This is a genomic window from Rhodococcus zopfii NBRC 100606 = JCM 9919 (genome assembly GCF_001895025.1).
In the GTDB taxonomy this organism is placed as follows: domain Bacteria; phylum Actinomycetota; class Actinomycetes; order Mycobacteriales; family Mycobacteriaceae; genus Rhodococcus; species Rhodococcus zopfii.
In genome coordinates, this window is record NZ_BCXI01000001.1 from 344,921 (window position 1) to 402,591 (window position 57,671).

Sequence of the window (57,671 nt, forward strand, 5' to 3'; positions counted from 1 at the left end):
ATCCGCTTCGTCCAGGGCAGTTTCGACGACGACGCTGCGTTCGGTGAGCTGGTGACGACCCTCGCCGAGCTGGACAAGGTCCGCGGCACGGGCGGCAATCATGCGTTCTACCTGTCGATTCCGCCGGATTCCTTCCCGGTGGTGTGCTCGCAGCTGTCGCGCTCGGGTCTGGCCGGCTCCGAAGACGGGCAGTGGAGCCGCGTCGTGATCGAGAAACCCTTCGGCCACGACCTGAGCAGCGCCCGCGCGCTCAATGCGGTTGTCGGCGAGGTGTTTCCCGAGGATTCGGTGTTTCGCATCGACCACTATCTCGGCAAGGAGACGGTGCAGAACATCCTGGCGTTGCGTTTTGCGAACCAGCTGTTCGATCCGTTGTGGAACGCCCACTACGTCGACCACGTGCAGATCACGATGGCAGAGGACATCGGACTCGGTGGCCGTGCCGGGTACTACGACGGGATCGGCGCTGCGCGCGACGTCATCCAGAACCACCTGCTGCAACTGCTCGCATTCATCGCGATGGAGGAGCCGATCAGCTTCGACCCGGCCGAGCTGCGGGCGGAGAAGATCAAGGTGCTCTCGGCGACGAGGCTCGCCGAGCCGCTCGACGAGACCACCGCGCGCGGTCAGTACGTCGCCGGCTGGCAGAACGGAGGTGAGGTCGTCGGGTTGCACGAGGAGCACGGTTTCGCGCCGGACTCGACGACCGAGACGTTCGCCGCGATCACCTGCGAGATCGACACCCGGCGGTGGGCCGGTGTGCCGTTCTATCTCCGCACCGGCAAACGGCTGGGGCGTCGGGTCACCGAGATCGCGATCGTGTTCAAGCGGGCCCCGCACCTGCCGTTCGACGACACGATGACCACCGAGCTCGGCCAGAACGCGCTGGTGATCCGGGTGCAGCCGGATGAGGGTGTCACGCTCCGGTTCGGTTCGAAGGTGCCCGGATCGTCAATGGAGGTCCGGGATGTGAACATGGACTTCAGTTACGGCCAGGCGTTCACCGAGTCGTCACCGGAGGCGTACGAGAGGCTCATCCTCGACGTGCTGCTCGGCGAACCGTCGCTGTTCCCCGTCGACGACGAGGTCGAACTGTCCTGGAAGATCCTTGATCCGGTGCTCGAGCGCTGGGCTGCCGAGGGTGTTCCGGAGCCGTACGAGGCCGGGACGTGGGGCCCGCCGGCGGCGGACGAGATGCTGCGCCGTTCCGGCCGCGAATGGAGGCGGCCGTGAGGGTTCAGCTGCGCAACGCGACCGCGATCGACATCGGCAAGAAGCTCGTCGAGCTGCGCCGCAACGGTGGTGTCGTCACGCAGGGTCGCGTGCTCACGCTGGTGGTGTGCACCGACGGGGGTCGCGGTCTCGAACCGGCGATCGGCGCCGCGACGGCCGCAGCCCGCGAGCATCCGTGTCGTGTCATCGTCGTCGGCCGGGTCAACGACGGCCACGCACCGCGCATGGACGCCGAGATCCGCCTCGGCGGCGATGCCGGCGCGTCCGAGGTGTTGATCCTCGCGCTGCACGGACCGCTCGCGGACCATCAGGAATCGGTGATCGTGCCGTTCCTGCTGCCGGATACCCCGATCGTCGTGTGGTGGCCGACGTCGCCGCCCGAGGTTCCCGCCAAGGACCCGGTGGGTCGCCTGGCGGTGCGCCGGTTGACGGATGCGACGAACGACGCTGATCCGATGACGTCGATCGCCTCCCGGCGCGCCGGGTACACCCCCGGCGACACCGACCTGGCGTGGGGCCGGATCACCTACTGGCGGGCGCTGCTGGTGTCTGCGCTCGATCAGACCCCGCACGAGCCGATCGAGTCGGCGACCGTCTCCGGGCTGGCGAACGAGCCCGCGCTGGATCTGCTGGCGGGCTGGCTCGCGAGCCGGATCGACGGCCCGGTGCAGCGATCCGTCGGGGACCTGCAGGTGCAGTTGCACACCCGATCGCAGACGATCGAGCTCGTGCGTCCGCAGGAAGGACGCGTCGCGACGCTGCGGCGCACCGGGAAGCCCGATTCGCTGATCACGCTGGCGCGTCGGGACTCGTGGGAGTGCTTGGCCGAGGAACTGCGGCGGCTCGACCCCGACGAGGTCTACCACTCGGCACTCAACGGCATCTCGAAGGTGGAATATGTCTGACACCCCTGTCCGCGTGGAACGTTTCGACTCGGGCGACGCGCTGGTCGCCGCGGCGGCGTCCGCATTCGTCGACGCGGTCGTCGCGGCGCAGCGTGAGCGCGTGAGCGCGTCGGTGGTGCTGACCGGCGGCGGCACCGGGATCGCGGTGCTCGAGCAGGTGTGCCGGGAGCAGGGTGGCATCGACTGGTCCGCGATCGACGTGTACTTCGGCGACGAGCGGTTCCTGCCGCCGGGCGACCCCGATCGCAACGAGGTGCAGGCCCGGGCAGCGCTGCTCGATCGGGTGCCGATCGATCCTGCGCGTATCCACGTGATGCCTGCACTCGGCGAACCCGGAGGCGCCTCCCCCGCGACTTCCGCCGAGGCGTACGCCCAGGTCCTTGCCGAGCACTCCCCCGACGGCACGGTGCCCACGTTCGATGTGCACCTGCTCGGGATGGGCGGGGAAGGCCACATCAATTCGCTGTTCCCGGACACCGAAGCCGTGCGCGAGACCGAGAAGTTCGTTGTCGGCGTCGCCGATTCGCCGAAGCCGCCGCCTGCACGGGTCACATTGACGCTGCCCGCGATCCGCCGCTCGCGGCAGGTGTGGCTCCTCGTGACGGGCGCGGCCAAGGCCGACGCGGTCGCGGCTGCGCTGGGCGGCGCCGATCCGGCCGACATCCCGGCGGCCGGGGCCCGCGGTCTCGAGCAGACGGTGTGGTTCGTCGACGCGGAGGCGGCGGCGGGTCTGCCGGACGCCTGAGCGCACGGTCGGTCACCGGTCTGTTCCGTCGCTGCGGGTGTCGTCGGGGCGGATGCCCGAGCCCGGCGCCCCGCCCCGAGCCGGAGTGCCGCATCCCAGCCTGATCGCGCTCCGCGGCCCGGATACCGTGCGCAGCAAGCCTGTTCGCGATCGCGCGCGGGCGCAGCGCGTCGTGCGTGGGTCCATGGTCGATACTCCTCCCGTCGGGGACGACTGTCTCTCGTCCCTTACCCGGTTCGACGCGGCGACCCCCCGGTCGGTTCCATGCCGCGTCGATCCGGATCAGGGTCCACCCGCCGAGATCGATAGACGCGGCCGGGTGGGCTCCGAAACATCTTGCACCCCAGAGTGATCAGCGGACCGGATGCAACGGCGGCGTACCCTCGGAAATCCGGGCGGCCCTCTTCGATCCGCCGGTGGCCCCGGTGAACGACTCGATTGCATGCAGTGCGGTCCGCCTGTCCCGGCATCGTGACCATCGGCGTTCCCGGTGTGCGACGACTGCACCGTACGACGATCGCACCGGTCCCCGTCGAGGTCACGAAGGTGCGGATCTTTTCCCCTGCGGTGGCGTACGCTGCTGCAACGACGCTAGGTGGTAGTGGAACCGCAGCCGACCGAGGCGAGGAGACCAGAGTGACCGTGCATCGATCGATCGTCGTCGGAGTCGACGGATCCCCCTCTTCGCTGCAGGCGGTGTCGTGGGCCGCGAAGGAGGCCGCACGGCGCGGCGCTCCCCTCACACTGGTCACCGCGATGCTCGTCAACGTCGGTTACGGTGTTCCCATCGGACTGCCCGACAGTTACTTCCAGGAGGAGGAACTCGACGCAGAGAAAAGGCTCGCCGAGGCTGCGGAGTGCGTGTCCCGCTCGGTGCCGGGAAACACCGTCGAAGTCGAGTCCGTCGTGTGCCAGGGCTCACCGGCGCGCGAGCTCGTCGAGCGATCCAAGTCCGCCCTGATGGTGGTCCTGGGCGCGAATCGACGCGGACTGATCGAACGAGCACTCCTCGGATCGGTCAGCGCCGCCGTCGTCGCCCACGCACACTCGCCGGTGGCCGTCGTACGAGGCCTGCCGCATGTCGACGTCAACGATCTCTCCGGTCCGGTCGTCGTCGGGGTCGACGGGTCGAAGCACAGCGAGCCCGCGATCACGATGGCATTCGAGGAAGCAGCGCTGCGGGGCGTCGAACTCGTCGCGGTACACGCGTGGTCCGACGTCGACGTGCACGCCCCGTTCTCCGGTGACGTCGACTGGACCGAGATCGAGAACCGGGAACGGGCGATCCTGTCCGAAAGCCTGGCCGGGTACGCCGAGGAGTTCCCGGATGTTCCGGTCCGGTCGGTGGTCGTGATGGATCAGCCGGTTCGGAATCTGCGTGAGCAAGCCGACCAGGCCCAGCTTCTGGTGGTCGGGAGTCGTGGACGGGGCGGGTTCGCGGGCATGCTCCTGGGGTCGACGAGCCGTGCGCTGCTGCACACCGTGACCTGCCCACTGCTCGTGGTCCGCTGACCGCAGTCAGCCGCCCGAGACCTCCGCCAGCACCGCCGAAACCACCGGTTCGATCGCTCGGGCTGCGGCAGGGGAAAGTCCACAGCCGAAGCCGACGTCCGCTACTTCCACGGTGTAGAGCACCCATCGGCGCGGCAGCCGGTCGAGCAGAGCCGCCAATTCGAGAGCGGCGACCAATCCGAGCCCGTGGGTGCTGGTGGCACGCACCGACGAGAGCGTCACGGCGGTCGAGTCGTACCGGCGCACGGTTCCGGTGCACGGGGAATCGCAGACGACGGAATCGATCAGTACGGCGAGCTCCGCCCCGTCCCATGCGTCCAGGAGTCGTGTGGGTTCACCGTCGGCCACGTGGACCCGGATCGCCGAGGCCGCCCGGGCAGCGACTTCGCGCGCGATCGCGTGTCCGATCCCGTCGTCGCGGCGGAAGTCCTGACCCAGGCCGAGTACCACGATCGTCATCGGCGGTCGATCGTGAGCGTGAGGAAGTGGGTGGCACACGAGATGCACGGATCGTAGTTGCGGATGATCCGCTCGCACATCATCGTCAAATCCTCGTCCGCGACAGTGAGATTCGCATCGACAGCCCGGCGAAGATCGTCTTCGATCGCCGCCTGATTCTGGGAGGTCGGTGGGATGATGGTGGCCGCGGCGACCAGGCCGGCGGGGTCCAGTTCGTAGCGGTGGTAGAGCAGGCCGCGGGGGGCTTCGCTGACGCCGTGCCCGACCGGACGCACCGGCGCGACAGCAGCGAAAGGCGGTGTGGGCCGCCGGTAACGGTCGATGATCCGCAATGCCTCCTCCAGGGCGTACACGACTTCGACGGCGCGGACGATGATGCTGCGGTAGGGATTGCGGCATCGGGGGCCCAGCCCGGCCGAGGCGGCACACTCCGCGGCCCGTCCCGTCAGCTGTTCCGAGTTGAGGGAATACCGCGCCAGCGGACCTGTGAGGTAGCGACGTCCGTCGAGGGCGGCGTGAAGAGCGGTCGAGTGCGGCACCTGACGCTCGATCACATGTTGCGGGAATTCGCTTGCTGTGCAGCGCATCCCGGAGGACGAGACGACGTCGCCGTCTTCGATGGCGTAGCGCGACGGGTGCTGCAGCGCGAGAAGGTCGTGGTCGACGTCGCCATCGGGAAAGCTGAACGAGGACACCCAGTCGACCGTGGCCACCGCCTGGTCGAGGGCGGCGCGGAGCTGGTCGGCGAGCGGCGCGAGTTCGGTCCGGGTCGGAGCGTGGTGGAATCCGCCGACCCGGACGTTCACGGGGTGGACGGGGCGTCCACCGACGACGTCGAGGATCGCGTTTCCCGCCTTCTTCAGTGCCAGTCCCCGTTCGATCGCAGCGCGGTCGGTGCGGGCGAGCTCGATCGAGTCCGGGACGCCGAAGAAGTCGGGAGCGTGCAGGAAGTAGATGTGCAGCACGTGGCTCGCGATCCACTCGCCGCAGTACAGGAGGCGGCGAAGGTCGACGATGTCGTCGTCGACGGTCACCGCGCAGGCGTTCTCGAGGGCGTTGCAGGCGCTCACCTGGTACGCGACGGGGCAGATACCGCAGATGCGGGCCGTGATGTCGGGTGGTTCGAGGTAGTGCCGTCCGCGCAGAAAGGACTCGAAGAACCTCGGCGGCTCGTAGATGGCAAGGGCCACCCGGTCTGCGTGGCCGTCGCGGACGGTGATGTCGAGCCGGCCTTCGCCTTCGACGCGGGCAAGGGCGCGGACGGTCAGTTCCCTACGGGAGGAGGTCATCGCGAGCTCCCGCCGTACCGGTGTCGAACGCCGCGACGTTGAATGTCGCGAAGACGCGGGCGATGGCCTCGTCGCCCATTCCGCAGGTGCGCAGCCATCCCGTCAGGGAAGCGAGATTGGGGTCGGTGGTCGGGCCGAAGCAGCCGTAGCACCCCCGGGAGACAGCGGGGCACAGGGCGCCGCAACCGGAATGCGTCACCGGGCCGAGGCAGGGCGTGCCCTCGGCGACCATCACACAGGTCAGACCGCGCCGTTTGCACTCCGTGCACACGCTGGTGTTCGGGATGTTGGGCTTCCGGCCCGCCAGGTAGGCCGTGATCACCTCGAGGAGCTGGCGCCGATCGATGGGGCATCCGCGGAGCTCGAAGTCGACGGGCACGTGCGCCGATATGGGGGTCGAGGTGGCGAGCGTGTCGATGTAGTGCGGGCTGGCGTAGACGATCGACAGGAACTCGTCGATGTCGGCGAAGTTGCGCAGCGCCTGAATCCCGCCTGCCGTTGCGCAGGCTCCGATGGTGACGAGGTACCGGGATTGCTCCCGGATCCTCCGGATGCGATCGCGGTCGGCGGCCGTGGTGATCGATCCTTCGACCAGGGACAGATCGTACGGTCCACCCGTGACGGCACCGGACAATTCGAGAAAATGGGCGATCGACACGGCCTCGGACAGGGCCAGCAGCTCGTCCTCACAGTCGAGGAGGGTGAGCTGGCAGCCGTCGCACGAGGCGAACTTCCACACGGCGAGGGTCGGTGTCGGTTTCGATGGTGTACTCATCTACAGCTCCGGTACGCGCAGAAGCGGTTCGGCAAGGGTGTAGTCGACGACCGGTCCGTCCCGGCACAGCAGGAGCTCCCCGAGTTGGCAGTGGCCGCACAGTCCCGTGCCGCACTGCATGTTCCGTTCGAGGGACACCTGAATGTCACCGGCAGGGACTCCCCGTGCCGTCAACGCGCGGGCGCAGAATCGCATCATCGGTTCGGGCCCGCACAGCAGTGCGGTGGTGCGCGCGGGGTCGACGTCGATCCTCTGCAGGGCTTCGGTGACGAACCCGACGGCACCCGTCCACCCGGACACCGGTTGGTCGATCGTCAGCTCGACGGTGATGTCGTCACGCGCCTTCCAGGCGGACAGGTCGGATCGGAAGAGGATGTTCGTCGGTGTCCGCGCACCGACGACGAGGGTGAGCCGCCGAAATCGGTCGCGCGCACCGAGTGCAGCGAACACGGCGGGCCGCAGCGGGGCCAGCCCCACTCCCCCGGCGACGACGACCAGATCACCGCCGGCGCCGGCGTGCATCTCCCACCCGCGCCCGAACGGGCCCCGGACACCGACCACCGTGCCGACGGGTGCGTCGTGCAGGGCCCGGCTCACGGCACCCACGCTGCGGATCGTGTGGACGAGCGTCGCACCTTCCGGCGTCGGATCACCGCTGACCGACACCGCCACCTCCCCGACACCGTGGGCGTACAACATCATGAATTGCCCTGGTGCAAAACATCTTTCGACAGAATCCGAGACCGGCTGCAGGGTCAGTGTGGCGGTGTCGTGCGTTTCGACCGTCCGTGAAGCGACCCGGTAGCCGAGGGGAAGCATGCAGTCCCGGGACACGGTGTCATTCCTGGGAACGGCCGGCGTAGAGGTCGAGCAACCGGGCACGGGTCGAATGGAGGCGGGCGACGACCATTTCCGACAGCGCGCGTGTCACGGCATAGGTGAAGGCCGGATCGTCGGTGGCGGTCGCCTGCAGGGCGATCACGTCCAGCTCGGTGGCATCGGTGACGGTCCTGGCATGTGCGGTGAACTGCCAGCGCGGATGCGCGCCGAGCCAGGAACAGCCGAGGATGTCGCCGCCGTGCACGGTTTCGAGGGCGACGGTGCCACGTCCCGGTATCACCGTGCTCAGAACGACGCAGCCGGTGTGCAGCAGCCAGCACCGCGTCGCGGGCTCGTCCTCCCGGAACACCAGATCTCCCGGGGCGAACCGGACCGCTACGGCGAAGTCCGCCAGCCGGCTGCGATGCTTCTCCGAGAGCACGGCGAGCGCGGCCGGAAGGACGGGCTCGGCGGCGTTCACCGGTCGTCCTCCCACGGCGGAAGCAGGTGCGACAACCGTGCCGCTTCCTCGGTGATGTCGATGCCGACCGGGCACCAGTCGATGCAACGCCCACATCCCACACAGCCGGAGCTACCGAACTGGTCGAACCACGTGCCGAGCTTGTGCGACATCCACTGGCGGTACCGGCTCTCACCCGAATTCCGCACGTTGCCGCCGTGCAGGTGACTGAAGTCCAGTTCGAAACAGGAGGACCAGTGCTGCCACCGCTCGGCGTGCTCACCGGTCAGGTCGGTCGTGTCCTCGGTGGTGGTGCAGAAACACGTAGGGCACACCATCGTGCAGTTGCCGCAGGTCAGGCACCGATCGGCGACCTCCTGCCACACGTCGGCATCCCGTGCTCGCCGAAGCAGCCCGCGCAGATCCGTGTCGGGCATGTGCCGTCCCATGCGGTGAGCCGCGTCGGCGACCGCGCTGCGCGCGGTATCGATGTCGTCCGATTCCGCGGCACGACATTCGACGTCACCGAGGACCGCCCCACCGGCCTCGGTCCCGACGTCGACGACGAATCGGTGGCCGCGTTCGTCGAGGAGTTCGGTCAGGGCCAGGTCGTGACCCGGGCCGGCCGCCGGTCCGGTCCCCATCGACGCGCAGAAGCACACACCGCCGGGTTCGGTGCAGTGCGCGGCGACGACGAACAGGTTGCGGAACCGGCGAGCGGTGGGCGTATCCGCGTCGGGGTCCGGGCACAGGACACGGCGCAGCACCGCGATCGCCGCCAGATCGCAACCGTGCACGCCGACGAACGCGTACGGTGTCTCGTCGCCGGCGGGCGGTTCCCACGGACCGTCGCGGTCGGTGGACCACAGTTGCCGGCGCGGCGGATGCAGGTACTGCTTCCAGGATTGGGGACCCGACGAGTGCGCGAACACGGCGTCGTCGTCGCGTCGGTGCAGCCGGTAGAGGCCGGGACCGGTCTGCACGCCCCATCCGGCCGGTAGATCGGCCCCCGAATCCAGCTCACCCAGGATGATCGCGGTGTCACCCACGGTCGGCCCGACCACCCGGTAGCCACGCCCACGCAGAACCTCGATGAGAAGATCGAGGCCACGGCGGTCCAGGATTCGTTCATCCGATCGCCGGATACGTACGCTGTCCATGCGCCGGCACCTCCGTCGGCCGAACGACCGTCGACAGTTCACCATCCATTGAGTCAGTGCGCACCCTCCACAGTAAGGGCCCGTCGGCCCCTACTCGGACGATTTGCCGCCAGAGGCGGCGGACGATTTGCTGCCAGGTCGGCTCTCACCGCTGTGGTGCCTCATCCGGGCGCTCCTCATACTCGGCCAGAGTGAAGTAGTTCTCCTCCTCCTGGACAAAATGCAGGCGCAGCAGCGCATACAGGCCGTACAGACACGCGAGCAGATCTTCGTACTGGTCCGGGTCGATACCGCCGCGAGAATCGATCCGCCGGCGATGGGTGTGCAGCCTCCGACCGAGCCGGTCGATCTCGGCGTGCATCCGGCTCATCGTCGCGGTGGCCTCACCGCCGCCGAGCGGCGCGGCCAGAGCGGGGTAGAGCTCGGTCTCCTCGGCCTGTTCGTGGGGAAGCAGGGTCTCGGTGAGGAAGTCGTCGACGCGACGCAGCGAGTCCTCCGCTTGCCGGGGATCACCGGCCGCCAGGAGCTGGGCGGTGTCGCGCAGCATGGACAGTTGGTCTCGCATCTCCTCGTGCTCCGACGAGAAGCGGTGCAGCATGTCCTCGGTGCGGGCCGGCACCACGGTGTCGCGGGTGTGCTCGCCGCGCAGGGCCCGGAGCGCGTTGAGAATGACGGCGACGTCGATGGCTTCCTGCAGCAACGCGCCCAGTGCCGGGGTCACCCAGCCGGCCGCCGCACATCCCATCGCCACCAGCGACAAGCCCATCCCGACGATGGCGCTCTCGAGGGCGATCCGGCGGGAACGGCGCGCGATTTCCATCGCATCGGCGAGCCGGTCCAGCCGGTCCGTGGTCAGGACGATATCCGCAGCTTCGGAGCTCGCCGTCGATCCGCGCGCACCCATCGCGACCCCGACCGTGGCGGCGGCCAGGGCAGGAGCGTCGTTGACGCCGTCGCCCACCATCACCGTCACCGCCGACTCGCGCTCGGCTCGCACCCGGGACACCTTGTCCGCCGGAGTCTGTTCGGCGTACACGCGGTCGAGTCCGAGAATCGCACCGATCTCCTCGGCGGGCTCGCGCCGGTCCCCGGTCAGCATCACCAACCGGTTCAGCCCCGCGGACCGTAGTCGTCGCAGAGTGCGCGGCGCGTCCCTGCGCAAGGGGTCGATCAACAGGATGGCGCCGGCCAGCTCACCGTCGACGGTCACCCACACGACGACCGCGCCGTCGAGCGCGCTCCTGGCCAGCACGGCCCGAGCCCACTGTGGTGCATGTGACGGGAGCGCCAGCGTCCCGACGGTCACCCGGCGTCCGTCCACGGTGGCCGCGATCCCCGTACCGGGCTCCTCCACGACATCGGCGGGGTACGACAGTGTCAGGTCTCGCATCTTCGCCTCTTGCACGAGCGCAGCGGCGAGGACGTGTGCGGAAACCTGGTCGGCGGACGCCGCCAGGCGCAGAATTTCGACGGCGTCGTAGCCGGGAGCGGTGACGATGTCGGACCCCGCAGGCCGCCCGCTGGTGAGGGTTCCGGTCTTGTCCATGACGAGGGTGGTTGCGTGACCCAGGTTTTCGAGGGCACCACCGCTGCGGATCACCACTCCCCTGCGCGATGCACGCGAGAGGCCGGACACGATGGCGACCGGGGCGGCGAGCAGCAGCGGGCACGGTGTCGCCACGACGAGCACAGCGACCGCTCGTACCGCGGTGCCACTGACCGCCCACGCGATTGCCGCGAGAATCAGCGCGAGCGGAAGGAACCACGCCGCAATCCGATCCGCCAACCGGACGACGGGGGCAGATTCCGCGGCAGCATCGCGCGCGAGCCGGACAACACCGGCGTAGGTGCTGTCCTCCGCGGTCGCCCGTGCCTCCATTTCGAAGACGTCACCGGCGTTGATGACACCGGACCGCACGGCCTCTCCGTCACCGAGCCGGACGTGCATCGGTTCACCGGTGAGCGTGGATTCGTCGAGGACGGCGACAGGACTGCTGATCCAGCCGTCCACCGGAACCGTTTCGCCCGATCCGACGACGAGGATGTCCCCTGCGGTGATCTCGTCGATGGAGACGGTCTCGACGGTGTCCCGGCGGCGGCGCCGGGAGGATCGGGGCGCGCGGTCGAGCAGACTTCGCAGATCCTTCGACGCGCGGCGGTTCGCCGCGGCATCGAGACTCTGTCCCGTGGCCAGCATGACCGCGATGAGGGCGCCGGCCAGATACTCGTCGACCAGCAGCGTGCCGATCAGCGACAGCACGGCGATCAGGTCGACCCCCACCCTGCCACGACGCACCGCCGCCACCACCCACCACACCGAAGGCACGATCGCGATCACCGTGCCCGCGATCCAGAAGCCGTCCGCGGCGCCGGGCGCACCCAGGATCCAGGCGACAACGCCGCCGGCCAGCGAGACAAGAGTAAGAACCAGCAGAGCAGGTTCGACCGAGCGACGCCACCGTTCCCGCCGAGCGGGATTCGGCGCCGACCCTTCCACCATCGCCGGCCTCACCAGAGGTCCCCTCCGGCTCTGATCATGAGTGCGTTGCCCGAACCAACCATCCAGAAGTCACCTCGAAACGAACTGCCCGGACCGGCCTCGATCGTACCCACCGCGTCGGCGTGGACAACTGCCGACGATTCCGGGCGAAGCGACGCCACCCACTCGAACTGCACCGTCGGACCCGATTTGCGGCGGAATGCGATCAGGGGAGAAGCGCGAGCGATCACGCACTCGGCGGGACGTACATCGGCAGTACCCGACGCATCGGACGTGACCAATGGCCCTGCCGTTTCGATCCGCGGTGGAGTCGAATGGAGTCGGCTGGTACGCGCCCTCGACCCCGTGGCCAGGACAGGAGGTCTCCCGATGCTACGCGGAGCGATTCCCATCGGCCGGGTCGCCGGCATCCGCATCGCGGTGCACTGGTCGCTCTTCGCGACCCTGGTGCTGCTGGCGTCGCTGCTTTCGATGTCACTACTGCCGGGGCAATACCCCGGACGGCCGGCACCGCACTACTGGCTCACCGGCACGCTGACCGCAGCGGCGTTCATCCTGACTCTCGCCGCACACGAGCTCGCGCACTCCGCCGTCGCACGCCGCCACGGCGTCGCCGTCGACCGGATCACCCTGTGGCTGCTCGGTGGGATGTCCGAACTTCGCGAGGAACCACGCGATCCGCAGGCAGACCTCCGTATCGCACTCGCCGGACCGGTGACCAGCCTGCTGGTCGGCGCGGTACTGCTTGCGGTGGCCTACCCTGCCGAGCAGTTGATCGGTCCCCTCGCGGCCACTGCCCTGATCTGGCTGGGAACGGCGAATCTGGTGCTCGCGGTCTTCAACATGCTTCCTGGCGCTCCGCTGGACGGTGGCCGGGTGCTACGCGCCGTTCTGTGGCGGCACAGCGGTGACCGGCTGGCTGCCACGACAACCGCGGCCCGGAGTGGCCGGGGCGTCGGAACGGTGCTGATCCTCCTCGGCGGTGCCCAGGCAATCCTGCTCGGCAGCGCCGGCGGACTCTGGTTGATGCTGCTCGGGTGGTTTCTTCGGACGGCGGCGAATGTGGAGCTGATGACCGCGTCCGCGCGGCATCGTCTCGGGGACCTTCGCGTGGCCGATGCGATGACACCCCGCCCCGTCGCCGCGGCCGCCGCCAGCACCGTCGACGAGTTCACGACCACCGCGGCGGCCTCGTCTCATCACCGGCTCTTCCCCGTCGTCGACCAGAACATGCAGCCCGTCGGCAGGATCACCCTGAGCGATCTGGCGCGGACGTCCCCCGGCGAGCGCGGCCGAACGACCATCGGATCACTCGCCCGGCCGCTGCCCGACGCCGACATTGTGACGAGCGATGCCCGGTTGGCCGACGTGGCCACGACAGTGCTGCTCCGACCGGGCCTGGATCTGATTGCGGTCGTCGACCGTGAGCGACACCTGACAGGCATCGTCACAGCCACCGACCTCGTGCGCGTGTGCGACCGGACCGCTCTCGGACTTCCCTTACGCGACCACCCGACAGCCCCGGGCAACAGTGGCTGATCGTCGGATCCGACGGCACAAGCAACGACGAGTCCGGTGGCGCAAGATTTTCCGTCAGTGGGCACGCACCGGCGAGCGGGGCGTCGACGCCGGGACTCGGCCGCCGTCCCCGGTGTCGATGTTCGGTTGTGCGACCCGCCGTGATGGTGGATGCTGCGGCCGGTCTCGCGTCGGTCACGGATCGGGCCGGAAGCCGCCCGGGGTGTGTGCCGCGCGGGAGAATTGTCGGTGTCCGGCACCCGACCGGTGGAGGGAGCATTCCGATGAGCACCCCGACGACCGTGCTCGGCGAGGTTCGTCCCGAGCACGACTGCCCGCGCGGCTCGATCCTGGTGACCTTGCACTACCAGCGCAGTTTCCCGCTGCCGATCGGCACCGTGTGGGCGGCGGTGACCGAGCCGGACGTGCTGGCTCGCTGGTACGGGCGGTGGACCGGAGACCCGTCGTCGGGTCGGGTGCGGTTGACGATGACCGATGAGCACGACTCGGCGACCACAGACGTGACGATCGTCGAATGCACGGGTCCGCGGTCGCTCGTCGTCGACCAGGACGGGTGGCGGCTCGAACTGCAGTTGCGGCAGGTCGGCCGGGTGACGACGCTCGAGTTCCTGCATCGGCACGTGCCGCGGTCCGAGGTGGCCGAGATCGGTCCCGGCTGGCAGTACTACCTGGATCGGCTCGGTGCGCTGCTGGTCGGGCAACGGGAACCGCACTGGGCGGACTATCCGGAGCTCGGCGAGTCGTACCGCTGAGCCGGGCCGGAAGGCGCAACCGTCCCTCCCTGCTTCCCTGTGCGCGAGCCGCTGCCCCGCGCGTCAGCCGCTGTTGCGCAGCGCGGTGGCCAGGCCGTTCATAGTGAGCTGGATACCGCGGCGCACCTCGTCGGTGTCCTCCCCCGCACGCAGCCGCCGCAACAGTTCCACCTGCAGGTGGTTGAGCGGTTCGAGATACGGGAATCGATTGTGCACCGACCGCGCCAGCGCCGGATTGTCCGCCATCAGATCCGGTTGCCCGGTGATCGCCAGATAGGTGCGGACGGTGCGGGCGTGTTCGTCGACGATCTTGCCGAAGACGCGCTCGCGCAGATCCGTGTCGGGGACGAGTTCCGCGTAGCGGGCGGCCAGCCCGAGGTCGGATTTCGCGAGCACCATCGCCATGTTCGACAGCACGGTGCGGAAGAACGGCCACCGCGCATACAGATCGGTGAGCGCGGCCCGGCGAGTGTCGTCGTCACCGACCCACGATTCGAAGGCGGTCCCGGTGCCGTACCAGCCGGGAAGCATGACGCGGGACTGGGTCCAGGACAGCACCCACGGGATCGCCCGCAGGTCCGCGATCGACGATGTCGGCTTGCGGGAGGTGGGGCGGCTGCCGATGTTGAGCCGGCCGATCTCGCCGACGGGCGTCGCGGTGCGGAAGTACTCGACGAATCCGGGTGTCTCGTGCACGAGTTCGCCGTACGCCGTGCGGGCCCGGTCAGCGAGATCGTCGAGGATCGCGTACGCCGCGGGTGCGTCGGCACCGAGACCTTCGACGTCGAGCAGCGTCGATTCGAGGGTCGCGGCGACGAGGCTTTCGAGGTTGCGGCGCGCCGAGCGTGGTTCGGCATACTTCGCGGCGATCACCTCGCCCTGTTCGGTCAGCCGCAGCGACCCGGTGACCGCGCCGGGCGGCTGCGCGAGAATCGCGTCGTAGCTGGGACCGCCGCCGCGGCCGACGGTGCCGCCGCGGCCGTGGAAGAGGCGCAGCCGGATACCGTGTTCACGCGCGCACTCGACGAGGTCGAGTTCGCCGCGGTACAGCGCCCAATTCGCGGCGAGGTAACCCCCGTCCTTGTTCGAATCGGAGTAGCCGAGCATGACCTCCTGCACCGACCCGGCCGAGTCCACCAGGCTGCGGAACTCCGGAATCGACAGTGCCGCACCGAGAATCTCGGCGCCACGCTGGAGATCTTCGATGGTTTCGAACAGCGGGATCACCGCGACGGGGCAACGGGGTCCGACGCCGGTGTGGTCGACGAGCCCGACCTCCTTCAGCAACACCGCCGCCTCGAGCAGATCGCTGACCGAGCCGCACATGCTGATGATGTAATGCGACACGGCGTGGGCACCGAGGCGGCGGATCGCGTCGGCGGCGGCGCGCAGCACCCCGAGTTCGGCGGTGGTGAGCTCCCCGAGCTGCGCATCGGGGGCACTCAGCGGACGACGGATGCCGAGTTCGCGGGTGAGCAGTTCGACCTTGCGTTCTTCGGAGAGCACCGCATAGTCGTCGGTGACGCCGGCCCAGGCGAGCAGTTCGGCCACGACCCGGCCGTGGACTTCGGAGTTCTGCCGCAGATCGAGCGCGCTGAGATGGAACCCGAACACCTCGACGGCGCTGCGCAGGCGAGCGAGGCGGTCGTCGGCGAGAACCTCGGCGCCGGCCGCGCGCAGTGAGGTGTCGAGGACCTCGAGGTCGGCGAGCAGGTCGGCCGGGCTCGGGTAGGGCTCACGGGCGGGAACGTCGAAATCCGGCGGGTCGTCGAGCAAGCGCTGCGCGGTCCCGGCGAGACGGCCGCGGATGCCGCGGATCGCACGCCGATACGGCTCGTCGGCTCGTGACGGCTCGTCGTCCGCCGCAGCGGCGACGAGCGCGGTGAGCTCGGCGGTGACCGGGACGAGCCGCACGGACATCGACAGTTCCTGCTCGAGGTCCGCGAGTTCGCTGCGGTAGTGACCGAACACCGTGGTCGCGGCGCGGTCGGTGGCGCGGCGGACGACGTCGGCGGTGACGTTGGGATTGCCGTCGCGGTCACCGCCGATCCACGATCCGGTCCGCACGATCGGTTCGGTGAGCAGGCCGGTGCCGGGCCATCGGGACCGCAATTCGCGGCGGACCTCCGCATCGAGTGCGGGCACCACCTCGAACAGTGAGGCTTCGTAGTAGCGCAGGCCGGTTTCGATCTCGTCCTGGATCCGCAGTCGGGACAACCGGATCAGCGCGGTCTGCCACAGCGTGAGGATCTGCCGCCACAGCTGCCGATCGATCGCGGCGATCTCGGTGGCCTCGTCCGCGCGACCGCGGCGGCGCATGAGTTCGGTGATCCGGGACTGCACGACGAACACGGTGCGCCGGCGGGTTTCGGTGGGGTGCGCGGTGATGACCGGCGAGACCAGCGCGTGCGAAAGAGCCACCGCGACCGCGTCCGGGTCGAGGTCGGCGGCGTCGAGCTTGGCGTAGGTGGCGGCCAGCGAACTGTCCTGCGGCGCTTCCCCGGCGCTGATGTGCAGCGCGCGGCGCCGTTCGCGGTGCAGATCCTCGGCGAGATTCGCGAGCAGCGCGAAATGGCTGAACGCGCGGATGACGGGGATCGTGTCGGCGGTGGCGACCCCGCCGAACATGGTCGCGAGGTCGGCGCGGTCGAGTTCGGAGCGGCGCACCCGGAAGCTTTCGATCCGGGCCTTCTCGACGAGTTCGTAGGCGGCTTCCCCGGCGTGCCGGCGCACGATCTGCCCGAGGATACTGCCGAGCAGACGGATGTCGTCGCGTAGAGGCTCGGTCGCGGCTGTTCCGGTCGGGATGCTCATCCGGCCAGTATCGGCGCGTGGCGCCGGTCCCGCGACCGGAAGCCGGTCAGCTGAACTTGATCTGCAGACCGATGCCGAGGATGGCGATCAGCCAGATGATGCCGGTGAAGACGGTGAGGCGGTCGAGGTTCTTCTCCGCGACCGTCGATCCGGACAGGCTCGACTGAACGCCGCCACCGAACAGGCTGGACAGGCCGCCACCCTTACCGCGGTGCAGCAGCACCAGCAGGATCAGCAGGAGGCTGGTGACAATCAGCAGAATGTCCAGGAACAGTTCCATGCGGCGCTCGGTGTCCTTCGATGGTCGGTGACGTCGGCCGTCAGCTTACCCGGTGGTCTCGGGGGTGCGACCCGCGGAGCCACCCGCGTCGGATCGCCGACCGGCAGGACAACCGCGCGCGACCGACAGCGCGCAGCTGTCTCTCCGGTCTGTGGTGTTCGTGCGGGCCACTTCCGCCACACCGCCGTCACCGTCCGGACACAGCGGCACCAACAGCTTTCGCGAGCTCGGACTCGCCGCGGTATCTCGGTCGAGGAGTCGCCGCGCTGGCCGCCGATCGCGCGCGGGGCCGCTGGAACCAACAGTCGGTGACGTCGGCCGATCTCGCCCGCGCCTATCACTTCACCGATGTCGACGGATCCCGGCCCGACGCCTGGGCCGGCTCGTGACGGGCCCGCGCTACGCGGCCGGCGCGCCGTGGGTGTGGCGGTCGCGGCCGGCGAACCCGCCCGACAGGCTCTGGCCGACGGCACACGCCGCGATCAGGATCAGGACGGGCGTCCAGGTCCCGGTGACGTCGAAGATCGCACCGGCCGCGATCGGGCCGCACATTGCCAGCAGGTAGCCGACGCACTGCGCCATCCCGGACAGCTGCGCCGTCTGCGCGACCGTGCGGGTGCGCAGCCCGAACAGCGCCATGGCGAGCACGAACATCGCGCCCGAACTGACACCGGCGACGATCGCCCACAGCAGCACCAGTTCCGGGGCGAGCAGAATCCCGGCGATGGCGACGACGAGGATCGCACCGCCGATCACCGCGAGCACACTCAGATCGGCACGGTTGCCCATCAGGACGGTCGCCCCGAGACCGGCGACGATACCGACGACCTGGTACGCGAACGAATGCCAGCCGGCGGTGGCGGCGTCGACGCCGAGACTCGCTTCGATCGACGGCAGCCACGTCACCATCAGGTAGAACGTGGTCGATTGCAGGCCCATGAACACGGTGACCTGCCACGCGACACCCGAGCGCCACATCGAACGGCCCGGCCCGGCTGCCGCCGCGAGCGGTGCGTCCGCGGGCTCGCCGGGCACGACCCGGCCGCGCAGGAACCACACGCCTGCCGCTGCACACGGCAGGATCGCCCACACCGCCAGCGCGGTGCGCCAGTCACCGGTCGCGACCGCCAGCGGCACCGCCAACCCGGATCCGAGCCCGGCGGCACCGGTGGTCACCGACGAGAACATGCCGGTGACGGTCGTGAGCCGGTCCGCGTGATCGCGTTTGACGACGGCGGGCAGCAGCACGTTCCCGACCGCGATACCGGCGCCGATCGCCACGGTGCCCAGCCACAGCCACCCCGCGCCGGGCAACGACCGCACGAGGATCCCGGCGGCGAGCACACCCATCGCGAGCAGGATCAGCTGGTGCGAACCGAAACGAGCGGCGGGCCGGTGGATCCACGGGGACACCACCGCGAAGCACAGCAGCGGGACCGCCCCGAGAATCCCGAGCCCGGTGCTGTCCAGGCCGGTGTCCGCGCCGATCCGGCCGAGGAGCGGGCCGACCGCGGTGATGGGAGGGCGCAGGCAGGCAGCGACGAGCAGCACCGCGAACAGGCCGAACAGCACCGTTCGGCGGGTCGGTCCGGAACGGACGAATCCTGCGGTAGTCATCGGTATCGATTCACTTTCGGGCGAAATGCCATGGGGCGCAGGATCTGTGCCGATCCTGCGCCCCACGGGTGGAACAGTCGTCCGCTACAGCAGCGGACCGCCTGCGGCGATCGCCGAGAGCTGCGCGAACTCGTCGGCCTTGAGCGACGCACCGCCGACCAGGCCGCCGTCGACGTCGGTCTGCGCGATGAGCTCGCCGACGTTCTTGGCGTTCACCGATCCGCCGTAGAGGACGCGGACGGTGGCGGCCACCTCCGGCGAGGCGAGCTCGCCGAGCGCGGCGCGCACCGCGGCGCACACCTCCTGGGCGTCGGCGGCCGAGGCCACCTTGCCGGTGCCGATGGCCCACACCGGCTCGTACGCGATCACGGTTTTCGCGATCTCGTCGGCGGTCAGGCCGGCGAGCGAGCCCTTCAGCTGCTCGACGTTGTACTCGACGTGGTTGCCGGCCTCACGGATGTCGAGGCCCTCGCCGATGCACACGATCGGGGTCAGGCCGTGCTTCAGCGCGGCCTTGGCCTTGTCGCGCACGATCGCGTCGGTCTCACCGTGCAGCGTGCGCCGCTCGGAGTGGCCGACGACGACGAACGTGCAGCCCAGCTTGGCGAGCATCGCACCGGAGATCTCCCCGGTGTAGGCGCCGGAGTCGTGGACGGACACGTCCTGCGCACCGTAGGTGAGCCGGATCTTGTCGCCCTCGATCAGGGTCTGCACCGACCGGATGTCGGTGAACGGGGGAATCACCGTCACGTCGACCTTGTCGAGGTACTTCTCCGGGAGCGTGAACGCGATCTTCTGCACCAGGGCGATGGCCTCGAGATGGTTGAGGTTCATCTTCCAGTTGCCCGCGATGAGCGGTGTGCGTGCCATACCCTTCAGCCCTCCAGTACCGCGATGCCGGGAAGTTCCTTGCCCTCGAGGTATTCGAGGGAGGCACCGCCGCCGGTGGAGATGTGCGAGAAGCCGTCCTCGGGCAGACCCAGCAGGCGCACGGCCGCGGCCGAGTCGCCGCCGCCGACGACGCTGAACGCGCCCTTGCCGGTGGCCTCGATGATGGCTTCGGCGACGCCCTTGGTGCCGTCCGCGAACTTCGCGAACTCGAACACGCCCATCGGGCCGTTCCAGAACACGGTCTTCGCGCCGGCCAGGTGGTGGGCGAACCGGGCCACCGATTCGGGGCCGATGTCCAGGCCCATCCACCCGTCCTCGATTTCGGTGACGGGCACCGTCTTCGCCTCGGCGTCGGCGGAGAAGCTGTCGGCGATCACCACATCCTGAGGGATGTGGATGACGTCGCCGAACTGGTCGAGCAAGCCCTTGCAGGTCTCGATCATCGATTCCTCGAGCAACGAGTTGCCCACCGAGATGCCTTGTGCGGCAAGGAAGGTGAAGCACATGCCGCCGCCGATGACGAGGGTGTCGACCTTCGGTGCGAGCGCCTCGATCACGGCCAGCTTGTCCGAGACCTTCGAACCGCCGAGCACGACCGCGTAGGGGCGTTCCGAATCGGCGCTCAGCCGGGCCAGCACCTCGACCTCGGCCGCGACGAGGGTGCCCGCGTAGTGCGGCAACAGCGTCGCCACGTCGTACACGGACGCCTGCTTGCGATGCACCACTCCGAAGCCGTCGGAGACGAACGCACCGTCGTCGCCGACCAGCTCGACCAGGTCGCGGGCCAGCGCGAGGCGCTCCGCGTCGTCCTTGCTGGTTTCGCGCGGATCGAAACGGATGTTCTCGAGCAGGAGGATGTCGCCGTCGGTCAGGCCCTCGGAGCGGGCCAGGGCGTCCTGCCCCACGACATCACCGGCGAGCTGGACGTTGCGGCCGAGCACCTCGCCGAGCTTCGCCGCGACGGGCGCGAGCGAGAATTTCGGGTCCGGCTCGCCCTTGGGGCGGCCGAGGTGCGCGGTGACGACCACCTTGGCGCCGGCCTCCGCGAGCGCCTTGATCGTCGGGGCCGACGCGACGATTCGACCGGGGTCGGTGATCGTCGCGCCGTCCAGCGGGACGTTGAGGTCGGAGCGCACCAGCACACCGCGCCCCTCGACGCCCGCGTCAAGCAGATCCTTCAGGGTCTGAACAGCCACTGTTCGGGTGTCCTCTTCGGTCGGTGTCAGAGGGACTTGCCGACAAGGCCGATGAGGTCGGCCAGGCGGTTGGAGTAGCCCCACTCGTTGTCGTACCAGGACACGACCTTGACCTGCTCGTCGATGACCTTGGTCAGCGGCGCGTCGAAGATCGACGAGTGCGGGTCGGTGACGATGTCCGAGGACACGATCGGGTCGGTGTTGTACTTCAGGATGCCCTTGAGCGGGCCCTCCGCGGCGGCCTTGAGCGCGGCGTTGACCTCGTCGGCGGTGGCCTTCTTGGTCAGGGTCGCGGTGAGGTCGGTGACCGAGCCGGTCGGGACCGGAACACGCAGGGCGTAGCCGTCGAGCTTGCCGAGCAACTCGGGAAGCACGAGGCCGATGGCCTTGGCGGCACCGGTGCCGGTCGGGACGATGTTCAGGGCGGCGGCGCGGGCGCGGCGCAGATCCTTGTGCGGCGCGTCCTGCAGGTTCTGGTCCTGGGTGTACGCGTGGATCGTGGTCATCAGGCCCTTCTCGATGCCGAACTCGTCGTTCAGCACCTTGGCGAGGGGGCCGAGGCAGTTCGTGGTGCACGAGGCGTTCGAGATGATGTTCTGCGTGCCGTCGTACTTGTCGTGGTTGACGCCCATGACGATGGTGATGTCCTCGTCGGTGGCGGGCGCCGAGATGATGACCTTCTTGGCGCCGGCGTCGAGGTGACCCTTGGCCTTGGCGGCGTTGGTGAAGATACCGGTGGACTCGACGACGACGTCGACACCGAGGTCGCCCCAGGGCAGGGCTGCCGGGCCTTCCTTGATCTCGAGGGCGGTGATCTTCTGGTCGCCCACGTAGATGTAGTCGCCCTCGGCGCGGACGTCCTTGTCGAGACGACCCAGGATCGAGTCGTACTTCAGGAGCGTCGCGAGGGTGTCGTTGTCGGTGAGGTCGTTGACGGCGACGATCTCGATATCAGTGGTGCCGAGTGCCTTCTGGGCCTCGACCGCACGGAAGAAGTTACGTCCGATGCGACCGAAGCCGTTCACGCCTACGCGGACAGTCACAGTGAAGCTCCTTTGCCCAAATCTCGATGGTGGTGCAACTGGTGCCCCTACCCTAATGTGCCGGGTCGACGGAGGGGGATTGACCCTGACGTCCTGATGCAGCCCGCGTCGAGCGTCCGCCTACGCCTCGTCGAGCAACTCCATCGTCACCGCGGACTCGGTGTCCGGAATGCCCAGTTCCTTGGCGCGCCGGTCCGCCATCGACAGCAGCCGGCGGATGCGACCGGCGACGGCGTCCTTCGTCATGGGCGGATCGGCGAGCTGTCCGAGTTCCTCGAGGGACGCCTGCCGGTGCTGCACCCGCAGCGACCCGGCCGCGGCGAGGTGATCGGGCACGTCGGAGCCGAGGATCGTCAGGGCCCGCTCGACACGCGCGGCGGCCGCGACCGCGGCCCGCGCCGAGCGCCGCAGGTTCGCGTCGTCGAAGTTCGCGAGCCGGTTGGCGGTGGCCCGCACCTCGCGGCGCATGCGCCGTTCCTCCCAGGTCAGCCGAGTGTCCTGGGCGCCCATGTGGGTGAGCAGCGCGCCGATGGCCTCGCCGTCGCGGACCACGACCCGGTCGGCGCCGCGCACCTCGCGGGCCTTCGCGGCGATCCCGAGGCGCCGGGCGGCACCGACCAGCGCGAGCGCCGCCTCCGGGCCGGGGCAGCTGATCTCGAGCGCCGACGAGCGACCCGGTTCGGTGAGCGATCCGTGGGCCAGGAACGCGCCGCGCCACGCGGCCTCGGCGTCGGAGATGCTGCCGCCGACGACCTGGGCGGGCAGCCCGCGGACCGGGCGCCCGCGCAGATCGAGCAGGCCGGTCTGCCGGGCCAGGGCTTCGCCGTCCTTGGCGACCCGGACAACGTACCGCGAGCTCTTGCGCAGGCCACCCGCGCCGAGCACGTGGACCTCGGCGGAATAGCCGTACAGTTCGAAGATCTCGCGGCGCAGACGACGGGCGATCGACCCCAGGTCCACCTCGGCTTCGACCACGACACGGCCACCCACGATGTGCAGGCCACCGGCGAAACGCAGGAGAGCGGACACCTCGGCCTTGCGGCTGCTGGTGCGGGTCACCGCGAGCCTGCTCAGCTCGTCCTTGACCTCCGCTGTCATTGCCACGAGACGATCTCCCTTCGGCTGCTGTCGCGTGAGTCGGCGGAGCCGGACGCGGCAGGCAGATGTGATGCCAGAACATCCGCCAGTTTGGCGGGGTCGTGACGGTGGGTGCCGGCTTCCGCGACGTCCGCGTAGACGACGTCGGCGCCGAATCGGGCGGCGGCCCGGCACAGGTGCTCGCGTTCCCGCCCGGCGGGCACCGACGTCGCGTCGACCACGATGTGATCGACGTGGAAGCCCGGGGCGTGTTGTGCCAGCACGTGCAGGTGGCGCTCGGTGGAGAATCCGGCGGTCTCCCCCGGTTCCGCGGCGAGGTTCAGGACCAGCACCTTGCGGGCCCGGGTGCGGGTGAGGGCGTCGAGCAGGTCGGGCACGAGGACGTGCGGGATGACGCTCGAGAACCACGATCCGGGGCCGAGGACCACCAGGTCGGCGGTGTCGACCGCGTCGAGCGCGTCCGGGCAGGCCGGTGGATCGGCCGGGATGAGCCGGACCCGCCGCACCTTGCCGGGCGTGGTCGCGACCGCGACCTGCCCGCGGATGCCACGGCTGACCCGTGGATCGGATTCGAGACCGGAGACGTCCGCTTCGATGTCGAGCGGGATCGGCGACATCGGCAGCACGCGGCCGCGGACGTCGAGGACGGCGGCGAGCCGATCCAGCGCGGCGACGGGATCGCCGAGAACCTCGGTGAGTCCGGCGAGGATCAGATTGCCGACCGAATGCCCGGCGAGGGCTCCGGTGCCACCGAACCGGTGCTGCACGGTTTCGGTCCACACCCGGATCTCGGGGGTGTCGGCGGCCAGCGCCGCCAGCGCCATCCGCAGGTCGCCGGGCGGAATGACGCCGAGTTCGGCACGTAAACGCCCGGACGATCCTCCGTCGTCGGCGACGGTGACGACGGCGGTGACCCGGTCGGTGAGGCGTCGCACCGCGCTGAGGGTCGCGTACAGGCCGTGACCGCCACCGAGCGCGACGATCGCCGGCGCAGTCATTCGCGGCCCAGATCCCGGTGCACGACGTGCACCGTCAACGCCGGATCCTTGTCGAGGTGCGCGGCGAGCGCTTCGGTCATCGCCACGCTTCGGTGTTTGCCGCCGGTGCAGCCCACCGCAATCGTCATATAGCGCTTTCCCTCCCGGCGGTAGCCGGCCGTGGTCAGTTGGAGCACTCGATGATAGGTCTGCAGGTATTCGTCCGCACCGTCGCGGGAGAGCACGTAGTCGCGCACGTCGGCGTCCTGCCCGGTGTGGTCACGCAACTGCGGCACCCAGTGCGGATTCGGCAGGAAGCGTACGTCGCACACCAGGTCGGCATCCATCGGCAGACCGTATTTGAATCCGAAGGATTCGACGGTCACCTGGATGGTGTCGGCGGCGGCGTCGCCGAACGCCGATTCGATCTTGCGGCGCAGTTCCGGCCCGGACAGCGCGGACGTGTCGACCACCAGGTCCGCGGCCGCCTTGACGGGGGCGAGTTGGGCGCGTTCGGCGGCGATGCCGTCGGCGAGGGTGCGGTCGGCGGTGTCGGCCTGCAGCGGATGGCTGCGCCGCACCTGCTCGAACCGCCGGATGAGCACGGCGTCGGTGGCTTCGAGGAACAGCACCCGGGTGCGCACCGGCCGGGCGGCGAGTTCGGTGACGACCCAGCCGAGGTCGCCGGTGAACAGCCGGCTGCGCACGTCCATCACGACGGCGAGCCGTTCGAGGGGCGGTTCGGCCTGCACTGCCAGATCGACCATGGCGATGACCAGCTGCGGCGGCACGTTGTCGGAGACGTACCAGCCGAGATCCTCGAGGGCGGTGGCCGCGGTGCTCATGCCGGCACCGGACAGTCCGGTGACCAACGTCACCTCGGCGCGGCGATCCCGGGGGGTCGCGGTGGCCTCGACGCCGCCCGTTTCGGTCCCGGACGACCCGAGCGCAGCTTGTTGCTTCACAGTTCCCGCTCCGCTCCCGTTCCCGACACGCCGACGATGCCATCATCACGTACCGGCGTGTCCCCCGCAGCATCATCGGCGACGGGCACCCGTGCGGGGGTGAGGCCGGACAGGGTATCGGTTCCCGTCGGCGCGTCCGCGCGCAACGCGTCGAGGACCGCCCGGGCGGTGGCCGCTCCGATGCCGGGGACGGCGGTGATCTCCTCGACGCTCGCCTCCCGCAGCCGCGCCACCGACCCGAAGTGCTTGACCAGCGCGGTGCGTCGGGTCTGCCCGAGGCCGCGCACCCCGTCCAGCGCGGACGCCGTCATCCGGCGGGACCGCTTGCTGCGGTGGAAGGTGATCGCGAAGCGGTGCGCCTCGTCGCGCACCCGCTGCAACAGATACAGGGACTCGCTGGTGCGCGGCAGGATCACCGGATCGGACTCGCCGGGCACCCACACCTCCTCGAGGCGTTTGGCCAGGCCGATCACCGACACGTCGGTGATCCCGAGTTCGTCGAGGACCTCCGCGGCGGCCGCGACCTGCGGGGCGCCCCCGTCCACGACGTACAGATTCGGCGGATACGCGAAACGCCGTGGCCTGCCGGTCGCCGGATCGAGCGCGGCCTCCGTGGAGAAATCCCCCCCATCTCCGTCCTCCCCGGCGGCGACGTCACGCCGATGCCGCAGGAAGCGGCGTCGGGTGACCTCCGCGATGGACGCGACGTCGTCGGAGCGGCCGTCCCCGGCCGCCTCCTTGATCGCGTAGTGCCGGTAGTCCGACTTGCGGGGCAGACCGTCCTCGAACACCACCAGGGAGGCGACGACATCGGTGCCCTGTACGTGACTGATGTCGACGCACTCGATGCGCAGCGGCGCCGAATCCAGGTCGAGCGCGTCCTGGATGCCCTGCAGCGCAGCGGACCGAGCCGTCAAGTCACCCGCGCGGCGCAGTTTGTGCTGGCCGAGGGCTTCCTTCGCGTTGCGCTGCACGGTATCCGCGAGGGCCTTCTTGTCGCCGCGCTGTGGCACCCGCAACCGGACCGGGCCGCCGCGCAGGCCGGCGAGCCAGCGACTCATCTCCTCCGGGTCCGGCGGCAACGCCGGCACCAGCACCTCGCGCGGCACCGCGCTCCCTGCCGCCTCGGCGCCCCCGGATTCGGTGAGCACCGACTCGGTCAGCGCGGCTTCCTCGCCGTAGAACTGGGTGAGGAACTGCTCGACGAGCAGCGACTCCTCCTCGTGCTCCCCCGCCCCGCCGGAATCGATCCGGTCGGCGGTGTCGATCCGGTCGGCAGTGTCGGGACGGTCGACGACGTCCCCGGACTTCTCGACGACCCACCCCCTCTGCCCGCGGACCCGGCCGCCGCGGACGTGGAAGACCTGCACCGAGACCTCGAGGTCGTCGCCGGCGAACGCCACCACGTCGGCGTCGGTGCCGTCGCCGAGCACGACCGCCTGCTTCTCGAGTGCCTTGCGCAGCGCCCCCAGGTCGTCACGGAGCCGCGCGGCGGTCTCGAAGTCGAGGTCCGCCGACGCGGCCTGCATGCGGGCCTCGACGTCGCGGATGAGCTTGTCGGTCCGGCCGGCGAGGAAGTCGCAGAAGTCCTCGACGATGCGGCGGTGTTCGGCGGCGTCGAGCCGTCCGACGCACGGTGCCGAACACTTGTCGATGTAGCCGAGCAGACACGGCCGCCCGATCTGCGTGTGCCTCTTGAACACCCCCGCCGAGCAGGTGCGGGCGGGGAACACCCGCAACAGCAGATCGAGGGTTTCCCGGATCGCCCATGCGTGCGAGTAGGGGCCGAAGTAGCGCACCCCCTTGCGCCGCGGGCCGCGGTAGACGAACAACCGCGGATACTCCTCGTTCAGCGTCACCGCGAGCATCGGGTACGTCTTGTCGTCGCGGTAGCGGACGTTGAACCGCGGATCGAATTCCTTGATCCAGTTGTACTCGAGCTGCAGCGCCTCGACCTCGGTGCTGACCACCGTCCACTCGACACTGCCCGCGGTGGTCACCATCTGACGGGTCCGCGGATGCAGGGACGCCACATCGGCGAAGTACGAGTTCAGGCGTGAGCGAAGGCTTTTCGCCTTGCCGACGTAGACGACGCGGCCGTGCGGATCACGGAATCGGTAGACGCCCGGCTCGGTCGGGATGGATCCGGGGGCGGGACGGTAGGTCGAGGGGTCGGGCACGGGTCCAGGCTAGTCGGCACCGCCGACGAGTCCGCCGTACCGCGCGTGCAGTTCACGGAACGAGTCGACAGCCTCGACCGCATGCTGCCCGTCACGTACCTGCAGCGCCGCGACCGGCACGTACTCGTCGTGCGGCAGTTCCAGGCGGGCCCACGGGCCGCCGTGCTCGAAGCTCAGGCCCCGCACCTCGTCCCAGTCCAGGCGCCGTTCACCGAACACCTTGCGCACCTCGACACCGGCCGCACCGGCCCGCAGCCGCGGCCGCGCGTACATCAGGGTGAATCCGGACAGCACCACCCCGATCGCGATCATCGCGATCTGGTCGGCCAGCCGCAGGTTCGCGCCGGTGTAGTCGCCCCCGCGCAACACCAGCGCAGCGCCGATGTGACCGAGCATCAGGACCGCGGCGCCGATGATCACCCAGCGCCGCATCTTGACGCTCTGGACCTCGAGGTCCCAGTCCGTCGTGCTGGTGTGCGCGGTCACCGGCCGGGCTCCCGAAGGCGACGCAGGGTCACCGCGGTGTCGAGGGCCGCGGCGCACGCCTGCCCGCCCTTGTCCTCGACTGCGCCGGGCAGCCCGGACCGGTCCAGGGCCTGCTGCTCGGTGTCGGTGGTGAGCACACCGTTGCCGACGGGGGTGCCCTCGTCCAGGGCGACGCGGGTCAGCCCGTAGGTGACGGCGTCGCACACGTACTCGAAGTGCGGGGTGCCGCCGCGGATGACGACGCCGAGCGCGACGACCGCGTCGTGGGTGCGGGCCAGCTGCTGTGCGACGACCGGCAGTTCGATGGCACCGGCGACCCGTTCGAGGGTGACGTCGGTGATACCGGCCTCGCCGGCGACGCGCTGCGCCCCGGCGATCAGGGCGTCGGAGATCTTCTGGTGCCAGCTACCGGCGACGATCGCCAGGCGCAGTCCGCGCGCGTCGGCGAGCTGCAGCTCGGGCAGACCTTCCCCGCTCATCAGGCGTCACCGGCCTCGAACTCGTCGAGCCCGATCAGGTCGTGACCCATGCGATCGCGCTTGGTGCGCAGGTAGGTGAGGTTCTCGGCGTTGGCGCGCAGCGGCATCGCGACCCGCTCGGTGATCTGCAGACCGTAGCCGTCCAGGCCGACCCGCTTGGCCGGGTTGTTGGTGAGCAGCCGCATCGACGAGATGCCGAGGTCGACGAGGATCTGCGCGCCGATGCCGTAATCGCGGGCGTCGGCGGGCAGGCCGAGCTGCAGATTCGCGTCGACGGTGTCGGACCCGGAGTCCTGCAGCTGGTAGGCCTGCAGCTTGTGCATGAGGCCGATTCCGCGGCCCTCGTGCCCGCGCATGTACAGCACGACTCCCCGTCCCTCGGACGCGACCATCTCGAGGGCCGCGTCGAGCTGCGGGCCGCAATCGCAGCGCAGCGAACCGAACACGTCCCCGGTCAGGCATTCGGAGTGGACGCGCACGAGCACGTCCGCGCCGTCGTCGTCGGGTCCGGCGATGTCACCGCGGACCAGCGCGACGTGCTCGACGTCGTCGTAGATGCTCTGGTATCCGACGGCGGTGAAATCGCCGTGGCGGGTGGGGATGCGCGCCTCGGCGACGCGGACGACGTGCTTCTCGTGCTTGCGACGCCACGCGATGAGGTCGGCGATGGAGATCAGGGCGAGTTCGTGCTCGTCGGCGAAGACGCGCAGTTCGTCGGTGCGGGCCATCTCGCCCTCGTCCTTCTGCGACACGATCTCGCAGATGACGCCGGCGGGTCGCAGATCGGCCATGCGGGCCAGGTCGACAGCGGCCTCGGTGTGCCCGGGTCGGCGCAGCACGCCGCCTTCCTTCGCACGCAGCGGCACCACGTGGCCGGGGCGGGTGAAGTCGTCGGCGCGGGTGTTCGGGTCGGCGAGCAGCCGCATCGTCGCGGCGCGGTCGGACGCGGAGATCCCGGTGCCGATGCCTTCCTTCGCATCGACGGTGACCGTGTACGCGGTGCCGTGTTTGTCCTGGTTGGTGGAGTACATCGGGGGCAGCCCGAGGCGGTCGCAGTCGTCGCCGTCGAGCGGCACACACAGGTAGCCCGACGTGTAGCGCACCATGAACGCCACCAGTTCGGGCGTGGCCTTCTCTGCGGCGAAGATGAGGTCGCCCTCGTTCTCCCGGTCCTCGTCGTCGACCACGACGACGGCCTTGCCGGCTGCGATGTCTGCGACCGCACGCTCGATCGTGTCGAACCTCGTCACTTGCCTGGACTCCAAATCTCGATATTCCGACAACTGCTTGCACTAGCGCGGCACGTGGAACTGCCGCATTCAACAGTACGACTCAGCGACCCGCGTTCTGCAGGCGCTCCACGTACTTGGCGATCACATCGACCTCGAGATTGACCACGGTGCCCGGTTCGGCAGTGCCGAGCGTCGTCAGCGACAGGGTGGTGGGGATCAGCGAGATCTCGAACCACTCTCCGCCCGGCTCGCCGCCGAGACCGGAGACGGTCAGCGACACGCCGTCGACGGTGATCGAACCCTTCTCCACGACGTAGCGGGACACGGTGTCGGGCAACGAGATCCGCACGACGGTCCAATTCTCGGACGGGGCTCGGGAGATCACCGTGCCGGTGCCGTCGACGTGGCCCTGCACGAGGTGTCCACCGAGCCGGCTGCCGAGGGCGGCGGCGCGTTCGAGGTTGACGCGGCTGCCGGCGGCGAGCCGGCCGAGACTCGAACGGTTCAGTGTCTCTTGCATCACATCCGCGGTGAAGCTGTCACCGTCGACGACGTCGACGACGGTGAGGCACACGCCGTTCACGGCGATCGACTCGCCGTGCGCCGCATCCGAGGTGACCAGCGGCCCGCGCACGGTGAACCGCGCCGCATCCGCAAGGTCCTCGCGCGTGACGATCTCACCCAGTTCCTCGACGATCCCGGTGAACACCTACCCGCTCCTTTGCTCCCGGTCGGGGACCAGGGTGATCAACACATCGGCGCCGACCGTTTCGACGCGTTCCCGACGAAACCGTATCGCTTCGGCGATCGTGTGTACGCCGGCGTCCCTCACAGCGGACAGTCCGTCCCCGAGCAGGACCGGTGCGATGTAGGCCTGGATGCGGTCGATGCGCCGGGCGGCGAGGAACGCCCCGGCCAGGCGCGGACCACCTTCGAGCAGAACGTCGGGATGCGCGGTGAGCGCGTCCAGCACCTCGTCGACGTCGTGGGTGCGCAGGACGAGGGTCGGCGCGGCGTCGTCGAGCACCCGGGCCCGGGTCGGCAGATCCCGGGTACCCACCACCACCCTCAGCGGCTGGTGCGGGGCGAGCGACCCGTCGGGCAGCCGGGCGGTGAGCCACGGATCGTCGGCGAGGACGGTGCCGGTGCCGACGACGATCGCGTCGAGGCGGGCGCGATCGGCGTGCACGATGGCGCGTGATTCGGGCCCGGAGATCCACCGGCTGGTGCCGTCGGTGGCGGCGATGCGCCCGTCCAGCGTGGCCGCGTACTTCCACGTCACGTGCGGGCGCCCGGTACGGGTGCGGTGCAGCCAGGCCCGCAGCGGACCGGCCGCGACCACATCCGCGCCGAGACCCTCGTGCACGACGATCCCGGCCGCGCGCAGCGTCGCGGCCCCACCGGCTGCGGACGCGTTCGGGTCGGGCACCGCGTAGTAGACGGTCGCGATACCCGCGTCGATCAGCGCGCGGGTGCACGGGCCGGTGCGGCCGGTGTGGTTGCACGGTTCCAGGGTCACGACGGCGGTGCCGCCGCGGGCCCGCTCCCCGGCCGCGCGTAGCGCCATCACCTCGGCGTGCGGTCCGCCCGGTGGCTGGGTGGCGCCGACACCGGCGATCCGGCCGGCGGCGTCGAGGACGACGGCGCCGACCGGCGGGTTCGGGCTGGTGCGTCCCCGCACGTCCTCCGACGCGTCGACGGCACGCTGCAGGGCCTCGGCGAGCGCCGGATCGGTCACGGGGCCAGGGTCAGATGTGTGGAGGCGGCGCTCGCCTGGGCGCGCAGCTTGCGGACGGCCTCCCCCGGGTCCGCCGCGCCGTACACCGCGGAACCGGCGACGAAGCAGTCGACGCCGGCCTCGGCGGCGGCCTCGATGGTGTCGGCGTTGATGCCGCCGTCGATCTCCACGAGGAGGGTCAGCTCCCCGGAATCGACGAGGCGACGCACGGCGCGGGCCTTGCCGAGCACATCCGGGATGAACGACTGGCCGCCGAAACCGGGTTCGACGCTCATCACCAGCAGCGTGTCGAATTCCTTCAGGATCTCGAGGTACGGCTCGATCGGGGTGCCCGGCTTGACGGACAGTCCGGCCTTCGCACCCGCCGCGCGGATGTCGCGGGCGACCGCGACGGGGTCGTCGGTGGCTTCCGCATGGAAGGTCACATTGTGGGCGCCGGCCTCCGCGTACGGGGGCGCCCACCGGCCCGGATTCTCGATCATCAGGTGACAGTCCAACGGGATCCCGGTCGCGCCGAGCAACGACTGAACGACCGGCAGCCCGAGCGTCAGATTCGGAACGAAGTGCGCGTCCATGACGTCGACGTGGAGCCAGTCGGCACCGGCGACGGCGGCGGCCTCGTCGGCGAGGCGTGCGAAATCCGCGGACAGGATGGAAGGGGCGATCATCGGGTGGGCCACGTCGGCCGAGTCTAGTCGGCCCTCGTCCGCGCGCGGTCCGGCCGGTGCGCCCACCGTCAGCGGGTGGAGTCGATCCGGCAGATTCCGGGTATTCCCGGCGTATACCGCCGTGAAGCCGAGGAGCGTGCCCCGTGCCGGAAGACACCCCGTCCGTCGTTCCGAATCCGTCGGTGTTCGTGTTCGCCCCGTCGCCGTTGCTGACCGTCACGATCGAGTGCGCGCCGGACGGTAGCGACGAGCTGCACGTGCACGCGGGAGGGCAGGGTGTCTGGATCGCGCGGATGGCGGCGACCCTCGGTGCGGAGGCCACTCTGTGCGGGGTGTTCGGCGGGGAGACCGGCCGGATCGTGCGCCACGCACTGGAGTACGAGGGCATCTCGGTCCGCGGGGTCGACACGTCCGGCGCCAACGGCGGCTACGTGCACGATCGGCGGGGCGGAGAGCGGGTTCCGATCGCGCAGGTCGATCCCACGGTGCTCACGCGCCACGAGGCCGACGACCTGTTCGCGTTGTCCCTCGAGTCGGGGCTGTGCTCCGACGTGGCCGTTCTCGGCGGCCCGCACAGCGACACCACGGTCCCGCCGGAGATGTACGGCCGTCTGGCCCGCGATCTGCACGCGATGGGGATCCCGGTCGTCGCGGATCTGTCCGGGCCGACGCTGACCAGTGTGCTCGCCGGGAGCCCGACCGTGCTCAAGGTCGCGCACGACGATCTGATCGAGGACGGCCGGGCCGCGTCCGACGATGCGGCGACCCTGGAGCAGTCCATGCGGAGGCTCGCCGAGGAGGGCGCGCGGAACGTCGTGGTCTCGCGCGCCGGGGAACCGGCGCTGGCGCTGGTGGACGACCGGTTCTGGGAGGTGACGGCGCCACCGCTGACCAGCGTCGACCATCGCGGCGCCGGCGATTCGATGACCGCGGGGATCGCGACCGCGCTCGCCCGCGGCGAGTCGCTGATCGATGCGCTCCGGTGGGGCGCCGCCGTGGGGGCGATGAACATCACCCGGCGGGGGTTGGCGACGGGACGCCGCGACCTGGCCACCCGTCTCGTCGGGTCGGTCGGCATTCGGCGGGCCGACGGTGAGGAGTCCTGATGCGAGTGCTGGTGACCAACGACGACGGCATCGAGAGCCGGGGCCTGGGTGTTCTGGCTCGGCTCGCGGTCGAGGCCGGGCTGGACGTGGTGGTGGCGGCCCCGCACACCGAGCGCAGCGGCGCGAGCGCATCGCTGACCGCGCTCGCGGAGGACGGCCGTCTCGCGGTCGGCGAGCGGCGGTGGGCGGATCTGCCGGATGTGCCGGTCCGGGCGGTGGAGGCCTCGCCGGCCCTGATCGGTTTCGTCGCCGCGCACGGCGCGTTCGGCCCCGCGCCCGACCTGGTGCTGTCCGGAATCAACCACGGCCCCAACACCGGCCACGCGATTCTGCACTCGGGAACCGTCGGGGCGGCCCTGACCGGGGCGACACACGGGGCGCTCGCGCTCGCCGTATCGGTTGCCGCCGCCGACCCGCGACACTGGGACACCGCCGAACAGGTCACCCGCCGCGCGTTGCGGTGGGTGATCGAGTCGGGACAGCGCGGCTCGGTGCTCAACATCAACATTCCGGACGTTCCGCCGCACGAACTCCGCGGGATCCGACCGGCGCCGCTGGCCGCGTTCGGTGCGGTCCAGGCCGACATCGGGGAGGTCGGCGCGAGATTCGTGACCGTGACCTTCCGGGAGATCCGCGCCGGCGAACGTGACCAGACCGATGCGGGTCTCGTCGCGCAGGGCTGGGCGACGGCCACGGCGCTGCGGGCACCCGTCGAAGTGGCCGAGGTCGATCTGCAGGCACTCGCGTGGACGGGACCGGGGCATCGGTCACCCGGTCCGCACGACCCGGATCAGCGGGACCGGGCGAGCTCGTCGAACCGGTCGATGTCCTCGCGCCGGCACACGTGACTGCCGGCGGTCAGCAGTGCCGCCGACCCGCACGCGATGCCGAGCGCGAGTGCATCGCGCAGCGACCGTTCCTGCAGCAGCCCCACGACCAGCCCCGCAACCATGCTGTCGCCCGCGCCGACGGCGCTGTGCACCGGCACGTCCAGGGCCGGCACCTCCACGGCGTCGTCGGCGGACACCATGATCGCGCCCTGCGCGCCGAGGGAGACCACGACGATCTCGGCGACCCCCGCGTCGACCAGTTCGCGGGCCGCGGCGGTCCGGGTCGCGGTGTCCGGCAGGTCCCGGCCGACCCATTCGTGCAGTTCGTCGAGGCTCGGTTTGACGAGGAACACCCCCGATTCGATGCTGGTCAGCGCGTCGCCGGAGGAGTCCAGCACGAATCGGGCACCCACCTTGTGCGCGACGTCTGCGATACGCCGCACGAACGTGCCGGGCACGCCGGGCGGAAAGCTGCCGCTGGCGACGACGTAGCGGGCGCCGGACGCGGCGGCCACCAGCGCCTCGAGGCAGCGTTCCTGCTCGTCGGCGGTCAGCTCAGGACCGGGGGTGACGAAGCGGTATTCCTTGCCGGTGCTGCGGTCGATGGCGGTGAAGCATTCGCGGGTGTCGTCGGCGATTTCCACGATGTACTCCTGGACGTCGTCGTCGGCGAGCAGTCCGCTCATCTGCCTGCCGCGTGCCCCACCGGCCGGATACACCGCCGCGGCGGACGCGCCGAGCACCCGGGCGACCTTCGCGACGTTCACCCCGCCCCCGCCCGCGTCGTAGATCGGTTCGTCGCACCGTAGTTTCCGGGTCGGCACGACCTCGTCGGCGAAGGTGGTGACGTCGAGCGCCGGGTTGAGGGTCAGGGTGACGATGTCGGGCACGAACTCTCCTTTCGTCCGGGGCACGGAACCCCACCCCGTCGGGTGATGGGAACCGATATTCGGTCTGACCAGGTGAATGGTCCCATCAGCCGGAGGTGCCGCACTCGGATATCAGACCAGAGGTTTGCGCAGAGCGGCCATGAACATCGCGTCGGTGCCGTGCCGATGCGGCCAGAGCTGGACGCCGGGTCCGGATCCGAGCCGCGGCACCCCCGGCACGAGTTCGCGGGTGTCGAGCTGTTCGACACCGTGCCGGCGCACCGCGTCGGCGACGATCGCGACGGTCTCGGACATGTGCGGCGAGCACGTTGCGTACAACACGACGCCGCCGGGCCGCAGCAGCCCGATCGCCGACGCCAGCAGTTCCTTCTGCAACCGCACGAGTTCGGCGACATCGCCGGGCTGCCGCCGCCAGCGGGCCTCGGGACGACGGCGCAGCGCACCGAGACCGGTGCACGGTGCGTCGACGAGGATGCGGTCGTAGCCGCCGTCGAGACCGGGGTCACGACCGTCGGCCACGTGCACCGTGACGGGCAGGCCTCGGGTGGTCTTGCGCACCAGGTCGGCCCGGTGCTCGACCGGTTCGACCGCGTCGACGGTGAACCCGTCGAGGTCGGCGAGGGCGCCGAGCAGCGCCGCCTTGCCGCCCGGACCGGCGCACAGGTCGAGCCAGCGGCCGTTGTCGTCCCCGTCCAGGGGCGCCAGCGTGAGGGCACGGGCGACGAGCTGGCTGCCCTCGTCCTGCACCGCAGCCATGCCTTCGCGCACCGCGTCGAGCCGGCCGGGGTCGCCGTGTTCGAGGTGCACCGCGTACGGCGACCACGGACCGACCTCTCCCCCGGTCGCGAGCGCGAGTTCCTCGGCGGTGATGACGCCGGGCCGTGCCACCAGGTGCACGATCGGCCGTGCGTCGTCGGCGGCGAGGACCTCCTGCAGTTCGCCTGCGTCGGCGCCGAGGGAGTTCGCGAATGCCTGGGCGATCCACACCGGGTGCGGGTACCGGAACGCGAGGTGGCCGACCGGGTCGCGTTCGGGGTCCGGAGCGAGCTCGGCGACCCATTCGTCCTCGGTCCGTTCCGAGACCCGACGCAGCACGGCATTGACGAAACCCGCCCTGCCGGAACCGAATTCGGATCGCACCAGGTCGACACTGGTGGCGACTGCCGCGTGCGGGGCGACGCGGGTGCGCAGCAACTGGTAGGTGCCGAGGCGCAACGCGTCGAGCAGCGGGCCGTCGATCTCGTCGACGGGACGGTCGGCGGCGGAGGCGATGACGGCGTCGAGCAGACCCTGCGCGCGGGCGGCGCCGTAGGTCAGTTCGGTGGCCAGCGCCGCGTCGCGGGTGTCGAGGTGACGCTCGCGCAGGAGCCCGGGCAGCACGAGGTTGGCGTAGGCGTCTCGTTCGCGTACCGCGCGCAGCACGTCGCGGGCCGCGACGCGCGCCGGGTCGACGGCGGACTGTGAGGGCCGGCGGGCCTGCCGCGGCTTGGAGTTGCGGTCGCCGGGACCGCGCTGCGATCGGCGGGCCGGTCTGCGGGATTCGGTCACTGTGCACGCACCTTCGGGTCGAGTCGGGCGCCGCGGGCCCAGTCCGCGGCGATCATCGCCTTCTTGCCGGGGGGCTGTACCTGCCCGAGTTTCACCGCGGTGGTGGCGGTGCCGACGAGCACACCGTTCTTGCGGATCTCGATCTCCCCCGGTTCGAGGGTCTCCTCGGTGATCGTCACCGGCCCGACTTTCACTCGCAGATCACCGATCATCGTCCAGGCTCCCGGCGCAGGCGTGACCGCGCGGATGCGCCGATCGACGACGTGCGCCGGATGCGTCCACGTGACCCGGGCGGACTCGACGGTGACCTTCGGTGCGTAGGACACCCCGTCGGAGGTCTGCGGAACGGCAGTGAGCAGCCCGTCCTCGAGTCCGTCCAGCGTCGATTCCAGCAGTCCCGCTCCGGAATCGGCGAGCCGGCCGAGCAGGTCCCCGGCGGTGTCGGCAGGCCGGATCGTCTCGGTCACCACCCCGTACACAGGGCCGGTGTCGAGGCCGGCCTCGAGGCGAAACGTGCTGGCGCCGGTGATCTCGTCGCCAGCGGCGATCGAAGCCTGAACGGGGGCGGCGCCACGCCACGCCGGCAGCAGCGAGAAGTGCAGGTTCACCCAGCCGTGGGCGGGGATATCGAGCACGGGCTGCGGCAGCAGCGCACCGTAGGCGACCACCGGGCAGCAGTCCGGGGCGAGTTCGGTCAGCCGGGCCACGAACTCCGGGTCCCGCGGCGATTCGGGGGTGAGAACCTCGATGCCGTGTTCGTCGGCGAGCTGCCCCACCGCCGACCGCACGACCTTGCGGCCACGCCCGGCGACCGTGTCGGGGCGGGTGACGACGGCGACGACCTCGTGCCGGGACGATTCGATCAGTCGGCGCAGCGACGGAACGGCGGGTTCGGGTGTGCCCGCGAAGACGACCCTCATGTCAGCGCACCGCCCGGGTGCGCCGGACCGGGCGGCAGCGCCGCGGTGAGGTGATGAACCGGACGACCGAACTTGTCACGAATACTGCTCCCGGGGATTCGACGATGATGCCCCACAGTCTAGGGACCGTCCCGGCCCGGATCGGACACCGACTGCGCCGTCAGAAGTTGCTCTCCAGGATGACTTCGGGAATGCCGGTCCCGAGCGCCACCGGCACACACGGGCCGAGACCGTAGGTGTCCGGGTCGAGGGTCTGCCGGATCAGCGCGAGCGAGAAGTTGTCGTACGGCATGTTGAAATGCCCGGTCAGGTTGTCCGGGCACAGATCCTGGATCACCAGATTCACCGCGCCGGGCCCGTGCAGGGCGACGTTGCTCGGCGGCTGGATCACTTCGTCGACCCGGGTGCCGATGGTGGTGTACTCGACGCCGGGCACCGTGTCGGTGGGGTTGTTGAGTTCGGTGAGCAGTTCCGATCCCTGCGCCTGTTGCACGAGCGCCACCGAGAATTCGTCGGCGACGATGTCGGACGCGCCCGGGATCTGCCCGGCGATGGGTCCGAGCCCGTAGAAGGTGCCTCCGTAGCTCGGTGAGGCCACCCCGATCCACCGGTCGACGGCGGGGGCGCCTCCGAGCCGGTTGATGTAGTACCGGGAGACGGTCGCGCCCTGCGAGAACCCGACGACGTCGACCGTCCCCGCGCCGGTCTCGGCGCGCACGGTGTCCACGAAGTCTCCGAATTGCCGTGCACTGACACGGATGTCGCCGGTGCCGTAGTCGTCTGCTCCGGGTGCCTTCCCGAAGTTCAGCGCGTACACGCACCATCCGGAGTCTTCGAGCAGCGGCGCCAGCGCCGCGAAATCGGTGTAGCTGTTCGAGTCGGTGCCGTGCGCGAGCACCACGGGGCGCGGGTGCTGCGCGGACGGGATGCAGGAGAAGTCGTTGGAGCCCGGTGGGGCCGCGTCGGGGTGACTCTCCGCGTAGGCCGATGCCTCCGCGGAACTCGTGGCCGGGGGCGCCGGGGCGCGGGGCACGCTCGCGGTGGATCCGGCCGGCTCGGCGGTCGCTGGGACGGCGCCGAGGAGCGCGGCGCACGCGACCGCGAGTACTGCGCTGGTTCGTCCTCCACCGGCCATGTTCGCGCCTTTCGACCTGACCGCAACCGCTGGGCCCCTTCGGGACTCGCCACCGCCGCGGCATCCTGCCGAAGAGTCTAGGGGGAACCGGCAGGCTGCGGAGGCCGTGCGCCGCAGCCGGCGCCGAACGGGAGTCTCGGCCGCGCGGCTGCGTTTGGATCCGGCGCATTCGGGTACCGCCGCAGGCATGACCGCCGCCGACCGTATTCGCGATCCCTGGGCCTCCGCACCCCCTACGCGCCGGGTGAGCCGTGGCCGATCCGGGTGGACCGCTACCTGGCCGACGGGCTGAGCGAGGACGACGTCGACGACTGGGTGCAGTCGGCGACGATTCTCCGCTCGAACGGTGACGGACTGGACATCGCTGTCAAGGACGGTCGGATCGTCGGGGTCCGCGGTCGCGCGGCGGACCGGGTCAATCACGGCCGTCTGGGACCGAAGGACCTGTTCGGTTGGCAGGCGAACGGCTCCCCCGACCGGTTGACCACTCCGTTGATCCGGGGTGACGGCACGCTCGTGGAGACCGACTGGGACACGGCGACGGCAGCCGCGGCGTTGAAGGAGTCGTTCGCGTGCGACGGCCAATCCGGCTCCTACACCGACATCGATCACGCCGACGTCATTGCCCTCTACGGCCACAACATGGCCGAGACGCAGACCGTGCTGTGGTCCCGGGTGCTCGACCGGCTCGCCGGCCCGAATCCGCCGGCCGTGGTGTGCGTCGACCTGCGGGAAACGCCGGTCGCACGGGCTGCCACGGTGCACCTCGCGCCCAGGCCGGGCACGAACGTGATGCTGATGACCGGGCTGCTGCACGAGATCGTGCGCAACGGCTGGATCGACCGGGGCTACATCGAGGCGCACACCGTCGGCTTTCCCGAACTGGAGAAGCAACTCGGGGACTATCCGCCGGGACGGGCCGCCGAGGTGTGCGACGTCCCGCTCGACGACCTGCTGGAGGCGGCGCGCGTCCTGGGCCGCGCCGAGCGTCTGGTGTCCACCGTGCTGCAGGGCTTCTACCAGTCCCACCAGGCCACCGCGGCGGCGGTCCAGGTCGACAACGTCCACCTGATCCGGGGCATGCTCGGCAGGCCCGGATGCGGGTCCTGCAGATGAACGGCCAGCCCACGGCGCAGAACACCCGCGAGTGCGGCGCCGACGGCGATCTGCCGGGGTTCCGGAACCGGGCCAACGACGCGCACGTGCAGGATCTGGCCCGGGTGTGGAACATCGATCCGATGCGGATTCCGCACTACACCGCGCCGACGCATCTGATGCAGATGATGCGCTACGTCGAGGACGGCTCGATCCGGTCCCTGTACGTCAGCGGGACCAACCCGGCGGTGTCGCTCCCGGAGCTGGGCCGCGTCCGGGACATCCTCACCCAGGAACGCCTGTTTCTCGTGGTGCAGGACATCGTCCTCTCCGAGACGGCCCAGCTCGCCGACGTCGTGCTCCCGGCCGCGACGTGGGGCGAAAAGACCGGCACGTTCACCAACGTGGACCGGACCGTGCACCTGTCGGAGAAGGCTGTCGACCCGCCCGGCCGCGCCCGTCCCGACCTGGACATCTTCGTCCGTTCCACTACGACTACTGGGACACCCCGGGCGGCCACGGGCCGGGTGACGGCGAGGGCCGTGCCGCGAACGAGCTGACCCTCACCGACTGGGATCCCGCTTCCAAACAGCCGTTGTTCAAGGGCGGGGCGGCCCGCGTCGAACGTCTCCGGGCCGGGAACGACATTCCGTCCGCCGCGCCCACGACGACCGCATCGAAGCCGGTGGGCGCAGCCGTCCCGGAGACCGCCGGCGGCCCCGCGGCCACCGACACCGAGACGTTCGCCGAATCCCCCGGCGGCGCGCCGGTGAACACCGGAGGCGCGCAATGAACAACCGCGCAATGAACAACAAGGTGGGGCTTGCGATCCGGGAGCTGCACCGTGCCGAGAACGCTCTGGCGAGGCGGTTGCTGCAGATCTCCGACCGGCACAAGACCGATCACGAGGTCTTCCATCTGGGGCGGGACCTCGCGCGGTGGTCGCAGCAGCACGTGCGCGAACTCGCTCGTGTCGGGCGGGACGACGACCTCGATCTCGACACCGAGCCGGCGGAGGACCACAACATCCTCGCGGCGCTCCGGGAGAAAGGCAGCGAGCTGATCGGCCGGCATCACGATCCCGCGCTGCTGTTGCTGCGCGACCTGCGCGAGATCCACCGCGCGGCGGCCGGGGTCTCCCTCGGCCGGGAGATCCTCGCCCAGACCGCGCAGGCCCTGCCGGACAGCGAGCTGCTCGACACCGCAGAGCGCTGCCATCCCCAGACCCTGCGCCAGATGCGCTGGGCGAATGCAAAGCTCGAGGAGAGTGCCGCCCAGATCATGGTGACGGGGTGAGGACGTGCGGGGGCTTGTGCCGCGCGGTGCGTGACGATGCCGACATCTCCACGGGAACCTTTCCCCGGGTGTGGTTCGTCCTATTCTGTGACGACCCGTTGTCACCGATCACAGAGAGAGCCATGCGACGCGCCAAGCGCAAACCTCGAAGACCCCGCCCGCCCCATCGTGACGGGAACCCCGCCACCGCCGGATCGGCATCCGCATGCTGACCGCCCTCGGAATTCTGCTCGGCATCCTCGTCGTCCTCGCCATCACCGCCCTCACCGGCTACTTCGTGGCCCAGGAATTCGCGTACATGGCGGTGGATCGCTCCCGCCTGAAGGCCCGCGCCGAAGCCGGCGACGCGACCGCCGCCCGCGCCCTGGCGGTCACCCGCCGCACGTCGTTCATGCTATCCGGCGCCCAGCTCGGCATCACCGTCACCGGTCTGCTCGTCGGCTACGTCGCCGAACCGCTCATCGGTAGGGGCCTCGGCGAACTGTTCGGCGGCGTCGGTGTTCCCACCGCCGTCGGGGTGGCGGTCGGCACCGTGCTCGCGGTGCTGTTCTCCACCGTGGTGCAGATGGTGTTCGGCGAACTGTTCCCGAAGAACCTCGCCATCGCGCGACCCGAACCGGTGGCCCGCTGGCTCGCCCTGTCGACCACCCTCTATCTGAAGCTGTTCGGCTGGTTGATCGCCCTGTTCGACGCCGCGTCGAACCTGCTGCTGCGACTGCTGCGGATCGAACCCGTGCACGACGTGGAGCATTCGGCCACCGTCCGCGACCTCGAGCACATCGTCGCCGAGTCCCGCGATACCGGGGATCTGCCGCCGGAGCTGTCGACACTGCTCGACCGCATCCTCGATTTCCCCACCCGCACCGCCGAACACTCCATGATTCCCCGCGCCCGGGTGGACGTCGTGCACGTGGACGAACCCGTCGACCGGGTGCTGGCGAAGATGAGCGGCGGCCACACCCGCTACCCGGTGGTGGGTACCTCCACCGACGACCTGCACGGCGTGGTGCACCTGCACGACCTGCTCGAACGCGACCGGACCGATGACACCGCCGGATCCGTGCACCGGCCCGCCGTGATCGTGCCGACCACGCTGCCGCTGCCGGACGTCCTCGCGCGCCTCACCGAGGCCCGCGAGGAGATGGCGCTGGTCATCGACGAGTACGGCGGATTCGCCGGGGTCGTCACCGTCGAGGACATCGCCGAGGAACTGGTCGGGGAGATCGCCGACGAGCACGACCCCGAGTCCGACACCGCGGTGATCGTCCGCGCCGGCGACGGTTGGACGGTGCTCGGCACCGCGCACCTCGACGAGGTCGGCCGCACCCTGGGCCATTCACTGCCCGACGGGGACTACGAGACCCTCGCCGGTCTGGTCATCGCCGAGTTCGGCGGCCTTCCCGCCATCGGCGACCGCGTCGAGATCCCGCTGGCCGCAGATCCCGCCGAGCTGGTGAGCGCTGCGCGTATCCCGCACCGCACGCTCGTCGCCGAGGTTCACGCCGTCGACAAGCACGTGCCGTCCTCGCTGCGCGTCACCGTCCGCACCGACCCCGAGGTGAACACCGATGAGTAACCCCTGGATCGTGCTGGTGACGACGGTCGCGCTGATCGCGGCCAGCGCATTCTTCGTTGCCGTCGAGTTCGCCCTGATCGCCGCGCGGCGGCACCGCCTCGAGGATGCCGCCCAGCACAGCCGCGCCGCGCGGGCCGCGTTGCGCAGCGCGACGGAACTGTCGGTGCTGCTCGCCGGCTCCCAGCTCGGTATCACGGTGTGCACCCTGGCGCTGGGTGCGGTGACCAAACCGGCCGTGCATCATTGGTTGACCCCCCTCGTCGCGGGGTGGGGTGCGCCGATGTGGCTCGCCGACGTCGCCGGGTTCGTGTTGGCGCTGATCATCGTGACGTTCCTGCACCTGGTGGTCGGTGAGATGGCACCGAAGTCGTGGGCGATCGCGCATCCGGAGAGGTCCGCGACGATGCTCGCGATCCCGATGCGCGTGTTCATGTGGTTCACCCGCCCGGTCATCGTGCAGCTCAACCGGATGGCGAACTGGTGCCTGCGCAAGGCCGGCGTGGAGCCGGTCGATCAGGTGGCCACCGGCCAGGACCCGGACGCGCTGCGGCACCTGGTCGAGCATTCGGCCACGGTCGGAACTCTCGACGAGCGCTATCACGGGCATCTGACCAGCGCCCTGGAATTGGAGGCGCTGACGGTCGGCGACATCGTCGTCCCGAACGACCGGCCGAGCAGCGTGCCGCCGGATGCGTCCGGTGCTCAGATCCGGGAGACCGCCCGCCTGACCGGGCACCTGCGGTTGCTGGTCCGCGGCAACGGTCACGTCGACGGGGTGGTGCACGTGCGCGACAGCCTTCACGCCCCGGAGGTGCGCGCCGCCGAACTGATGCGCCCCGCGCTGACCGTCGAGGCTGCGGTCCCGGTGTACGAGGCGTTGCGCACCATGCGGGAAACCCGAAACCACCTCGCCACCGTCACCGACGGTGGGCGGGTCGTCGGGTTGATCACGATCTCGGACGTGCTCCAGCGTCTGCTGCCGACCGCCGGGGTGCGCTGACGCGCCCGTGTGCCGTTGTGGCGTCCTGAACCGCCACAACGGCACACGGGGGGTCCGAGACCGGCCGGAACCAGTCGGTCACCCGGCCGAGCAGGTCGGGATCGCCGGCCGCCGTCACCGAACCGTCCCCGAAGGCGTCCGACCATCCGCACCGTCCCCTGGCGAGCGCCAGCAGCGCCGGCAGCGAAGACTCCAGGTACACGTAGCGGCTCGCGTCCAAGAGCGGGTCCGTGAGACACCCGTACGGTTCGACACCGCGCTGCAGCACGAGCCAGTACCTGCGGTCGTACCGATGGTGCAACCGAAGTTCCAGGACGACGGGCCGCTCGGGCGCGCGGCCGGGGTCCACCCGCTGCGCCAGCCAACCGAGCACGATGTCCGGGTCCCGGTCCAGCATGCCGGGGTCGTCCGGGAGCCATGTGTCCGCCCAGACCCGCAGCGAGCCGAGGGTCGCCATCAAGCCGTCACCGACCGCGGTGAGGCGGTACGCCGCGCGCGCCCCGGGACCCTCCCCGCGTGACACCAGCCCGAGCGTTTCCAGGCGGCGCAGTCGATCCGCCAGCACCGAGCGCGAGATGCGGCCGGGCAGCGCGGTGGCGAGGTCGTTGAATCCCTGCGGCCCGACCATCCCCAACTCTCGGACGATGAGCAGACTCCATCGGTCGCCGAGGTGCTCGATGGCCTTGGTGAACGAGCAATATCCGACGAACTCGCTCGAGCCCACCACACGAGTGTCCCACCGACGCGCAGCCTCGGGCGGTTCGAAGTTCGAACTGGCCGTACACGGCGGGACGGCAGATTCTGGCAGCAGCACGAAGCTCACCCCAGGAGTCACGATGACTGTCCAGCCGAACACACCGCACGTGCCGAGGCACCCGGACCGGCTACGAGAGGGGTACGACCGGATGGTTCGGGCGGCCGGCGTCGACGGCCGCTTCATCCGGCGACGGTCGGCCCAGGTACACGTGATCGAGGCCGGCGACGGGCCGCCGGTCGTTCACCTGCACGGCAACAACACCTCGTCGCTGTCCCATCTGATGCTGCTCGAGCACATGCCCAGAGCGCGCTCCTACCTCGTCGACCGACCGGGATTCGGGCTCAGCGATCCCGACCCGTTCCCCCGCAACGGTTTGCGGCAGTGGGCGGTGGCGTTCCTCGACGAGGTCCTCGACGAGCTTGGGCTCGGGGCGGCGGTCCTGGCCGGCGCATCGGGAGGTGGGAGCTGGTCGGTCTGGTACGCCCTGGACCGCCCCGAACGCGTCCGCGGCCTCGTCCTGGTCGGGTCCGTCCCACTGCTTCCCGGCGCCCGGATTCCCGCGGGCATCCGGCTCATGGCGACACCGCTGCTGGGTGGCTTCCTCGGCCGCACGGTGAAGCCGGGCCGGCGGACGCTGCTCCGCCTGATGTCGTCGATGGGTGAGGGTGACACCATCCTGCGGTACCCGGACCTGTTCGCCTCACTTCTCGACGCCGCACACGATCCGGTCGCCACCGCAGCCGACACTGCCGAGTTCCGGGCTCTGCTGTCGCCGTTCGGGGTGCGCTCCGGCGCCCGGATCCGCCCGGACGAGCTGCGGCGCCTGCCCGTGCCCACCCTGATGATCTGGGGTGACCGCGACCCCGTTGTCCCGGTGGCCGACGCGCGGTCGGCCGCCGACCTGATACCGAACGCTCGCCTCGAGGTTCTGCCGGCGGGGCACGTACCGCAGCTCGGCAACCCCGCACGGGTGGCCGAGCTGATGGAAGGATTCACCCGGTCCTGTGCGACCCCCTAGCCGATCCTCGGCGGATCCATCTGCACACGCAGAGGCCCGTCGGCACGCCGGGCGGTGCGCGCGGCCTGCGCGTCCCGCAGTGCCCGGCCGAGCGCCCGACCGCGTCCGCGGCTCACCCGGACGAGCATGCGGTGCACCTCGTCCGGTTCCGGATCGTCCGCGCCGAACGGCAGCCGCTGACCGGGTGGCAGCGGTACCGGGCCGAGCACCTCGGCGTCGTCCGGCAGCACCGTGGCCTCGAGCAGCTCCGCGACCGCCGCGGCGGTGCCGTCGATCGCGGCCATGTGCACGGTGGGCGGGAATCCGACCTCGGCGCGCTCGTCGAGCTGCGATCGCGCGTGCCCGATCGGATCCCAGCGCACCAGCGCCTGCACGGTCGGGATCCCCGAGTCCGCGACGACCACGACCTGGCCGCCGTCCCGGAACGGCCGGACCAGCGACGACGCGGTCAGCCAGCGCCGCAGGGTCTCCTCGGCGGCGCGGAGGTCGGCGCGGCCGAGCAACGCCCAGCCGTCGAGCAGCAGCGCCGCCCCGTACCCTCCGGGTGCGACGGGTTCGGCACCGACCGTCGAGACCACCAACGCCGGTCCCTCCGGGGCGGTGGCCTTGACGTCGGAGCCGCCCGAGGTCACCACCGGCACGCCCGGGAACGCCCGGCCCAGTTCCTCGGCGGTCCGCCCGGCCCCGACGACGACCGCGCGCAGCGACCGGGCACCGCACACGTGGCAGCGGTGGGTCGCGTCGGCGACTCCGCACCATCGGCAGGCGGGGATCGCGGCGCCGTCGGGCCCGCCCGCCGTGGGCAGCGCGAGCGGGCCGTTGCAGTGTCGGCACCGCGCCGGCGCGCGGCATTTGCCGCAGGCCAGCGCGGGAACGTACCCGCGGCGCGGGACCTGCACGAGCACCCCGCGACCAGCCCCGAGCGCCGCGCGCGCCGCGGCGAACGCGATGGCGGGAATGCGGGCGGCCCGCGCCGCCGGGTCGCGGGCGAGGGCGTGATCGCTGTCGGCCAGCGCCGTCACCTTCGGCGCCCATTCGCGGATCACCGCACGCGGGGCGGTCAGGTCGTGCGCCCACCCGGAGTCGACGAGCGCCTGGGTTTCGGCGGTGCGGGCGTGCCCGCCGAGCACGACCGCGGCACCGGCTGCGTGGGCGCGCAGCACCGCGACCTCTCGTGAGTGCGGGTACGGGGAGCGTGGTTCGGCGTGCAGGTCGTCGCCGTCGTCCCAGACGACGAGCAGTCCGAGGTTCGGGGTGGGGGCGAACACCGAGGCGCGGGTACCGACCACGATGCGCGCGGTGCCGCGCAGCGCGGACAACCAGCGCCGGTAGCGGACGGCCGGTCCGAGTCCGGCGCTGAGCCCGACGACGTGGTCGGCGCCGGCGACGGTTTCGCAGGCGGCCAGGACCCGGTCCAGGTCACGTTGATCGGGCACGACGATCACCGCGGCGCGCCCACCGGCCGCGGTGAGCGCAGCGAGCTCCGCCAGGCGTCGTGGCCAGTCCTCGCCCGGGAGTGCCTGCCATGCCGCGCGCGGCGAGCGACCGGCGGCGAGCGCGTCGAGGAAGTGGTCCCCGAACCGGTAGCGCGTCCATGCCTGCCGGTCGATGTCCGGCGCGGCCGGCGGGGACACCGCGACGGGCGTCTCGGCTTCGACACGGGCGTGGCGCGGCGGCACCGCCAGGCGCAGTACGTCGGCGCGGGTACCGGCGTAGCGGGTGGCGACCTCGTCCGCGAGGGCTGCGATCTCGTCGGTCAGTACCCGTTCTGGTGACACGACCCGGTCGAGCCAGCCGAGACGTCCCGGATGGTCGCTGGTAGCGATGCGGGAGAGCAGGAAGCCGTCGACGAGCCGACCGGAGAACCGGACACGAACGCGGACACCCGGCCGGGCGTCCGCGTCGAGTTCACGGGGAATCAGGTAGTCGAACTCGCGGTCGAGGTGCGGAAGCGGCAGCAACGGGAGTATCCGTGCCACCGGATCCGTCTCGGCGGCGAGCCTGTCGGCACCCACCCCTCGGTGACCCGCCGGTCAGAGGCCGGCGGCCGCGCGCAGTTTCTCGGCGCGGTCGGTGTTCTCCCACGGCAGGTCGATGTCGGTGCGTCCGAAGTGGCCGTACGCGGCGGTCTGCGCGTAGATCGGCCGCAGCAGGTCGAGGTCGCGGATGATCGCGCCCGGCCGCAGGTCGAAGACCTCGATGATCGCGGCCTGGATGCGAACCGGGTCGGTCTTCTCGGTGCCGAAGGTCTCGACGAACAGGCCGACCGGGGCGGCCTTGCCGATCGCGTAGGCGACCTGCACCTCGATGCGGTCCGCCAGGCCCGCGGCGACCGCGGTCTTGGCGACCCAGCGCATCGCGTATGCGGCGGAGCGGTCGACCTTCGACGGGTCCTTGCCGGAGAACGCGCCGCCGCCGTGGCGGGCCATGCCGCCGTAGGTGTCGACGATGATCTTGCGGCCGGTCAGGCCCGCGTCGCCCATCGGCCCGCCGAGGACGAACGAACCGGACGGGTTGACGAGCAACCGGATGTCCGAGGTGTCGAGTCCGGCGAGGTTGGGGTCGGCGAGCACCGCGTCGACGACGTGGGTGTGCAGGTCCGGGGCCAGCAGGTTGTTGAGGTCGATGTCCGCGGCGTGCTGCGTGGAGATGACGATGGTGTCGAGACGCACCGGGGTTTCACCGTCGTACTCGATGGTGACCTGGGTCTTGCCGTCCGGGCGCAGGTACGGCAGCACCCCGGTCTTGCGGACCTCGGTGAGCCGATGTGAAAGCCGGTGGGCCAGCGAGATCGGCAGCGGCATCAGTTCCGGGGTGTCCGAGCACGCGTATCCGAACATCAGGCCCTGGTCGCCGGCGCCCTGCTTGGCGACCTCGTCGTCGGTCAGCGTTCCGGACCGGTGCTCGTGGGAGACGTCGACGCCGCCGGCGATCTCCGGGGACTGCGCACCGATCGCGATGTTCACGCCGCACGAGTTGCCGTCGAAGCCCTTCGACGACGAGTCGTAGCCGATCTCGAGGACGCGGTCGCGCACGATCTTCGGGATGTCGGCGTACGCGGAGGTGGTGACCTCGCCGACGACGTGAACCTGACCGGTGGTCACGAGCGTCTCCACCGCGACACGGGCGCGCGGATCCTCCGCGAGCAACGCGTCGAGGACGGAGTCGCTGATCGCGTCACAGATCTTGTCCGGGTGCCCCTCGGTCACGGACTCACTGGTGAAAAGCCGACCGCCGGTCTTGCTCACAGAACTCCCTCTCGACTGAAAATGTCTAGCTCGAATGGACAGCATCTAATCACTGAACGCCGTAACCGGGCCGGGGCCCTGCCACCACCTCGACGCTACTGTCCCACGCACGCGGACGCGATAGTTAAATTCATCAGCTTTTCGGTCGGTCCGCCGGCGCCAGCAAGGGACGCAACGCATCGAGGACACGGCTGGCCATCAGCGACTTCGAACCGTGCGCGAGCGCGGTCTCGGATCCGTCGGCGGCGAGCAGCCACCCGTCGTTGTTGTCGACCTCGAACGCCTTGCCGTCACCGACGGCGTTGACGACCAGCAGATCGCATCCCTTGCGGGCCAGCTTGGCGCGGGCATAGGTGAGCACGTCGCCGTGCTCGTCGCCCGTCTCGGCGGCGAAGCCGACGATGACGGTGCCCGCAGAGAGACCGCCCTCGGTGCGGGCTTCGACCAGTCCGGCGAGGATGTCGTCGTTCTTGGTCAGCGCGATCGAGTCGGGTTCGCCGGCGCCCTTCTTGATCTTCGTGGTCGCGAGCGTGGTGGGCCGGAAATCGGCGACGGCAGCGGACATGATCACCGCGTCGGCACCGGCGGCATACTTGACGACCGCGTCCTGCATCTGCGCGGCGGTCTGCACGCGCACGACGTCGACCGCGGCGGGATCGGTGAGCCCGGCGACGGCCCCGGCGATCAGGGTGACGTCGGCGCCGCGTTGGGCGGCGAGCCGGGCCAGCGCGTAGCCCTGCTTCCCGGAGCTGCGGTTGCCGAGGAACCGGACCGGATCGAGCGGTTCGCGGGTGCCGCCGGCCGAGATGACCAGCTTGCGGCCGACCAGGTCGCGCGGCAGCGCGTCGGCGCGTTCGAGCAGCAGCGTCGCGAGCCCGAAGATCTCCTCGGGTTCGGGCAGCCGGCCGGCGCCGGTGTCCTGGCCGGTGAGCCGGCCCGAGGCGGGTTCGACGACGACGACACCGCGTCGGCGCAGCGTCTCGACGTTGTCGACGGTGGCCGGGTGCTCCCACATCTCGGTGTGCATCGCCGGGGCGAACATCACCGGGCACCGCGCGGTGAGCAGCGTCGCGGTGAGCAGGTCGTCGGCGCGACCCTGCACGGCCCGTGCCATGAGGTCCGCGGTGGCCGGGGCGACGACGACGAGGTCGGCTTCCTGGCCGAGCCGCACGTGCGGAACCTGCGGGACGTCGGTGAAGACGCCGGTGTGGACGGGGTTGCCGGACAGCGCCTCGAAGGTGGCGCGACCGACGAACTCGAGCGCGGATTCGGTCGGGACCACCCGGACCTGGTGGCCGCTCTCGGTGAAGGCGCGGATCAGCGCACACGCCTTGTAGGCAGCGATGCCGCCGCCCACGCCGATGACGACGCGGCGGCGGCGCTGCCCGAACTCCGAGGTCTCGTCGAGGCTCTCCACGGTGAGCGGACTCACTCGCCTTCGGTGTGCTCGAGCAGGTCCGTGTGGATCTCGCGCATGGCGATCGACAACGGCTTCTCCTGCAGGCCCGGCTCGACCAGCGGGCCGACGTACTCGAGGATGCCGTCGCCGAGCTGGTTGTAGTAGTCGTTGATCTGGCGGGCGCGCTTGGCCGCGTAGATCACCAGCGCGTACTTCGAGGAGGCGCGCTCGAGCAGCTCGTCGATGGGCGGGTTGGTGATACCCAGCGGGGGGTCGTAGACCGGAAGCTCGTTACCCGCAATGTCGGTCGCGGCTGCCTGGATGCTGCTCACTCGGTGATCTCCTGAGTATTCGCGGGAAAGAAATAGGGGTGGCCGACCGCCGGAGGACGTTGCTAGCTGGAGCGCGGTCCGGACCCGGCGTCGGGTCCAACCAACAAGGATACCAATTCGTCGCAAGCCCGGTCGACGTCGTCGTTGACGATGACGGTGTCGAACTCGTGCTGCGCGGCCAATTCGGTGCGGGCCGTCTCGAGTCTGCGCGTCACCACGTCCTCCGACTCGGTGCCGCGGCCGGTCAGCCGGTCGACCAGGACCTCCCAGCTCGGGGGGGCCAGGAAGGCCAGGACCGCTTCGGGCATCGCGGCCCGCACGGCGCGGGCGCCGGCCAGGTCCACCTCGACCAGGACAGGACGTCCCGCGGCGAGCGCGTCGCGGACAGGAGCGGCGGGAGTACCCGATCGTTGCAGTCCGCCGTGGATCTCCGCCCACTCGAGCAGGTCCCCGGCGTCGATCATCCGGTCGAACTCGGCGCGACCCACGAAGTGGTAATCCTCGCCGTCGACCTCCCCCGGCCTCGGATCCCGGGTGGTCGCCGAGACACTGAACAGCAGGTCCGGCACCCGGGAGCGCAGGAGGCGGACGACGGTGGACTTACCGACCGCGGAGGGGCCGGCCAGAACAACCAGCCGGCCCCTCCGCGTCACGGGTGCGCTGTCCGACACGGGCTGTGCGTCAGCTACCACCGTCGTTACTCGGCGTCGAAATCGAACCTGGCGAGCAGCGCCTTGCGCTGACGGTCGCCCAGGCCGCGCAGGCGGCGCGTCGGGGCGATCTCCAGCTCGGTCATGATCTCCTGTGCCTTGACCTTGCCGACCTTCGGCAGGGCCTCGAGCAGGGCGGAAACCTTCATCTTGCCGAGGATCTCGTCGTTCTCGGCATCCTTGAGCACCTGCTTGAGGTCGGTGCCGCCGCGCTTCAGACGCTCCTTGAGCTCTGCCCGGGCACGACGGGCAGCAGCCGCCTTCTCCAGAGCAGCGGCGCGCTGCTCGTCGGTCAGCTGGGGAAGGGCCACGGTTCCTCCGTCTCATCGTTGGAAAATAGTCTTCGACCGCTGATAACCAGCGGCGATAGCGACCGTACTCACGCTCGACGACGATTGCGAACCCACCCCCCGGCGTTCCAGTCGAAAATCCGTGCGGTAGTGCAGGACAATTCCGCGACGCGAAACAGCCCTTTCCGGCGGCCGACACACCACTTCCCACCTGCGGCGACGCCGAAAACCCGCAGGTGAACACGGTAATGTCCGGTTCGGCGCGGAAGCGCGCTCCGGCTCTGCACCGGATGGGCCGCGACGATGCCGAAGCGGGTCGGCCGGTCCGGAAAATTTTCTGACGATTGCGCGTGTCGCGTCTCCCACCAGCACGGGGAGACACGAAACGAACCGTCGCCGTGGCGCCCCGCCGCCGTGCCCCCACGCACAGCGGCGGGGCCGGACCCACGAAGGATCCGGCCCCGCCGGGACGACTGTCGTCAGGCCCTCAGGAACGCGAACCCGTCGACGGCGCGGGCGACCGCGTCGCGCAGCGCCGGCACCGCCGGACCGGCGCGCAGCACCTCCCGGGACACGTTCGGCACAACCGCATCGAGATGGTCACCGGCGAGTCGGCGCACGTCGTCCGCGGTTCCGCCCTGCGCCCCGACGCCGGGCATGAGGATCGGGCCGTGCAGCGCGCTCAGATCGGGCGCGGCGGCCAGCGTCGCGCCGACCACCACCCCGACCGATCCGAGCACCGCGGCCCCGGCGTTGCGGACCGCGGCCTCGTCGACCATCACCTGGGCGAGAGTGCGCCCGTCCGCGACCGTCGCCTGCTGCACCTGCGCGCCCTCCGGGTTGGAGGTGGCCGCAAGCACGAACACCCCGCGCCCGGTCTCCTGAGCGAGCTGCAGCGCCGGTTCCAGGGCGCCGAAGCCCAGGTACGGCGAGACGGTCACCGAATCGGAGCACAGCGGCGAGTCGTCGGACAGCCAGGTTCGCGCGTACGCGGCCATGGTGGAGCCGATGTCGCCGCGCTTGGCGTCGGCGAGCACCAGCGTTCCGCTCTCGCGCAGCGCAGCGACGGCGCGTTCGAGCACGGCGATGCCGGCGGACCCGAACGCCTCGAAGAACGCCACCTGCGGCTTGACCAGCGCGACCTCACCGGCGAACGCCTCCACGCAGTACTCGGTGAACGTGGCCAGGCCCGCCGCGTCGACGGTCAGCCCCCACGCCCCGAGCAGTTCGGGGTGCGGGTCGATGCCGACACACAGCGGTCCGCGCTCGGCGAGCGCCGCGTGCAGCCGCTCCCCGAACCCGGTCACGACAGCGGCTCGCCGTTGCGCAGGCCCGCCTGCATCCGCTGGATGGAGCGGACACCGATCTCTCCGCGGATCGCGGCCTCGATGCCCTGGATCGCGGCCGCGGCACCCTGCACGGTCGTCACGCACGGGATGTTCGCGGCGACGGCGGCGCTGCGGATCTCGTAGCCGTCGATGCGCGGTCCGGCGTTGCCCCACGGCGTGTTGATGACCATCGCGACGTCCCCGGCGCGGATGCGGTCGACGATCGTCGGCGCGCCCTCGGGACGATCCTCGTCGGACACCTTGTACACGTGCTCGCACGGGACACCGTTGCGCTGCAGCACCTCCGCGGTGCCGACGGTCGCCATGATCCGGAATCCCAGGTCTGCCAGGTGCTTGACCGGGAAGATCATCGACCGCTTGTCCTTGTTCGCGATCGAGACGAACACCGCACCCGAGAGGGGCAGCGAACCGTACGCGGCGGTCTGCGACTTGGCGAACGCCCGGCCGAAGTCGCTGTCGAGGCCCATGACCTCACCGGTGGACTTCATCTCGGGGCTGAGCAGCGTGTCGACGCCGGTGCCGTCGGCCTTGCGGAACCGGTTGAACGGCAGCACCGCCTCCTTCACCGCGATGGGCGCGTCGAGCGGGGCGTGGCTGCCGTCGCCCTCCGCCGGGAGGATGCCCGACTGCCGCAGCTCGGCGATGGTCTCGCCGAGCATGACCCGCGCGCACGCCTTCGCGAGCTGCACACCGGTCGCCTTGGACACGAAGGGCACGGTGCGGCTGGCCCGCGGGTTGGCCTCGAGGACGTACAGGATGTCGTCCTTGAGCGCGTACTGGACGTTGAGCAGGCCCTTGACGCCGATCCCCTTCGCCAGCGCCGCGGTGGAGCGCCGTACGTTCTCGATGTCGGAGCGGCCGAGCGTGATCGGCGGCAGCGCGCACGCCGAGTCACCGGAGTGGATACCGGCCTCCTCGATGTGCTCCATGATGCCGCCGATGTAGACGTCGGTGCCGTCGCACAGGGCGTCGACGTCGATCTCCACGGCGTCGTCGAGGAAGCGGTCGACCAGCACCGGACGGTCGTCGGAGATCTCGGTGGCGTTCGCGATGTAGGTCTCGAGCGCCTTCTCGTCGTAGACGATCTCCATGCCGCGGCCGCCGAGCACGTAGGACGGGCGCACCAGCACCGGGTAGCCGATGCCGGAGGCGATCTCCCGCGCGCCCTCGAAGGTGGTGGCGGTGCCGTACTTCGCGGCCGGCAGGTCGGCCTGCTCGAGCACCCGGCCGAACTCGCCGCGATCCTCGGCGAGGTCGATCGCTTCGGGGCTGGTACCGACGATCGGCACACCCGCGGCCTTCAGCCGCCGGGCCAGGCCCAGCGGGGTCTGGCCACCGAGCTGCACGATGACACCGGCCACGGTGCCCGACTCGCACTCGGCGCGGTACACCTCGAGCACGTCCTCGAAGGTGAGCGGCTCGAAGTACAGGCGGTCGGCGGTGTCGTAGTCGGTGGAGACGGTCTCCGGGTTGCAGTTGACCATGACGGTCTCGTATCCGGCTTCCGACAGGGTCAGCGCGGCGTGCACGCACGAGTAGTCGAACTCGATGCCCTGGCCGATACGGTTCGGGCCGGACCCGAGGATCAGCACCTTCGGGCGTTCGGTCTGCGGCGCGACCTCGGTCTCGGCCTGGGGATCGAGCTCGTAGGCCGAGTAGTGGTACGGAGTGCGGGCCTCGAATTCGGCGGCGCAGGTGTCCACCGTCTTGTACACCGGGTGCACGCCCAGTTCGATGCGCAGGGCGCGGACGGCGTCCTCGTCGGCGAACTGCTCCGGGCGCAGCTCGGCGATCTGCCGGTCGGAGAAGCCGTGGTGCTTGGCGTAGCGCAGTTCCTGCTCACCGAAGGTCTCGGCGACGCGGATCTCGTCGCCCAGCTCGACGATCTGCTGGATCTGGTCGAGGAACCACGGGTCGATCGCGGTGGCGTCGAAGACCTGCTCGACGGTCGCGCCGAGCTCGAACGCCCTCGCCACACCGTAGATCCGGCCGTCGGTGGGAGTCGCGATCTCGGCGAGGATCGAGTCGAGGGTGCCGTCGACCTCGGGGCCGGTCCAGAAGCCGGCGCGCTTGGTCTCGAGCGAGCGCAGCACCTTGCCGAACGCCTCGGTGAAGTTGCGGCCGATCGCCATGGCCTCACCGACGGACTTCATGGTGGTGGTGAGGGTGCCGTCGGCACCGGGGAACTTCTCGAACGCGAACCGCGGCGCCTTGACCACGACATAGTCGAGGGTCGGCTCGAAGCAGGCCGGCGTTTCCTTGGTGATGTCGTTGACGATCTCGTCGAGCGTGTAGCCGATGGCGAGCTTGGCGGCCATCTTCGCGATCGGGTACCCGGTGGCCTTCGACGCCAGCGCCGAGGACCGCGAGACGCGCGGGTTCATTTCGATGACGACGAGCCGTCCGTCCTTCGGGTCCATCGCGAACTGGATGTTGCAGCCGCCGGTGTCGACGCCGACCTCGCGCAAGATCGCGATCGAGAGGTCGCGCATCTTCTGGTACTCGCGGTCGGTCAGGGTCATCGCGGGTGCGACCGTGATCGAGTCGCCGGTGTGCACACCGACCGGGTCGACGTTCTCGATCGAGCAGACGATCACGACGTTGTCGCGGCCGTCGCGCATGAGCTCGAGCTCGTATTCCTTCCAGCCGAGGATGGACTCCTCGATCAGGACGTTCGCGGTCGGCGACGCGGCGAGACCGCCACCGGCGATGCGGGTGAGGTCCTCGTCGTTGTAGGCCATGCCGGAGCCGAGCCCGCCCATCGTGAACGACGGGCGCACCACGACGGGGAAGCCGAGTTCGGCGACGGTCGCGCGGACCTCGTCCATCGTGAAGCAGACCCGCGAGCGGGCGGACTCGCCGCCGCACTTGGTGACGATGTCCTTGAACATCTGGCGGTCCTCGCCGCGCTGGATGGCGTCGAAGTCGGCGCCGATCAGCTCGACGTCGTACTTGTCGAGGATGCCCTGCTCGGAGAGCGCGACCGCGGTGTTCAGCGCGGTCTGGCCGCCGAGGGTCGCGAGCACCGCATCGATCGGGGTGCCGTTGGCGGCCTCGGTGGCGATGACCTTCTCGACGAACTCGGCGGTGATCGGCTCGATGTAGGTGGAGTCGGCGAACTCCGGGTCGGTCATGATCGTGGCCGGGTTGGAGTTGACGAGGCTGACCCGCAGGCCCTCCTCGCGCAGCACCCGGCAGGCCTGGGTGCCGGAGTAGTCGAACTCGCAGGCCTGGCCGATGACGATCGGGCCGGACCCGATCACCAGGATGTGGGAGAGATCGGTACGGCGTGGCATCAGTTCTTGTCTCCCTCGAGCAGGCTGGTGAAGCGGTCGAACAGGTAGGCGGCGTCGTGCGGGCCCGCCGCTGCCTCCGGGTGGTACTGCACCGAGAAGGCGCTGCCGTCGAGCAGGCGGACACCTTCGACGGCACCGTCGTTGGCGCAGGTGTGGCTGATCACGGCGCGACCGAACGGGGTGGCGAACTCCTGGCCCGCCTCACCTTCGAGCGCGAAACCGTGGTTCTGCGCGGTGATGGCGATACGGCCGGTGTCGTGTTCGACGACCGGGATGTTGATGCCGCGGTGCCCGAACTTCATCTTGTAGGTGTTCAGGCCCAGGGCGCGCCCGAGGATCTGGTTGCCGAAGCAGATGCCGAACAGCGGCAGGCCCTGCCCGAGCACCTCCTTGGTGAGGTGCACGGCACCGTCCGCGGTCGCCGGGTCGCCGGGTCCGTTGGACAGGAACACGCCGTCGGCCTCGAGGTCGAGGATGTCGTGCAGCGTCGCGGTGGACGGCAGCACGTGCACCCGCATTCCGCGTTCGGCGAACATGCGCGGGGTGTTGGTCTTGATGCCGAGATCGATGGCCGCGACCGTGAACCGGGCCTCGCCCCCGACCGGTTCGACAACGTATCCGCTGGTGGTGCTGACCTCGCCGGCGAGGTCGGCGCCGAGCATCGAGGGCTGGTCCTTGACGCGGGCGAGCAGTTCGGCGTCCGGCGCGAGCGCGTCGCCGGAGAAGACGCCGGCGCGCATGGATCCGCGGGTACGCAGGTGCCGCACGAGGGCGCGGGTGTCGATGCCGGCGATGCCGACCACACCCTGCCGGACCAGTTCGTCCTGCAGGGAGCCGGTCGCACGCCAGCTCGAGGTGCGGCGAGAGGGGTCGCGCACCACATATCCGGCGACCCAGATCTTCGCTTCCGTGGAGTCCCCGGTCGGGCCGACGGACTCGTTGTCCTCCTGGTTCCAGCCGGTGTTGCCGATCTGCGGTGCCGTCGACACCACGATCTGCCGGTGGTAGCTGGGGTCGGTGAGGGTCTCCTGGTAGCCGGTCATGCCGGTGCTGAAGACGGCCTCACCAAGCGTCTGGCCGACTGCTCCGAAGGTGGTGCCGCGGAAGATGCGCCCGTCCTCGAGTACCAGCAGCGCGGTGCCGCCGCCGAAATTACCGCCGCTCATGCGTTCTCTCCGTTCTGCTCGACCTCACCAGAGCTGTCCGCATCAGCTGAAATCTCACGTGCTGTGATCGTCACTGTCCTGAATTTTCGTTCGTCGCGTCCACCCACGAGGGGTAAACAGTCTTGTCGTCGCCGCGGAACCCGGTGTCGACCTCGGTTCCGGAGGGCAGTTGCCAGCGGATGACCAGGACGCCGTCCTTGGTCATGACCTTCCCGGCCAAGCCCCGTTCGGTGCGGATCGCGCGGATCGAGTCCTGCGGAATCCAGATCGGCGAAGCACCGTCGCGTTCGAGGAGCACTCCGCTGCGGTAGCGGCTGATCTCGCCGGCGGCCCGGTGGCCCAGGTCGCCGACCGCGACGCGGTCCTGCCAGCTCGGGGCCAGGGTGCTGCCCACGTACAAGCCGGTGCTCGGCGCCACCAGCTGATCGCCCAGCTCCGCCGGCACGGCGGGTAGCTCGCCGACGGCGTCGGCCTGACGGCGGGCGCGTCCACGCCAGCCCTTCCACATGAGCAGCACCAGCACGACCCACAGCAGCAGAAAACCGAGGGTGATCAGTACCCGGTCCATCGCCTACCTCCCGCCGGTCGTCGGCCGTACCGCGCCGTCGCGGGCGGTGATCCGGCCGCGCAGCACGGTCGCGGTGACCTTGGCGGGCAGCGTCATCTCCTCGTACGGGGTGTTGTGCGAGATGCTCGCCAGTTCCGGTCCACGCACCGTCCATTCGGTGTCCGGGTCGACGAGCACGACGTTGGCGGGCTCCCCGACCGCGAGGGGACGTCCCTGGTCGTCGAGTCCGACGATCTCGGCGGGCCGCTCGCTCATCACCTTCGCGACGCCGCGCCAATCGAGCAGGCCGGGCCGGACCATCGTCTCGACGACGATCGACAGGGCCGTCTC

General features: G+C 70.2%; 52 protein-coding genes and 2 pseudogenes (2 of these 54 running past the window's edge). 15 read left to right on the forward strand and 39 right to left on the reverse strand.

All coding sequences use genetic code 11. From position 1 onward, the window contains the following. The 4 genes from zwf to RZ1_RS01540 form a co-directional block, all read left to right on the forward strand. Window positions 1-1,233 carry the 3' portion of a glucose-6-phosphate dehydrogenase gene (zwf, locus tag RZ1_RS01525; protein ID WP_072808534.1) on the forward strand. It extends 309 nt beyond the left edge of the window, so 1,233 of the gene's 1,542 nt are visible here — the last part of the coding sequence; its start codon lies beyond the left edge, outside the window; it ends in the stop codon at window positions 1,231-1,233. Next, window positions 1,230-2,138 carry a glucose-6-phosphate dehydrogenase assembly protein OpcA gene (opcA, locus tag RZ1_RS01530; RefSeq protein WP_371304999.1) on the forward strand — a complete coding sequence of 303 codons (909 nt, stop codon included), beginning with the start codon at window positions 1,230-1,232 and terminating at the stop codon, window positions 2,136-2,138. The genes zwf and opcA overlap by 4 nt, the downstream gene beginning before the upstream one ends. After that, window positions 2,131-2,883 carry a 6-phosphogluconolactonase gene (pgl, locus tag RZ1_RS01535; RefSeq protein WP_072808537.1) on the forward strand — a complete coding sequence of 251 codons (753 nt, stop codon included), beginning with the start codon at window positions 2,131-2,133 and terminating at the stop codon, window positions 2,881-2,883. The genes opcA and pgl overlap by 8 nt, the downstream gene beginning before the upstream one ends. Before the next feature lie 636 nt (window positions 2,884-3,519). Next, entirely contained in the window at window positions 3,520-4,395 is an 876-nt protein-coding gene (locus RZ1_RS01540; RefSeq protein WP_072808774.1) for a universal stress protein, read from the forward strand. A gap of 6 nt (window positions 4,396-4,401) precedes the next feature. On the opposite strand, the gene RZ1_RS01545 is transcribed toward RZ1_RS01540, so the two are convergent. From RZ1_RS01545 to RZ1_RS01575, 7 genes are all read right to left on the reverse strand, one after another. Continuing rightward, window positions 4,402-4,854: a hydrogenase maturation protease gene (locus RZ1_RS01545; RefSeq protein ID WP_072808539.1), complete on the reverse strand. Its 453-nt coding sequence runs from the start codon at window positions 4,852-4,854 to the stop codon at window positions 4,402-4,404. After that, the gene (locus RZ1_RS01550) at window positions 4,851-6,143 is read right to left on the reverse strand and encodes a Ni/Fe hydrogenase subunit alpha (protein ID WP_072808541.1); all 1,293 of its coding nucleotides are present in this window, start codon (window positions 6,141-6,143) and stop codon (window positions 4,851-4,853) included. Before RZ1_RS01550 ends, RZ1_RS01545 begins: the two co-directional genes overlap by 4 nt. Next, window positions 6,127-6,918, reverse strand: coding sequence for an NADH-quinone oxidoreductase subunit B family protein (locus tag RZ1_RS01555; RefSeq protein WP_072808543.1), 792 nt, complete (start codon window positions 6,916-6,918; stop codon window positions 6,127-6,129). The genes RZ1_RS01550 and RZ1_RS01555 overlap by 17 nt, the downstream gene beginning before the upstream one ends. After that, window positions 6,919-7,737, reverse strand: a complete 819-nt coding sequence (locus RZ1_RS01560; RefSeq protein ID WP_072808545.1) for an FAD/NAD(P)-binding protein — start codon at window positions 7,735-7,737, stop codon at window positions 6,919-6,921. A gap of 19 nt (window positions 7,738-7,756) precedes the next feature. Continuing rightward, the gene (locus RZ1_RS01565) at window positions 7,757-8,218 is read right to left on the reverse strand and encodes a Crp/Fnr family transcriptional regulator (protein ID WP_072808547.1); all 462 of its coding nucleotides are present in this window, start codon (window positions 8,216-8,218) and stop codon (window positions 7,757-7,759) included. After that, the gene (locus tag RZ1_RS01570) at window positions 8,215-9,357 is read right to left on the reverse strand and encodes a 4Fe-4S dicluster domain-containing protein (RefSeq protein WP_072808549.1); all 1,143 of its coding nucleotides are present in this window, start codon (window positions 9,355-9,357) and stop codon (window positions 8,215-8,217) included. Before RZ1_RS01570 ends, RZ1_RS01565 begins: the two co-directional genes overlap by 4 nt. A gap of 145 nt (window positions 9,358-9,502) precedes the next feature. After that, the gene (locus tag RZ1_RS01575) at window positions 9,503-11,857 is read right to left on the reverse strand and encodes a heavy metal translocating P-type ATPase (RefSeq protein ID WP_072808551.1); all 2,355 of its coding nucleotides are present in this window, start codon (window positions 11,855-11,857) and stop codon (window positions 9,503-9,505) included. A 369-nt stretch (window positions 11,858-12,226) separates the two neighbouring features. Between RZ1_RS01575 and RZ1_RS01585 the strand changes: the two genes are divergently transcribed. Next, complete coding sequence (locus RZ1_RS01585) at window positions 12,227-13,396, forward strand: site-2 protease family protein (RefSeq protein WP_072808555.1); 1,170 nt, start codon at window positions 12,227-12,229, stop codon at window positions 13,394-13,396. A 263-nt stretch (window positions 13,397-13,659) separates the two neighbouring features. Beyond that, window positions 13,660-14,148: an SRPBCC domain-containing protein gene (locus RZ1_RS01590; RefSeq protein ID WP_072808557.1), complete on the forward strand. Its 489-nt coding sequence runs from the start codon at window positions 13,660-13,662 to the stop codon at window positions 14,146-14,148. 63 nt (window positions 14,149-14,211) lie between these two features. Here the strand turns inward: RZ1_RS01590 and ppc are convergent, their stop codons facing one another. Together ppc and secG are read right to left on the reverse strand one after the other, a co-directional pair. Further along, complete coding sequence (gene ppc / locus RZ1_RS01595; protein ID WP_072808559.1) at window positions 14,212-16,962, reverse strand: phosphoenolpyruvate carboxylase; 2,751 nt, start codon at window positions 16,960-16,962, stop codon at window positions 14,212-14,214. A 46-nt stretch (window positions 16,963-17,008) separates the two neighbouring features. Continuing rightward, window positions 17,009-17,242, reverse strand: coding sequence for a preprotein translocase subunit SecG (secG, locus tag RZ1_RS01600; protein WP_068157075.1), 234 nt, complete (start codon window positions 17,240-17,242; stop codon window positions 17,009-17,011). Between the two features lie 227 nt (window positions 17,243-17,469). Here secG and RZ1_RS31100 point away from each other — a divergent pair. Then, window positions 17,470-17,631 (forward strand): annotated as a pseudogene (locus RZ1_RS31100) (short-chain dehydrogenase); the annotation flags it as partial. Window positions 17,632-17,641: 10 nt separating this feature from the next. Here RZ1_RS31100 and RZ1_RS01610 read toward each other — a convergent pair. The 14 genes from RZ1_RS01610 to rpe all read right to left on the reverse strand — a co-directional run bounded on the left by RZ1_RS01610 (window position 17,642) and on the right by rpe (window position 31,824). Beyond that, a complete protein-coding gene (locus RZ1_RS01610; RefSeq protein ID WP_072808561.1) occupies window positions 17,642-18,859 on the reverse strand; it encodes a CynX/NimT family MFS transporter in 1,218 nt (405 codons plus the stop codon). 84 nt (window positions 18,860-18,943) lie between these two features. After that, window positions 18,944-19,729: a triose-phosphate isomerase gene (gene tpiA / locus RZ1_RS01615; RefSeq protein ID WP_072808563.1), complete on the reverse strand. Its 786-nt coding sequence runs from the start codon at window positions 19,727-19,729 to the stop codon at window positions 18,944-18,946. Between the two features lie 5 nt (window positions 19,730-19,734). Next, window positions 19,735-20,946 (reverse strand): phosphoglycerate kinase, encoded by a 1,212-nt coding sequence (locus RZ1_RS01620; RefSeq protein WP_072808565.1) that lies wholly within the window; start codon window positions 20,944-20,946, stop codon window positions 19,735-19,737. A 26-nt stretch (window positions 20,947-20,972) separates the two neighbouring features. Further along, entirely contained in the window at window positions 20,973-21,989 is a 1,017-nt protein-coding gene (gap, locus tag RZ1_RS01625; protein ID WP_072808567.1) for a type I glyceraldehyde-3-phosphate dehydrogenase, read from the reverse strand. Between the two features lie 120 nt (window positions 21,990-22,109). Next, on the reverse strand, window positions 22,110-23,093 hold the full coding sequence (whiA, locus tag RZ1_RS01630) for a DNA-binding protein WhiA (RefSeq protein WP_072808569.1): 984 nt from the start codon (window positions 23,091-23,093) through the stop codon (window positions 22,110-22,112). Beyond that, window positions 23,084-24,085, reverse strand: a complete 1,002-nt coding sequence (locus RZ1_RS01635; RefSeq protein ID WP_072808571.1) for a gluconeogenesis factor YvcK family protein — start codon at window positions 24,083-24,085, stop codon at window positions 23,084-23,086. The genes whiA and RZ1_RS01635 overlap by 10 nt, the downstream gene beginning before the upstream one ends. Next, window positions 24,082-24,942 (reverse strand): RNase adapter RapZ, encoded by an 861-nt coding sequence (gene rapZ / locus RZ1_RS01640; RefSeq protein WP_072808776.1) that lies wholly within the window; start codon window positions 24,940-24,942, stop codon window positions 24,082-24,084. The genes RZ1_RS01635 and rapZ overlap by 4 nt, the downstream gene beginning before the upstream one ends. Before the next feature lie 83 nt (window positions 24,943-25,025). After that, the gene (uvrC, locus tag RZ1_RS01645) at window positions 25,026-27,209 is read right to left on the reverse strand and encodes an excinuclease ABC subunit UvrC (protein ID WP_072808573.1); all 2,184 of its coding nucleotides are present in this window, start codon (window positions 27,207-27,209) and stop codon (window positions 25,026-25,028) included. A gap of 9 nt (window positions 27,210-27,218) precedes the next feature. Then, window positions 27,219-27,695, reverse strand: a complete 477-nt coding sequence (locus RZ1_RS01650; RefSeq protein ID WP_371304991.1) for a PH domain-containing protein — start codon at window positions 27,693-27,695, stop codon at window positions 27,219-27,221. Continuing rightward, window positions 27,692-28,174 carry a 6,7-dimethyl-8-ribityllumazine synthase gene (gene ribH, locus RZ1_RS01655; RefSeq protein ID WP_072808575.1) on the reverse strand — a complete coding sequence of 161 codons (483 nt, stop codon included), beginning with the start codon at window positions 28,172-28,174 and terminating at the stop codon, window positions 27,692-27,694. Before ribH ends, RZ1_RS01650 begins: the two co-directional genes overlap by 4 nt. Further along, on the reverse strand, window positions 28,174-29,424 hold the full coding sequence (locus RZ1_RS01660) for a bifunctional 3,4-dihydroxy-2-butanone-4-phosphate synthase/GTP cyclohydrolase II (RefSeq protein WP_072808577.1): 1,251 nt from the start codon (window positions 29,422-29,424) through the stop codon (window positions 28,174-28,176). Before RZ1_RS01660 ends, ribH begins: the two co-directional genes overlap by 1 nt. Before the next feature lie 82 nt (window positions 29,425-29,506). Further along, window positions 29,507-30,115 (reverse strand): riboflavin synthase, encoded by a 609-nt coding sequence (locus RZ1_RS01665; protein WP_072808579.1) that lies wholly within the window; start codon window positions 30,113-30,115, stop codon window positions 29,507-29,509. Then, window positions 30,116-31,144: a bifunctional diaminohydroxyphosphoribosylaminopyrimidine deaminase/5-amino-6-(5-phosphoribosylamino)uracil reductase RibD gene (ribD, locus tag RZ1_RS01670; protein WP_072808581.1), complete on the reverse strand. Its 1,029-nt coding sequence runs from the start codon at window positions 31,142-31,144 to the stop codon at window positions 30,116-30,118. It abuts the gene before it with no gap. Beyond that, complete coding sequence (gene rpe, locus RZ1_RS01675; protein ID WP_072808780.1) at window positions 31,141-31,824, reverse strand: ribulose-phosphate 3-epimerase; 684 nt, start codon at window positions 31,822-31,824, stop codon at window positions 31,141-31,143. The genes ribD and rpe overlap by 4 nt, the downstream gene beginning before the upstream one ends. 131 nt (window positions 31,825-31,955) lie before the next feature. Here rpe and RZ1_RS01680 point away from each other — a divergent pair, with 131 nt between their 5' ends. Beyond that, complete coding sequence (locus RZ1_RS01680) at window positions 31,956-32,918, forward strand: 1-phosphofructokinase family hexose kinase (protein ID WP_072808583.1); 963 nt, start codon at window positions 31,956-31,958, stop codon at window positions 32,916-32,918. After that, window positions 32,918-33,766, forward strand: coding sequence for a 5'/3'-nucleotidase SurE (surE, locus tag RZ1_RS01685; protein WP_072808585.1), 849 nt, complete (start codon window positions 32,918-32,920; stop codon window positions 33,764-33,766). The genes RZ1_RS01680 and surE overlap by 1 nt, the downstream gene beginning before the upstream one ends. On the opposite strand, the gene RZ1_RS01690 is transcribed toward surE, so the two are convergent. The 4 genes from RZ1_RS01690 to RZ1_RS01705 all read right to left on the reverse strand — a co-directional run bounded on the left by RZ1_RS01690 (window position 33,709) and on the right by RZ1_RS01705 (window position 38,241). Continuing rightward, window positions 33,709-34,638 (reverse strand): 1-phosphofructokinase family hexose kinase, encoded by a 930-nt coding sequence (locus RZ1_RS01690; protein ID WP_072808587.1) that lies wholly within the window; start codon window positions 34,636-34,638, stop codon window positions 33,709-33,711. The genes surE and RZ1_RS01690 overlap by 58 nt on opposite strands. Window positions 34,639-34,749: 111 nt before the next feature. Continuing rightward, the gene (locus tag RZ1_RS01695; RefSeq protein ID WP_072808589.1) at window positions 34,750-36,186 is read right to left on the reverse strand and encodes an RsmB/NOP family class I SAM-dependent RNA methyltransferase; all 1,437 of its coding nucleotides are present in this window, start codon (window positions 36,184-36,186) and stop codon (window positions 34,750-34,752) included. Next, on the reverse strand, window positions 36,183-37,106 hold the full coding sequence (gene fmt, locus RZ1_RS01700) for a methionyl-tRNA formyltransferase (RefSeq protein ID WP_072808591.1): 924 nt from the start codon (window positions 37,104-37,106) through the stop codon (window positions 36,183-36,185). The genes RZ1_RS01695 and fmt overlap by 4 nt, the downstream gene beginning before the upstream one ends. 160 nt (window positions 37,107-37,266) lie before the next feature. Further along, window positions 37,267-38,241 carry an esterase/lipase family protein gene (locus RZ1_RS01705; RefSeq protein WP_072808593.1) on the reverse strand — a complete coding sequence of 325 codons (975 nt, stop codon included), beginning with the start codon at window positions 38,239-38,241 and terminating at the stop codon, window positions 37,267-37,269. A gap of 187 nt (window positions 38,242-38,428) precedes the next feature. Here RZ1_RS01705 and RZ1_RS01710 point away from each other — a divergent pair. From RZ1_RS01710 to RZ1_RS01725, 5 genes and pseudogenes are all read left to right on the forward strand, one after another. Then, window positions 38,429-39,818: pseudogene (locus RZ1_RS01710) on the forward strand (molybdopterin-dependent oxidoreductase); the annotation flags it as partial. Between the two features lie 113 nt (window positions 39,819-39,931). Then, on the forward strand, window positions 39,932-40,129 hold the full coding sequence (locus RZ1_RS30905) for a hypothetical protein (RefSeq protein WP_218020425.1): 198 nt from the start codon (window positions 39,932-39,934) through the stop codon (window positions 40,127-40,129). Beyond that, a complete protein-coding gene (locus RZ1_RS01715) occupies window positions 40,126-40,632 on the forward strand; it encodes a hypothetical protein (protein WP_238072447.1) in 507 nt (168 codons plus the stop codon). The genes RZ1_RS30905 and RZ1_RS01715 overlap by 4 nt, the downstream gene beginning before the upstream one ends. Before the next feature lie 205 nt (window positions 40,633-40,837). After that, entirely contained in the window at window positions 40,838-42,208 is a 1,371-nt protein-coding gene (locus RZ1_RS01720) for a hemolysin family protein (RefSeq protein WP_072808595.1), read from the forward strand. Next, on the forward strand, window positions 42,201-43,208 hold the full coding sequence (locus RZ1_RS01725) for a hemolysin family protein (RefSeq protein ID WP_072808596.1): 1,008 nt from the start codon (window positions 42,201-42,203) through the stop codon (window positions 43,206-43,208). Before RZ1_RS01720 ends, RZ1_RS01725 begins: the two co-directional genes overlap by 8 nt. On the opposite strand, the gene RZ1_RS01730 is transcribed toward RZ1_RS01725, so the two are convergent. Further along, the gene (locus tag RZ1_RS01730; RefSeq protein ID WP_169917824.1) at window positions 43,156-43,932 is read right to left on the reverse strand and encodes a winged helix-turn-helix transcriptional regulator; all 777 of its coding nucleotides are present in this window, start codon (window positions 43,930-43,932) and stop codon (window positions 43,156-43,158) included. The genes RZ1_RS01725 and RZ1_RS01730 overlap by 53 nt on opposite strands. 112 nt (window positions 43,933-44,044) lie before the next feature. Between RZ1_RS01730 and RZ1_RS01735 the strand changes: the two genes are divergently transcribed. Continuing rightward, window positions 44,045-44,983 carry an alpha/beta fold hydrolase gene (locus RZ1_RS01735; RefSeq protein ID WP_169917826.1) on the forward strand — a complete coding sequence of 313 codons (939 nt, stop codon included), beginning with the start codon at window positions 44,045-44,047 and terminating at the stop codon, window positions 44,981-44,983. Here the strand turns inward: RZ1_RS01735 and RZ1_RS01740 are convergent. The 11 genes from RZ1_RS01740 to RZ1_RS01790 all read right to left on the reverse strand — a co-directional run. Further along, complete coding sequence (locus tag RZ1_RS01740; protein WP_174565147.1) at window positions 44,980-46,998, reverse strand: primosomal protein N'; 2,019 nt, start codon at window positions 46,996-46,998, stop codon at window positions 44,980-44,982. The genes RZ1_RS01735 and RZ1_RS01740 overlap by 4 nt on opposite strands. An 18-nt stretch (window positions 46,999-47,016) precedes the next feature. Continuing rightward, on the reverse strand, window positions 47,017-48,231 hold the full coding sequence (metK, locus tag RZ1_RS01745; RefSeq protein WP_072808602.1) for a methionine adenosyltransferase: 1,215 nt from the start codon (window positions 48,229-48,231) through the stop codon (window positions 47,017-47,019). A gap of 133 nt (window positions 48,232-48,364) precedes the next feature. Continuing rightward, the gene (gene coaBC, locus RZ1_RS01750; protein ID WP_238072344.1) at window positions 48,365-49,663 is read right to left on the reverse strand and encodes a bifunctional phosphopantothenoylcysteine decarboxylase/phosphopantothenate--cysteine ligase CoaBC; all 1,299 of its coding nucleotides are present in this window, start codon (window positions 49,661-49,663) and stop codon (window positions 48,365-48,367) included. Further along, a complete protein-coding gene (gene rpoZ, locus RZ1_RS01755) occupies window positions 49,660-49,962 on the reverse strand; it encodes a DNA-directed RNA polymerase subunit omega (protein ID WP_068158322.1) in 303 nt (100 codons plus the stop codon). The genes coaBC and rpoZ overlap by 4 nt, the downstream gene beginning before the upstream one ends. Before the next feature lie 62 nt (window positions 49,963-50,024). Further along, on the reverse strand, window positions 50,025-50,654 hold the full coding sequence (gene gmk, locus RZ1_RS01760) for a guanylate kinase (RefSeq protein WP_072808604.1): 630 nt from the start codon (window positions 50,652-50,654) through the stop codon (window positions 50,025-50,027). Window positions 50,655-50,659: 5 nt separating this feature from the next. Beyond that, window positions 50,660-50,983 (reverse strand): integration host factor, actinobacterial type, encoded by a 324-nt coding sequence (gene mihF, locus RZ1_RS01765; protein WP_068158315.1) that lies wholly within the window; start codon window positions 50,981-50,983, stop codon window positions 50,660-50,662. Window positions 50,984-51,441: 458 nt separating this feature from the next. Next, the gene (gene pyrF / locus RZ1_RS01770) at window positions 51,442-52,269 is read right to left on the reverse strand and encodes an orotidine-5'-phosphate decarboxylase (protein WP_072808606.1); all 828 of its coding nucleotides are present in this window, start codon (window positions 52,267-52,269) and stop codon (window positions 51,442-51,444) included. After that, a complete protein-coding gene (carB, locus tag RZ1_RS01775) occupies window positions 52,266-55,607 on the reverse strand; it encodes a carbamoyl-phosphate synthase large subunit (protein ID WP_072808608.1) in 3,342 nt (1,113 codons plus the stop codon). Before carB ends, pyrF begins: the two co-directional genes overlap by 4 nt. After that, window positions 55,607-56,773 carry a glutamine-hydrolyzing carbamoyl-phosphate synthase small subunit gene (gene carA / locus RZ1_RS01780; protein WP_072808609.1) on the reverse strand — a complete coding sequence of 389 codons (1,167 nt, stop codon included), beginning with the start codon at window positions 56,771-56,773 and terminating at the stop codon, window positions 55,607-55,609. The genes carB and carA overlap by 1 nt, the downstream gene beginning before the upstream one ends. 70 nt (window positions 56,774-56,843) lie before the next feature. Continuing rightward, window positions 56,844-57,341: a PH-like domain-containing protein gene (locus RZ1_RS01785; protein WP_072808611.1), complete on the reverse strand. Its 498-nt coding sequence runs from the start codon at window positions 57,339-57,341 to the stop codon at window positions 56,844-56,846. Between the two features lie 3 nt (window positions 57,342-57,344). Then, window positions 57,345-57,671 carry the end of a dihydroorotase gene (locus RZ1_RS01790; protein ID WP_072808613.1) on the reverse strand. 1,020 nt of this gene lie beyond the right edge of the window, so 327 of the gene's 1,347 nt are visible here — the last part of the coding sequence; its start codon lies beyond the right edge, outside the window — the gene reads right to left on this strand; the stop codon is at window positions 57,345-57,347.

Excerpts from the sequence above, each read along its gene's own strand:
- fmt (WP_072808591.1), bottom strand. The coding sequence starts at position 37,106 with ATGAGGGTCGTCTTCGCGGGCACACCCGAACCCGCCGTTCCGTCGCTG.
- carA (WP_072808609.1), bottom strand. The coding sequence starts at position 56,773 with ATGAGCGGCGGTAATTTCGGCGGCGGCACCGCGCTGCTGGTACTCGAG.
- tpiA (WP_072808563.1), bottom strand. The coding sequence starts at position 19,729 with ATGGCACGCACACCGCTCATCGCGGGCAACTGGAAGATGAACCTCAAC.
- RZ1_RS01545 (WP_072808539.1), bottom strand. The coding sequence starts at position 4,854 with ATGACGATCGTGGTACTCGGCCTGGGTCAGGACTTCCGCCGCGACGAC.
- RZ1_RS01570 (WP_072808549.1), bottom strand. The coding sequence starts at position 9,357 with ATGGACAGCGTACGTATCCGGCGATCGGATGAACGAATCCTGGACCGC.
- RZ1_RS01635 (WP_072808571.1), bottom strand. The coding sequence starts at position 24,085 with ATGACTGCGCCGGCGATCGTCGCGCTCGGTGGCGGTCACGGCCTGTAC.
- RZ1_RS01550 (WP_072808541.1), bottom strand. The coding sequence starts at position 6,143 with ATGACCTCCTCCCGTAGGGAACTGACCGTCCGCGCCCTTGCCCGCGTC.
- RZ1_RS01715 (WP_238072447.1), top strand. The coding sequence starts at position 40,126 with ATGAACAACCGCGCAATGAACAACAAGGTGGGGCTTGCGATCCGGGAG.
- RZ1_RS01720 (WP_072808595.1), top strand. The coding sequence starts at position 40,838 with ATGCTGACCGCCCTCGGAATTCTGCTCGGCATCCTCGTCGTCCTCGCC.
- RZ1_RS01555 (WP_072808543.1), bottom strand. The coding sequence starts at position 6,918 with ATGAGTACACCATCGAAACCGACACCGACCCTCGCCGTGTGGAAGTTC.
- pgl (WP_072808537.1), top strand. The coding sequence starts at position 2,131 with ATGTCTGACACCCCTGTCCGCGTGGAACGTTTCGACTCGGGCGACGCG.
- RZ1_RS01725 (WP_072808596.1), top strand. The coding sequence starts at position 42,201 with ATGAGTAACCCCTGGATCGTGCTGGTGACGACGGTCGCGCTGATCGCG.
- ppc (WP_072808559.1), bottom strand. The coding sequence starts at position 16,962 with ATGAGCATCCCGACCGGAACAGCCGCGACCGAGCCTCTACGCGACGAC.
- secG (WP_068157075.1), bottom strand. The coding sequence starts at position 17,242 with ATGGAACTGTTCCTGGACATTCTGCTGATTGTCACCAGCCTCCTGCTG.
- RZ1_RS01575 (WP_072808551.1), bottom strand. The coding sequence starts at position 11,857 with ATGGTGGAAGGGTCGGCGCCGAATCCCGCTCGGCGGGAACGGTGGCGT.
- RZ1_RS01560 (WP_072808545.1), bottom strand. The coding sequence starts at position 7,737 with ATGCTTCCCCTCGGCTACCGGGTCGCTTCACGGACGGTCGAAACGCAC.
- surE (WP_072808585.1), top strand. The coding sequence starts at position 32,918 with ATGCGAGTGCTGGTGACCAACGACGACGGCATCGAGAGCCGGGGCCTG.
- carB (WP_072808608.1), bottom strand. The coding sequence starts at position 55,607 with ATGCCACGCCGTACCGATCTCTCCCACATCCTGGTGATCGGGTCCGGC.
- RZ1_RS01610 (WP_072808561.1), bottom strand. The coding sequence starts at position 18,859 with ATGACTACCGCAGGATTCGTCCGTTCCGGACCGACCCGCCGAACGGTG.
- RZ1_RS01785 (WP_072808611.1), bottom strand. The coding sequence starts at position 57,341 with ATGGACCGGGTACTGATCACCCTCGGTTTTCTGCTGCTGTGGGTCGTG.
- RZ1_RS01705 (WP_072808593.1), bottom strand. The coding sequence starts at position 38,241 with ATGGCCGGTGGAGGACGAACCAGCGCAGTACTCGCGGTCGCGTGCGCC.
- RZ1_RS01590 (WP_072808557.1), top strand. The coding sequence starts at position 13,660 with ATGAGCACCCCGACGACCGTGCTCGGCGAGGTTCGTCCCGAGCACGAC.
- RZ1_RS01585 (WP_072808555.1), top strand. The coding sequence starts at position 12,227 with ATGCTACGCGGAGCGATTCCCATCGGCCGGGTCGCCGGCATCCGCATC.
- RZ1_RS01735 (WP_169917826.1), top strand. The coding sequence starts at position 44,045 with ATGACTGTCCAGCCGAACACACCGCACGTGCCGAGGCACCCGGACCGG.
- ribH (WP_072808575.1), bottom strand. The coding sequence starts at position 28,174 with ATGAGCGGGGAAGGTCTGCCCGAGCTGCAGCTCGCCGACGCGCGCGGA.